A 54,999-nucleotide genomic window follows, 5' to 3' on the forward strand; every position below is an offset into this window, starting at 1 on the left:
TCGCACGCACGGTGTGAAGCGGGGGAAAAGGTGGAAAGCGGCGCTGACGCGCCGCTCAGACCTTACCTATCGCTATCCTGGCGGCCCTCCGACCTTCAGCAGCGGGAGGGCCGGATCATCCGGCAGGGCAACGAGAATGACGAGGTGGACATCTACACCTATGTCACCGAGAACACCTTTGACAGCTATCTCTATCAGCTGGTGGAGGGCAAGCAGAAGTTCATCGGGCAGATCATGACCAGCAAATCCCCAGTCCGGTCCTGCGAGGATATAGACGAAACCGCCCTGTCCTACGCGGAGATCAAGGCCCTCTGCACCGGCAATCCCCACATCAAGGAGAAGATGGACTTGGACATTGACGTGCAGCGGCTTCGGCTCCTGAAGGCCAACCACCTCAGCCAGCGGTATGCCCTGGAGGACCAGATCATCAAAGAACTGCCCCAGCAGATCGCACGGTTTGAGCAGTATATTGAGGATTATCTTTCCGATATGGACCGGCTGAAAGAGAACACCCATCCCAACAAGGACGGCTTCTCCCCCATGGAGGTGGAGGGGACCGTCTACACCGACAAGAAAGCCGCGGGCAGCGCTATCCTCGCCGCCTGCAAAGCCATGACCAGCCCCGATCCTGTCCCTTTGGGCCAGTACCGGGGCTTTACTATGGACTTGTCCTTTGATTCTTTTAAGAGAGAGTTCCAAATCACTCTGAAAGGAACAACTCACCTCACCGCGCCCATCGGCTCCGACATTTTTGGCAATATTCTTCGACTAGATCATCTGCTGGATGGTATGGAAGATCGGATGCGCGCCTGCAAGGAACAACTTGAAAATACCAAACTACAACTCGAAAATGCCAAACTGGAGGTGGATAAGCCCTTCCCCCATGAGGACGAACTGAAAACAAAATCCGCCCGTCTGGACGAGTTGAACATCCTGCTGAACATGGACAAACGGGAGAACGAGATCGTGGATGGAGATGTGGGGGATGAAGTCACAGCCCCCGCCCGCGGCAACCCCGACCGGGAACGCTGACCGCGCAGCGGCACATCATCGTGCCGCTTACATATCCGCACCTTTGCGCACACAGACGGCGTATGGTATCCTGTCCGTGACAGGAGGTGTGGATATGCGGAAAATCCGTGTCAATCAGGTCCGATGTAACCGCTGCGGGGAGGTAATCGTTTCCCGCACCCGACACGACCTGTGGTGGTGCAGTTGCCGGAGTGTGGCCGTGGACGGTGGGACCGACTATCTGCGGCGGATCACAGGTGACACTTCCGCTTCCTATACGGAACTCAGCGAGTACGAGGGCGAGCCGATCCATACAAGCGGAGCGCAGGACGGGGCCGGTTAACAAGTATCCGGCGTACCGATACAATAAAAAAGCAAAGCAGAAAGGACAAGATAAGAGATGGAGCAACAGGATATGATGGGGCAGCCCGAACACGATACCGGCCTGCCAGCTGACAGGAGTTATCTGGAGTGCGGCCTGCCTGACTTTCTGCGGGAGTCCATCGCGCAGATGCAGGCGGCCTGGGACCGGCTGGATCGGGGCGAAGAGGACCTGCGCTGGGACTGCGACTACTGTAATTTGCAGACGGACATCAACAACGCGGAGGTTAACCAAGTCATCAGCTCGGAACAGGCATGGTATCTCCGGGAGAAGTATCTGCGAATAGAGCGAGAGTGAGAAGCTGTACCTGCCAGTGAAGCGGATTACCAGATGATTTGATATGGAGGGCGTTATGAGCGATCAGGTGATGAACCAATCCCGGTCAGACCGTCAACTCCAGGAGGACTGCGCGGCGATTTACGAAGCCCTGGAAATGACCAGACCGGATGCTCAAAAGGCCATTGAAAGCCTGCGCTGGGAATCGTCCGACACACCAGAACCGCCCTGGCTGAGATCAATGCGGAGATCAGAGCGGCCAGAGAGGAACAGAAGAAGTGAGAGTGAACTACTACGCTGTGTTCAACACCAACGTGCTGGTGGCTACCCTCCTGAGAAAGCACCCATACGGGCCTACGGTCTTCGCATGGCAAGTAACAGGGCGTCATAGTGATTGCACAGCTGGGGGATATTCAAATTCTCCCGGCTGCCGATTTCCCTTGTAATCGCGTGAAAATCGCGATATAATTTAGATAATCGAGATAATGCCGGATAATAAATCTTTGGAGGTGATACATCCATGCGGTACGAGGAAAGTGCTGTGCTGGAATTAAAGGAACAGGTCAATGCAGATTTCAAAAAAGAGATCATCGCCTTTGCCAATACGGACGGCGGCGAGATATTTGTCGGCGTTGCGAAGGACGGCAGCATCACGGGCGTAGAAAACGCCGAGGCGGAGATGGAGCGGATCGGCAACATGATCCGGGATGGCATCAAGCCGGACCTGACCGCCTACACCGCCATTGAAAAGGTCATGGAGGGCGGTAAGGCATTGATCCATGTCACAGTGTCCCGCGGCTTGAAGCGGCCTTACCACCTGATCGACAAGGGGCTGAAACCGTCAGGTGTTTTTGTACGGCACGGAGTTTCCTCCGTCCCGGCCACGGATGAGGCCATCCGCGAGATGATAAGAGACAGTGATGGGACAGCCTTTGACAAAATGCGCTCCACCAATCAGGAGTTGACCTTTCAGTACGCCCAGGACTTTTTTTCCAAATCCAGGCTGGAGTTTGATGAAGTCCACAAGCATACACTGGGACTGATCGACGGGGACGGCTACTACACCAATACCGCCCTGCTGCTCTCAGACCAATGCGGCCATATCATCCGCTGCGCCGTCTACGAGGGGACGGGGAAAAACAAGTTCAAGACGCGCAAGGAGTTCTCCGGTTCCATTTTGAAGCAGGTGGATGACACCTATGAATTTTTGCAGCTGAATAACGGCCTGCACTCCACATTTGAGGGGCTGCGGCGGATCGACAATCTGGACTACCCGGAGGCCGCGTTGAGAGAGGCGCTGCTGAACGCCGTTGTCCATCGGGACTATGATTATTCCGGCAGTATCATCATCAACATCTACGATGACCGCATGGAATTTATCTCCCTGGGTGGGCTGGTCAAGGGACTGACACTCCAGGACATTCAGAGTGGGGCCTCCCAGCCCCGGAACATGGTGATCGCCAATATCTTCTACCGTCTGGACCTGATTGAAAGCTATGGGACCGGGATACAGAAGATCATGGAAAGCTACGCTTCCTGCATGGATCAGCCGGTGTTTAGTCCCGCGCCCGCGTCCTTTGTCGTGACCCTGCCCAACCGTAATCACGCTCATACCGCTGTTTTTGACGCCGCGCTGACATACGAGGAAAACATCTTAAATCTGCTTCAAAGCCGGGATCATGTGACCCGTAAGGAAGTGGAGCAGTTTTTGGGATGCTCCGCCTTTCCCGCGACCAACGCGCTCAATTCGCTGATCCGGCAGGGTAAAATCGTCAAAACAGGTACGGCGCGGGGAACACGCTATGTCTTAGCCAATCAACAGATCAAATAAACTGGAGGAACAACGGGACCAGATTGGTCGGATGCCGCAATCCACCTCTGACGAGATCGTTGAGAAATATGTAGAGATGAATGTGGCGCACCCATTCCGGGAGGAGAACGGGAGAAGCCCCCAGCTCTGGCTGGACGCGATACTGAAACAGGAACTTCGGCAGGTCATTGACTGGAGCTGGGTTGACAAGCAGGACTATCTACTGGCGATGGAACGCAGCCCTGTCCGGGATCTGGAAATCAAGGCCCTTTTAAGAGCAGTCGAATCAACGACCGGGAGGTTTATATGAAGGGCGTGGATGCAAGTTACCACTACGAGGGCTACGACGTCTACAAGGCGGCGCTGCGTAGTGAGCGGCCACGGCAGAAACCGGGCCGGGATGCCCGATAAAATGATCACATGCCTTTTTGGCAAGGCCGTGTCTGCGGCCTTGCCGTTTTACATAGCCGGGAGGTTTTCATCTGGAGATCTCCCGGCTATCACTATTTTATAAGGAGTGATACAGCATGGCCAACAAAGAAATGATGCGCCAACTTTATGAACGGATGGTAGCCGAGCAGCAGAAGTATAAGGCATGGCTTCTGGAGCAGCCCCCCAATGTGATCCTGGACAATACCTGCAAATTCACGGTCCGGGAGGACATTGTGATGGAGTTGGAGGTACTGGAACTGACGGACGCCCAGGCCGCGGCCCTATTGCGGTCCCGGACCCCGCTGGCGGATGTTTACAAGGCATGGCAGCAGGCGGAAACTAACCACATGAACGATGTACGGGATGTGATCGAGGCCCGTGCCAACGCCATCATACAGGCTGAAAAGGAAAAGGGCCAGCGGGAGGAACGGTAGGATGGGCTATGTCACCCCGGAGCAGATCGCCCAGGCCAAGGAATGGGACCTGCTGACCTATCTCCAGCGGTATGACCCGCACCAGCTCGTCCATGTGGGCGGAAGCACCTACTGCACCCGTGAGCATGACAGCTTGAAGATCAGCAACGGAAAATGGAACTGGTTCTCCCGCAAAATCGGCGGGAAAACGGCCCTGGACTATCTTATCAAGGTCCAGGGCTTTTCCTTTACCGAGGCGGTGGAAGCCCTGACGGGGCCGAACTTCTCTCTCCCGTCTCCGGCACCTCAAGCCCGGCCAAAGGAGCAGGGACCCCGGAAGCTGGTCCTCCCCCAAGCCAGCCGGTGCGCCACCCACATGGTCAACTATCTTCATGGGCGGGGTATTGACTATGATGTGATCGATTACTGCATCCAGACCGGGCGTTTGTATGAAAGTCTGCCCTATCACAACGCCGTATTCGTGGGCCGGGACCGGCAGGGCCAGCCCCGCTACGCCGCCCTGCGGGGCATCATAGGGGACTTCAAGGGCGAGGCCCCCGGCAGCGACAAGCGGTATTCCTTTGCCATCGCGGAGGACCCTGCCGCACCCAGCGTCCACCTGTTTGAATCGGCTATTGACCTATTGAGCTACGCCACCCTGCTGAAAATGAAGGGCCGGGACTGGCGGCAGGACGCCATGCTCTCCCTGGGTGGGGTGTTCAAGCAGAAACAGGAGTTTGTCATCCCCATGGCTCTCAGCCAGTACCTTCAGGACCACCCCGGCGTCCACACGCTCTGCCTCCACCTGGACAATGACGAGGTGGGCCGGGACGCAGCAGCGGGTATCATGGCCGGCCTGGGGAACAGATACGAGGTATTGGACAGGCCGCCACCCAGCGGCAAGGATGTAAACGATCTGCTGCTCCAGCGGAGGTTGGGGCAGGCAAAGAGGAAGGAGGAATGGAGCCGGTGAAAGACCATCAGGGCATGAAGATCATCGGGATAGACAATGGCTACGGCAACATCAAGACTGCAAACTGCTGTTTTCCCGCGGGGCTGACCGTTCATGACGCAGAGCCGGTATTCAAAGACGATCTGCTGGTCTATGACGGACGCTACTACCTGATTGGGACAGGCCACAAGGAGTTTAAGGCGGACAAGACCGGGGACGATGACTACTATATCCTCACCCTGGCCGCTATCGCCCGTGAGCTGAATGTATATGGCCTGACAGACGCCACGGTATATCTTGCAGTGGGATTGCCCCTCACCTGGGTAAGCCGGCAACGGGAGGATTTCAAAGCCTACCTCACGCGGAACCGGGAACTGGCTTTTACCTTCCGGGGAAAAGCCTACCGGGTGGAGATCGCCGGGGTGGATGTGTTTCCCCAGGGCTTCGCGGCAGTGGCCGGCCAGATCAGGGACTTCCAGGGCGTGAATATGCTCTGTGACATTGGCAACGGCACCATGAACATCATGTTCATCAACGACCGCAAGCCTGTTGTGGACCGGATGTTTACTGAGAAGTATGGCACCCATCAATGTATGCTGGCCGTCCGGGAGAATGTTATGCGGACCCACCATGCCACGGTGGACGAGTCGATCATCAACCGGGTGCTGCGGTTCGGCACAGCGGATATTCGGGAGGACTACCTGACCACCATCCGGGAAACCGCCGCAGAGTATGTGGGCGAGATTTTCCGCATCCTGCGGGAGCATGAGTACAACCCCGCTCTTATGCGGCTCCATGTGCTGGGCGGCGGAAGCTGTCTGGTCCGCAACTTCGGGGCTTATGACGCCGACCGCGTAACGATCTACGAGGATATCTGCGCCACCGCCAAGGGCTATGAGTTCCTGTGTGAGCAGGCTTTGCACAGGGGGACGAGAGAATGAATACCAAACGGTTTTCGCTCCGATTTAACCTTGACCGGGAGGATGACCGCAGGGCATGGGAAGCCCTGCACCGCATGGACACCCGATCCATCAATCAGGAGATCATCGCCAGGATCAACGCAAAAGAGCAAACCGATGTGTTGAAAGAGCTGATCCGTCAGACCGTATCTGAAGAATTGGAGCGAACCGCAAAGAACAGCCGTGACCGGCCAGCAGCGCAGGCGGAAGCCAGCGCGGAGGACCTAAACACCGTGTTTGACTTCCTGAACAGTTTTTAGCGGCATCACCTATGATGCCGCTTTTTCCCGCCCGTCGAGGGGAATGGCATCACCTATGATGCCGCAAAAATCATAATAGGAGCTTGTCACTCCATGAGTGAAAAGGCCCTGTGTGAAGTCAATATGACCTATGTAACCATGCGAAGTTATTTTCGCGCAGCAGAACGTGCCCGCCAGCATTTGTCCGGCTTCATTGTGTTCTCTCCGGCCAGCTTTGACAAGGAGTATTCCGTGGAAAGCCGTACCTATGCGGTGTCCAGCGACAACAAGGCGTTTCGGCCTAATATAGGCGGATATTCCATCTATGCTTCGTCCCTGGATGGCTCCGATCCCTGTGTCCGCCTGGAACAGTATATGGCATCGGAGTACGGCGGCAAGAACGGCTGGCAAATTGAGCGGTACTATATGATGTCCGATGAAGTGGAGCGGGCGAAGGCCCTCATGCGAACCGAAAAAGAGCATGAGCGATAACAAAGAGGCCAAGCCCGCACACTCTTCAGCGCCGCAGGCGCGGAGGATGGCGGTATTGTCTTAGCAAGCAACGAATCTGTCCGTACAGATTCCGCTTGACAGGGGCTCGCCGCCCCTATGACCCCGCCAAAATTCATGGATGCAGTCCGCCCAAAATGTGATATAATGAAGAAAACTCTTGCAGACAGGGAGGGCTACCATGACCGACTATGAAAAGGCGCTGGCTCTATGGCAGCGCAAGCACATCACCACGGATGCGGAGTTGGCCGAGGCCCTGAACGGCCACAGCATTTCTTTCGCCTACCACTCCGGGAAACTGGAAAATGAGAATATCACCTACCACGACACGCGGGAGATTTTCGAGCATGACGGCGTGACCTCCTATACCGGCGACCTGCGCACTCTGTTTGAAATCCGCAACGCGAAAGAGGCCAACGAACTGTTCCTCCGCGCGTTCCGGGAGCGGCGGGCGCTGGACGAGGCGTTTGTCAAGGAATTGCAGCTCCAGTTGACCCACGGCACCTATGACACCCGCCGCTGGCAGCTGGGGGAGCGCCCCGGCGAATACAAGCGCCACGACTATGTGACGGGCCGTGAGGAAGTGGGCGCCGCGCCGGAGGACGTGGCGGACGAGATGGGCGAGTTGCTTTCTGAGATCCAGGACGTCCCTGTGCAGAACGCATTGACCGCCGCAGCCTATTTCCATGCCAAGTTCGAGAACATCCACCCCTTTGCGGATGGAAACGGGCGCACCGGGCGACTGGCCATGAATTATTTTCTGGTGCTGCGCGACCATCCCCCCATCGTCATCCACGAGGAGGACCGCAAGGGTTACTATGAGGCGCTGGAGGCATGGGATCGGGAGCAGGAATTGGAACCCCTGCGGCAGTTTCTTCGGGACCAGACAGCAAAGACCTGGGAAAAACAGATCGCGCGGGCGGAAAAGCAAAAGGGCCGCTCCATGGACAGATAACCAAATACCAGACGAAAGCACCAACTGCGATCAGTTGGTGCTTTTTTCATGCCATAAGAAATGAGGGAACCTATGAAAAAGCGAAATTGCCGGTTTGAAGTGCGTTTTACCAAAGATGAACTCTCCGACCTGACGAAGAAAGCGCGGAAAGCGCGTTTGACCAACGCCGCCTTTATCCGCCGCGCTGTGTGCGGGGCCGAGGTCAGGGAGGCTCCCCCCGCCGACGTCCCCGCGCTAATCCAGGAGGTGCGGCGCGTGGGGAATAACCTGAATCAGATCATGAAGCGGGCCAACGCCCTCGGCCTGCTGGATGTGCCCCAGCTCCGCAAGGCACTGGAGGATAACCGGGCTGTGGAGAAACTGATCGCGGACACCTATACCGTGCCTTCCGACTGATATGGCTGTGACCTCCATCTGGCCCATTCATGGGCGCGTGGACAAGGTAATCGACTACGTCCGGAACCCGGAAAAGACCACTGAGGCCGGTTTGCCGGAGCTGGCGTCTCTTCATGCCGTTGAGGATGTGGTGGAGTATGCCGCCGACGAGATGAAAACGGAGCGCCGGTCCTATGTGTCCTGCCTGAACTGCCGGGAGGACACCGCTGCCGCACAGTTCATGGAAACGAAGCGGCTGTGGGGCAAGTCTGGGGGCCGGGTATGCTACCACGGGTATCAGTCCTTCAAAGCGGATGAGGTCACGGCGGAGACAGCCCATGAGATCGGCGTCAGGCTGGCGGAGGAGCTGTGGGGCGGGCGTTTTGAAGTTGTAGTGGCGACCCACTGCAATACCGGACACTATCACAACCACTTTGTCATCAACTCCGTGTCCTGGGTTGATGGAAAAAAGTTCTACAACTCTCCCGCCGACTATGCCCGGATGCGGGAGGTATCGGACCGTCTGTGCCGGGAATACGCCATCTCCGTGATCGAGAACCCTGGCAGACAGACAAAGGACTATGCCGAATGGCGGGCCGAGCGTGATGGAAAAACCACCCACCGGGGCACTATCCGGGCCGACATCGACCGGGCTATCCGCGCTTCCACTACTGAGCGCGACTTCCTGCGGGTGCTGGACGAAATGGGCTATCAGGTCAAGACCCACGGGAAGGACGGAAAGCCCCTGAAATATCCCGCATTGAAGCCACCGGACGCAAAGGGCTATTTCCGTTTCCACAAGCTGGGTGAGGGCTACACGCTGGAGGAGATCAGGGCGCGTATTCTACGCAACATTCACAAGCAGCCCCCGTTCCCGGAGCTTGTCCATCACCTGCCCCAGCATTACCGGGTGCGGGGAAAGCCCCAGAAGAACGTCACCGGCCTGCGGGCGCTGTACTTCCGTTACTGCTATGAACTCCACATCATCGTCAAGCAGCCGGCATCCGTCAAGCGGGTGTCTTTTTTATTGCGGGAGGACATCGCCAAGCTGGACCGTCTGGACGCGGAAACCCGCTTTTTGGGGAAACACCACATTGGAACGATTGAGGAATTGACTACCCACCGGGAAACGGCGTTGATGGAGGCGAACGCCCTGGCTGCCCAGCGGCAGGAACTCCGAAAGGAGCTTCGACGGCGCAGCCGTCAGGGTGACGCCATGGCCGCAGGCGAGGTGAAACAGCGGATCAGCGCCCTGTCCGGTAGGATCAGGGCGGCGCGAAAGGAGGTGGTCCTATGTGACAGCATCGCCCAGCGTTCCGGGCAGGTCCGAGAGAACCTGGGACGGCTGGTGAAGCAAAAGGAACTGGAACGAAAGGAGCAATCAAACGATGAGTTATTCAGGCGACGCGGCGGAGCAAGTCGTGAGGATGTCGCTGGAAACAGGTGAGGTTGCGGTCAGACTGGCCGGCTCCGGGGCCAAACAGCTTGCCGTTTTGATCTATGCCATCCTGCGGGAGCAGAAAAAGACAGCGGGCAAGGCCCGTCTGACCAATATGCTCCGCAGCGGCAAGGAGCTGAAGGTGTTTGCCGTGAAGGACAGCGATCTCCAGCTCTTTTGCCGGGAGGCAAAAAAGTACGGCGTCCTCTACTGTGTATTAAAGGACCGGGACGCCACGGATGGACTGACCGACATCATGGCGAGGGCGGAGGACGCCGGCAAGATCAACCGCATCATTGAGCGGTTCGGCCTTGCCACCGTAGATATGGCCCAGGTCAAGCAGGAGATCGAACAGAGCCGGGCGGAGCGGCGGATGGACGCCCCGGAAACACCTGCGGCGGAACCGGCAGCCGGGGTGGACACTCCCCAGGCGCCGATGACTGAGCGGGAGATGGATGGATTTCTGGACGCCATGCTTGCCCCGGCCCCGGAACATGGCCCGGTTGTTCCGGAGCGCGACGATCCGGACCGGGACCTGGATGAGTTTTTGAAGGCGGCGCGGGGCGCGTCCTCTGCCAGAGAGGAGGGCAGGACCGAAAACCCCACCGTGGGCCGGACCGAGAAATCCCGTCTGTCCGAGCCTACCTCAAAGCCCAAAGAGGCCGCCGAGCCGGGTATCCCTGATCCGCTGGAGCGTCCCCGTCCCTCTGTCCGTCAGGCATTGAAGGAGATACGGGCGGAGCAGAAGCAGCGGGTGGAGGAGAAAGCCAGAGAGAACGCTGGGCGGCAGAAGCCCCTCCAGCACAAAGCACCCCCGAAAAAGAAAATCAAAAAACAGAAGGAGCGGTAATGTATGCCGAACTATGATGATCTGTTTACCGGCCAGCCCACCCAACAGGAGGAGAAGCCCTTTGACAAGACGGTTTGGGCGGCGCGAAAGCAGGCGGAGCGCGAGGGCGTCTACGCCATGATCGACAGCTATGTACAGGATATGGGCAGAGAGGGCGGGCTGTTCCAAGCCTACCTGGATGTGCAGGCCCGGTTTGACCTCTACTCCGTGAGCAACGCCATCCTGATCGCGGCCCAGTGCCCGGAGGCCACCAAACTGGCCGACTTCGACAGCTGGAAAGCCAACGGCGTGTATGTCCGGCGAGGAGCGGATGCTATCACCATTCTGGAACCGGGTAAGGAGTACCAGCGGGACGATGGCAGCGTGGGCGTGTCCTACAATGTGCGGAAGGTCTTTGACATTTCCCAGACCAGGGCCGCCCAGCGCCCCGCCCCCACCACGGTCCGGGATGAACGCCTGCTGCTGAAGGCCCTGATGAACGATGCCCCCTGCCGGTTTGCTATCTCCAACGAACTGCCGGAGGGCGTCAATGTGGCCTATCATCCCCAGGAGCATACCGTCTATGTCCGCCAGGGGTTGGACGCCCCTACCATCTTCCGGGGGCTGGCCCAGGAGCTTGCCCGCGCCCACATGGACCGTGATGGGATTACCTGTGAAAGCCCCGATTTTACGGCGTACAGCGTGTCTTATATGCTGTGCAAAAGAAATGGCGTATCGGTAGAGGGCTTTTCCTTTGAACGCCTGCCGGAGAGCTATGCCGGGATGGACGCCAGGGCGCTCCGGGCTGAGGCGGGTGTCATACGGGATGTGGCCGGGAGTATCTCCGCCGATATGAACCGGCTCTTTGCCGCCCAGGAAAAGGCGCAGAAGAACCGAGATAACGCCGCGAGATAAGGAGGGCGCTCTATGCTCGATGAGAAGCGTGTAGTCACGCTGAATGACTACGAACAACGGCTTATGGTGCGGGGCCTGACTGACTTCCGCAACGACGCGCTCCGGGACGGCAAGCCCACCGAGGATGTGGACGATCTCATTCTCAAAGTCATAGACGCGCCCACGAAATGGGAGAAACGGAGGTCTGACCGTGAGGCAAGATAAGTTCTCCAAAGCCCACCTGATCCTCTACGCCTGCGGCATCATCCCTGTGGTCTGGCTGGCCCTGCTGCTGGCCCCTTATATGGGCGGCGGACTGGCAGGGCTGGTGCAGTATGGCGGGGCGGCGCTGGACCATCCGTTTCACATTGTATGGTGTGAGGACAGCTTGAAAACTGTCCTCATTTTTTTGTCGTGCTACGGGCTAGGGATCGGCGTCTACCTCTCCACCGACCGCAACTACCGCAGGCGGGAGGAACACGGCTCCGCCAGATGGGGCGATCCAAAAGGAATCAACAGGAAATATGCGGATAAGGAGCTGACCGCGAACAAAATTCTCACACAGAATGTCGCCATTGGGCTGGATGGCCGCAGACACCGGCGCAATCTGAATGTCCTGGTGGTGGGAGGCAGCGGCGCGGGCAAGACCAGGTTCTACGCCAAGCCCAACATTATGAACGCCAACACCAGCCTGATCGTACTGGACTGCAAAGGCGAGATCTTGCGCGACACCGGGGGACTGCTTGAAGCAAACGGCTACGACATCAAGGTGCTTGACCTCAACAGCATGGAGAAAAGCCACTGCTACAACCCTTTTGCCTATCTCCGCAGCGACAACGACATCCAGCGGCTTGTGACCAACCTGTTCAAGAACACCACGCCCAAAGGCGCACAGTCACAGGACCCCTTCTGGGATCAGGCGGCGCAGATGCTCTTGCTGGCTCTGGTGTTCTATCTCCACTACGAAGCCCCGCCCGAAGAACGGAACTTCTCCATGGTCATGGAAATGATCCGGGCTGGCGAGGTCCGGGAGGATGATGACACCTACCAATCCCCGTTGGATGAACTCTTTGACCGCCTGGAAATGCGGGACCCGGAGCATATCGCCCTGAAATATTACCGCAATTACCGCTCCGGCAGCGGCAAGACCCTGAAGTCCATCCAGATCACGCTGGTGTCCCGGCTGGAGAAGTTCAATCTGGAATCGCTGGCCGGCATGACGCAGACGGACGAGATGGAATTGTGGAGTTTGGGGGAGAAAAAGACGGCCATCTTCGCCGTTATCCCGGACAACGACAGCAGCTTTAACTTCATCGTGGGGCTTCTCTACACCCAGCTATTCCAACAGTTGTACTATCAGGCGGACGTGGTACACGGCGGCAGGCTCCCCATCCATGTCCATTTTGTCATGGATGAGTTCAGTAATGTCGCTTTGCCTGATGAGTTTGACAAACTGCTTGCCACCATGCGGAGCCGTGAAATCTCCGTGAGTATCATCATCCAGAACCTCGCCCAGCTTAAGGCCCTTTTTGAAAAGCAGTGGGAGAGCCTTGTGGGAAATTGCGATGAATTTCTGTATATGGGCGGCAACGAGCAATCCACTCATGAGTATGTGTCCAAGCTGCTGGGCAAAGAAACCATTGATACGAACACCTACGGCCAGTCCAAAGGGCGGAGCGGCAGCTACTCCACCAACTGGCAGCTCACGGGCCGAGAACTGCTCATGCCGGATGAAGTGCGTATGCTGGATAACCAGTACGCGCTTCTTTTTATTCGCGGGGAGCGGCCCGTGCGGGACCTCAAGTATGACATCCTTAAACATCCCAATATCAAACTCACCACAGACGGCGGGGCGGAACCATACCGGCACGGCGAGGATACTCACAGCATCGTGTCTATCCGCTTTGACAAGGAGCTGTTGAAGCAGACAGCGGAAAAGGATGGTCAGGACGCGCCGAAACATCGCTTCATTCTTCTCACTGAGGAGGAGTTGGAACAAAAATTCATTGAACTGGAGGAACAAGAAAATGCTGAACAACAAAAAGGAAACGAAGCGGCTCCCCATGCCCGGTAAGGTAAAACAGGGCTTCCGCTGCTACTGCACGCTGGTAATGGCTGCGGCCCTGCTGGGCTGCTGCTCCATGACGGCCTTTGCCGCCGATGACCCCCTGGAGGTAGTCAACAATTTGTCGGAGTTCATTTTCGGTTTGATCCGGGCGGTGGGCCTGATCCTGCTGGGCTGGGGCATCGTTCAGGTGGGCCTCTCCCTCCAGAGCCACGACCCCTCCCAGCGGTCCAACGGCTTCCTCACCCTTGCGGGCGGCATTGTCATAACCTTTGCAAAGGAGATTTTGACCCTTATCACCGGCTGATGATGCAAAGTTATCCGAACACAGGGGGCAGGCTCCAAAAGCCTGTCCCCGAAAGGAGGTGCTTTGTGTGTCGGATAATTGGGTTGTGCAAAACCTGGAAAATGCGCTGGAGGTCTGGAACGGCAAGTTGAGTGAGATCTGGCAGCTTATCACCCAATCCCCCCAGGACTTCAAGGGCGGCGCAATCTGGGCCGTGATAGAGGACATCCACGGCGCGCTCCAGGCCATCGGCTACGCCCTGCTGGTACTGTTTTTTGTGGTGGGCGTGGTCAAGACCTGCGGCAGCTTTGTGGAGGTCAAAAAGCCGGAACACGCGCTGAAGCTGTTTGTCCGCTTTGTTCTGGCAAAGGCTCTAATCACCTATGGCATGGAGCTGATGCTGGCCCTTCTGGACATCATCCAGGGCGTGGTCTCCTCCATTATGAACGCGGCGGGCTTCGGCGCGCCATCGTCCACTGTTTTGCCCGCGGAGATCGTAACAGCCGTTGAGGATTGCGGCTTTTTTGAGAGCATCCCCCTGTGGGCGGTGACACTGATCGGTGGGCTTCTTATTTGGGTCCTGTCTTTTGTAATGATCTTGAGCGTCTACGGGCGCTTTTTTAAGATGTATATGTATGCTGCGCTGGCCCCCATCCCCCTGTCTACTTTTGCCGGGGAACCCAGCCAGAATGTGGGCAAGAGCTTTCTCAAAAGCTACGCCGCCGTGTGTCTGGAGGGGGCCGTCATCGTGCTGGCCTGTATCATCTTCTCCGTGTTCGCCAGTTCCCCGCCTGTTGTTGACCCGGACGCTGCGGCGGCCTCGATGGTGTGGAGCTACATTGGCGAAATTACCTTTAATATGCTTATTTTGGTGGGCAGCGTCAAAATGTCCGACCATGTGGTACGGGAAATGATGGGCTTATAGGAGGCACATTGGATGAAACGGTTTTATGTATTCAAGGACGGGACCCAGCAAGGGAGTACCGCCACGAGAGAGCTGGCGGTTGACCTAATCTGTCAGTATCAGAAATTGGAAACCCACCCCTTCCTGCGTGCGGAGTTCAGCATTATTGAGGGAGAGGAAGAATTTATCCCCTATCCCTCCCGCCAGAAACCGCCCAGGCAGAAGCGAGACATGGAGCGATAAGGAGGAGCAGCCATGAGTTTCGAAGATGAATACCGCGAATTGATGGAAAAGCCCATTGAGGAGATCAAAGAAGATATTTTCTTCCGTATGGACAATTTTCAACATGAACCGTGGTATGGTGAATTTGAGTTATTTCTGGCAGCGGGTGTCTGCCAGCCCCCGGAGGAACAAGCCCTGCAAGTCCGCAAGGCCCTGAAGGTGGTGGGCTACGACACCCACACTGTCAGCAGGGGCGGCAGGACCTATATCCTCCCCGGCGAGGCACGGCAAACCGCGCGGGAGCCGGAGCCAAAAAAGCATGATGACCGGGAGCGATAACCACCGGCATCGGGGAAGGAGCAGATCATGCGCCGGTTTTATCTATTCAAAGACGGGGTGCAGAAGGGCAGCATGGAGACACGGGAGGAAGCGTTAGAGATGATCTGCCTGTGGCAGAGCCGCGAAACCCACCCCTTCCTGCGTCCGCAGTTCAGTATCATTGAGGGGGAGGAAGAAGTGATCCCCTATCTATCCCAACAGAAACCGCCCAGGCAGAAGCGGGGCATGGAGCGATAAAGGAGGATATTTTGGAAGTCAAAATCAACCGTGAAATACGCAACTACACGGAGAGTATGTTTTTCGGGCTGTCTTTACGGCAGCTCATTTTTTCTGCCCTGGCAGTGGCCGTGGCCGTAGGGCTGTACTTTCTGCTGAAACCCTATGTCGGCACGGAAACCGTATCCTGGGTCTGCGTCCTGGGCGCGGCCCCCTTCGCCGCCCTGGGCTTTTTCACCTACCACGGCATGGCGGCGGAGCAATTCATCTGGGCGTGGCTGCGCTCGGAGGTGCTGGAACCCAGGGAACTGCGCTTTGAAGCGTCCACCCTCTACTATGATCTCTTGAAGTCCAGCATGGATAAATGGGAAAAGGAGGAATACAAGCGCCATGATTAAAAGTATCAAGGCCATCATGCGGCAGGACCGGGAGCCGTACCGCGTCCCCCGCAGGGTGCAGGATGTGATCCCCATTCAATGCGTCTGGCCGGACGGCATTTTTAAGGTAGGCGTCAAGTTCTCCAAGACCTACCGCTTCACCGACATCAATTACAAGGTGGCCGGTCAGGAGGATAAAGAAACCATGTTTCGGGTCTACTCGGAACTGCTGAACAGCCTGGATTGCGCCGCTACCACCAAGCTCACCATCTGCAACCGCCGTCAAAGCCAGGCGGATTTTGAGCAGTCTGTCCTTATGCCCATGCGGGAGGACGGACTGGACAAGTACCGCAGGGAGTACAATCAAATGCTCATGGACAAGGCGACCGGGGCCAACGGCATCACTCAGGAGAAGTATGTCACCATCACAGTCTACAAGCGGGATATTGAGGACGCCCGCGCCTACTTCACCCGCATCGGAGCCGATTTGGCCGCCCGCTTCGCCGCCCTCGGCTCCAAGTGCGTGGAGCTGGACACCACGGACCGGCTCCGTATCCTCCACGACTTCTACCGGGCCGGAGACGAGGGTAATTTTCATTTTGATATGGCGGATATGGCCCGGAAGGGCCACGACTTCAAGGACTACATCTGCCCGGACGGAATTGAGAAGCACAGCGACTATTTGAAGCTGGGCGGCCGCTATTGCCGGGTGCTGTTCCTGAAGGACTACGCCAACTATATCCAGGACGAGATCGTGACGAACCTGACCGACCTGGACCGCAATATGATGTTGTCCATCGACATCCTCAATGTGCCCACGGACGAGGCTGTGCGGGAGGTGGAGAACCGTCTGCTGGGGGTAGAGACGAATATCACGAACTGGCAGCGCCGGCAAAATCAGAACAACAACTTCTCCGCCATCGTCCCCTACGATATGGAATTACAGCGCAGGGAGAGCAAGGAGTTTTTGGCCGACCTGACCACCCGCGACCAGCGGATGATGCAGGCCGTCCTCACTCTGGTTATCACCGCCGACACCAAGCAGCAGCTTGATACCGACACAGAGAAGATACGCTCCCTGTCCGGGCGGTGCCAGCTGGCGGTGTTGAAATACCAGCAGATTGACGGTCTGAACACCGTCCTGCCTATCGGCACCCGGAAGATCAACGCCTTCCGCACCCTGACCACCGAGAGTCTGGCCGTGTTCATGCCCTTCAAGGTGCAGGAGATCATGGACCGGGGCGGCATCTACTTCGGGGAGAACGCCATTTCCCACAACCTTATCATGTGCAACAAGGCCAATCTGCTCAATCAGTCCTCCTTCCGGCTGGGCGTTCCCGGCTCCGGCAAGTCGTTCAGTGTGAAAGAGGAAATTGTGTTCCTCATTCTCAATACGGATGATGACATTCTGATTGCGGACCCGGAGGGTGAGTATGCCCCTCTCATTGAAGCTATGGACGGTCTGGGCGCTGTGATCCGGGTGGCCGCTGGTGGGAAAGACCGGCTCAACGCCATGTATATGGTGGACGGCTACGGCGAAAACAACCCCATTGTGGTGAAGTCTCAGTTCATCATGTCCCTGGTGGAGCGCATCGACCCCAAGGGCGTGGGGGCCAAGCAGAAGTCCATCATTGACCGCTGTACGGGGGACTTGTATGAAGAAGCGGAGCAGAAGAGTACAGTTCCCACCCTCGCCGCTCTCCGTGAAAAGCTGATGGAACAGCCGGAGGCGGAAGCGCGGGAGATCGCCCTGGCGCTGGAGCTGTTCACTACCGGCTCCCTGGACATCTTCGGCCACGACAGCACCGTGGACCTGGACAAGCGGGTGGTGGTGTTCGACATCCACGGCCTGGGCGAACAGTTGAAACCCATCGGCCACTTGGTCATCACCGACACCATGCTCAACCGCGTCACCCTGAACTGGAAGAAGGGTAGGCGCACCCATGTCTTTATCGACGAGTTCCATGTGATGTTTGAAAACGAGTTTTCCGCCGCCTTTTTCAACTCCGCGTGGCGGCAGTTCCGCAAGCGTAACGCCTACCCCACCGCCATTACCCAGAATGTGGAGTATCTTCTGGACTCCGTACAGGCCAGCACCATGCTCAGTAACTCCGAGTTCATCGTCATGCTCAATCAGGCGGCGGGCGACCGGGAGAAACTGGCCCATCTGCTGAATATCTCCGAGGAGCAGATGAGCTATATCACCAATGCAGACGCCGGGTGCGGCCTGATTAAATACGGTTCTGCCCTGGTGCCTTTCGTCAATCATTTTCCGCACAACACGGAGCTGTACCGCTTGATGACCACCAAGCCCGGTGAGGGCCGCTTTTCCGGGGGACGGGCTTGACGCCCGCCCCCTTCTTATGGACAAAGGAGGTGTGTAAATTGCCGCTGAACATCAAACCCTGCCACCTGCGGACCGCAAGGGACTATGTGGGCCGGTATCACCGGCACAGCATCCCACCCGTGGGCGGAAAATTTGCCGTGGCCTGCTATGATGGGGACCGTCTGTGCGGCGTCGCCATTTGTGGCCGTCCCGTTGCCCGGTATTTGGATGATGGCCTGACGCTTGAGATTTTGCGCTGCTGCACAGACGGGACAGGCAACGCCTGTTCCAAGCTCTACGGTGCCTGCTGTCGCATCGGGTTTGTCATGGGCTATGATCGTATCATCACCTATACGCTGGCGTCGGAAACGGGGGCGTCTCTGCGGGCCGCTGGGTTCACTTTTGACGGCATAGCCGGAGGTCGGGCGTGGACGGGCCAGCGCCGCAGGGACTACTATGTGGCCCCCGCAGAACGGAAACACCGCTGGATGAAAAGACGGGTTGGTGCGATGCCATGAGCAAAAGCAAAATTAAAACCCGTGAAAAGGGTAAAGACATTAAGGTACTGGACAAGTCCGCTGTTGCAGGCCAGCGCATGAAAAGCGCCTTCATCCGTTCTAAAAAGAACGCGGAGGCCCTGATGGATGACCGGCAGGCCACGCCCAATGAGTATGCCGTGGACAAGACAGAGCTTGCCGCCGATGACCTTGCCCACGATGCGGCAAATGTGGCCGCGTCCGGCGCGAAAACGGCGGTGCGGCAGGGCCGGAAGCTGTTTCAGCGCCAGCGGGAGAAGTGGGCGGCAGAAAAGCGTCAAGAGAATACGGCCCCCGCTGAACAGTCCCACGCCCCTAGACCGGCCCAGGGTATAGCCCCAGATGGGCATACTCCGCAGCGAAACGGAGGGACGGCCCCAGAACACCAGCGCCTTCCGCAGCATAAGCGCATGGCGGAGCGCCCACCCACCCAGGCCGGCATAGAGCGCCCAACGGATACCACAAGCCCTTATGTGGAGAGAGGTCGGGCCTTTGCCAAGAAGCAGGCCAAGCGGAAACGGCAAATTAGAGATCGGGCTGTTCAGTCTGACCAGCCATCGCGGATCAAGACCTCAAACGCCACACAAGTGCCCCGGCAGGCGGAACTCTCCGTAAAAACGGCAAAGCAGCCCGCCCAGGCTATGGCGAAGGACACCGGCATAAGTACGAAGAACACCATCAAGCGCGCCCAGCGAACGATAAAAACTGCCCAGCATACCGCCAAGACTGCTCCACGCACGGCGAAAACCGCCATCAAGACAGCAGACCATACGGCAAAGACGGCGCAGGCCACAGCCAGAGCCGCGAGAGCGGCCGCCCAGGCCGCCCGCGTCACAGGAAAGGCCACCGCCACCACCGCAAAAGCCGCTGCAAAAGGCGCATCCGCTGCGGCAAAGGCCCTGCTTGCGTCCATTAAGGCGCTGGTGACCGCTATCGCCGCTGGAGGATGGGTTGCCATCCTTGCCATTGTGGTGATCTGCTTGATTGGCCTGATCGCCGCCTCTCCCTTTGGCATCTTCTTTTCTGGTGAGGACAGCGGCACGGGCCAGACCATGCCCACCGTTGTCCGGGAGATCAACTTGGAATACGAGAGCAAGCTGGAAGAAATCGAGAGCAACGCCGCCCATGACCGCCTGGAACTGTCCGGCTCCCGTGCTGTCTGGCCCGAAGTGTTGGCCGTCTATGCCGTGAAAACTACCACCGACCCGGACAATCCCCAGGAAGTCGCTACGATGGATGATGGGAAAAAAGAACTCCTGAAAGAGATATTTTGGGCCATGAACGAGATCAGCCACCGGACAGAAACGGCAACCACCACCCAAACCGTGGAAACTGATGATGGAAAGGGCAATATCATTGTGGAAGAAGTCGAGGTAACGGCCACGACCCTTTATATTACCGTGACCCACAAAACCACGGATGAAATGGCGGACATCTACAATTTTACCGCTGACCAGCGAGAGATGCTTGCGGAGTTACTGGCTGAAGAAAGCAACGGTATGTGGAGTGCTGTTCTATACGGCATTGGCACAGGTGATGGGGAGATCGTAACGGTGGCCCTCTCCCAGCTCGGCAATGTAGGCGGTCAGCCCTATTGGTCCTGGTATGGCTTTGAGAGTCGGGTGGACTGGTGCGCCTGCTTTGTTTCCTGGTGCGCCAATGAGTGCGGCTATCTGGACGCTGGCGTGATCCCCAAGTTCGCAAGCTGCTCCATCGGCATCCAGTGGTTCCGGGAGAGAGGGCTGTGGCAGGACGGCAGCTATGAGCCGCGCCCCGGCGACCTGATTTTTTTCGACTGGGACGATGAGGACGAAGGCCAGGACGGAGCGGCAGACCATGTGGGCATCGTGGAAAAGGTGGAGGGCGGGATCGTCTACACTGTAGAAGGCAACTCAGGCAATGCCTGCAGGGAACGCCAGTATGCCATAGGACACTATGAGATTTATGGGTACGGTACCCCATTGTATTGAAAGCAATAGGTGCTGTAAACGAGTAGAAAAACCGCCCTCAGCAGGGGAGAATAGAGGTACATCCTCTAATTTCCACCAAGGCAAAATTCGCAGTCATTACATTGCGCCCACGCTGCAATGATGAGCGAACCAAGGCTTGACAGATTTACAAAACTCGGGCTAAAATGACTACACCGCACAATTGGTCTCTTGCTTCACTAATCCAGAGCAAGATAAATATATCCAAATTTGATATGGGTTATAAGGCAGATCATGCGGCATTTTTTGTGGCAGAATGGAGATGCGTTGTTTTGGAGAGCAATATGGCTTCATCACTGTTTGACATTGAAATTGACGGCGTGAGGCAAGGAGTAGTCGAGGTAACAAATCCATTTCCTCAGACAATCGAACTTGGTTTGGCTCCATTTGAGAGACTGAACGATGGAAAACCGCACCAGATCCGACTAGTAGAAGCGGCTGCATCAGAATAGACTGTCAATTATATCGTTTCTGATTGCCAGCGTAATGAGAGGGGTTCAACTTGAACAAGGAATGGATCGACAATTTGGTTGCAATTCACAAGGTGGACGGCGCTCTGTTGACAAATTCGCACGGGATATATCATATCACACGAAAAGATATTGGCCTACTGAAACTGCGCTCCGGGCAGATCATGATTGCAGATCCGTTGGTCAGGTATCGGGCCGAGGATTTTGCGCGCAAAGCATTGGCAGTCACTGTAAAACCGGGAATTTATTCTGTAGAGGTCTATATGGCAGGCAGTAGCGACGATTGCTTCTTGGCCTTTGCCGGCATCCGATTTCGCAACAACACCCCGGTGACCTTTGTACCGGCAAAGACGGTCTATGACCTGGAACATAAACGCAGACCACCATTTCGTTATGTAGTAGAAGATTGCAGAACAGGTTTTATGGATGCAGATGTTTTTCACGCTATCTGTGCCCTTCCCAGATATGCCCGTGCCGATAATCTGCTGGATTTTGATGATACAGAAGATGAAGTATTCCGATGTGCTGTCGGAAACTCCGAGGACGGAGAATTGACCGCCGCACTGGTGACGATTAGGAAGAGCGGTGTGTATTATTGGTATTGGGGTATAGACTGTAATAATGAGGTCTGTTGCTTGATAGCAGACTTTTTCACCTATCAATAGGTACGCAAGGCCAGCCGGAAAGATTCAAGATTTCCGGCTGGCTTTTTGCTATATGGAAGTCTGAAACGAAGGGGGAGGCAAAAAAAGCGGACAAAAAAATCGGATACAGTGTCCTTGTTTGATGGTGCTCAACGTTTTTCCTAGTATGTATGATGTATTCCAATTTGTACAGCACTATTTAGGAGGCAATATGAAAAAAAGGAAAAAAGGATTTTTGGGACTTGCATTGGTTGCCATTATTATTTCTGCTTGGTATTTTTGCTGCTGGGAATCTACTGACTCATTACCGCAGGAAGTCCAAGAAGCCGCTCAGCATGCCTCATGGTCAGAGCTTAAACGAAGAGCCGTAGTTGATGAAGAGCAATATCTGGAAGGGCGACCATCTAAAATTGAATTGGTCTATAATGAAAAATTTAAAGGTGTTTCACTTGAGGTTTATCAGGTAGTAACGGAGTTGTCTTACATTTCAGAGGATAGCACAATAAAATGGAAAGAACTTCCTTATGCTGACACAATGATTTTTCGTGTCAATGGAAATAAACGAGAACTTTTAGGAATTGATAACACAGATTATACACCTGACAGCGAAGAATTTGAACAGCTCCTCAATATGTATTTGTTGAATTCAAATTCGCCTTGATTCAGCCTAGAGAATGCGGTAGAAAAATCAGACGAGCCGCATTTGAAAGAATCTTTAACAACGGACTACTGCCGCAGGAAATCAGTATTTTGAACGATTTGATAATATTAAGGCAACCCCCTTCCAAAATGGGATGCATTTGGAGGGAGTAAGAAGATCATAAAAGAGGGTGCCGCAGAATGTCCTGCGGCACCCTCTTTTATATTTTTTAGTTTTTGTTAACCAGAGCAAGCATCTGCGGAATCAGACGAGAAGACGAAATACTTACAGAGCTGCCCAGCAGCTGTGTAGAACCGCCACCATCAAGCATGATAGCGCGCGCATACGGATTGTTAGGATTTCCCGCTCCGTCAGTAAGCCCGAAAGTTCGCATGATAGCTGTTCTGAACTGCTCAACGGTAACCTTATCAGATGTTGCCATGAGATAGGCCATGTTGGTATCCGTCTTGACAGCGAGGGCAGAACGCTCCGCAGTTCCGCTAATATACAAGGAACCGTTGCCTTCGCTGGTAAACATTTCTCTCCAGTCGGAATGACCGAGGAATAGACCGAGACCGCCCTGAACCCAGGTGCAGTTCCGAATTTTAGAGTCCGTGGATGAAGTAACGTTTGCAGAGTAATAAGCTTTGCCACTCTTGCAGTAAATTACACTACTGCCGGTTGTATTGGTATAGCCGTCCAACTTCAGGTCGCCGCTTGTAGGCACCTTGTCCTCTGAGAGGAAATAGCCCTGTCGAACGCCATTCTGAAACGCAAGATTCATGATATGATTATCACCGCCGTTTGCGAACCAACTTGCGTTAATACCATATTCTCCAGAACCGCTGACGGTTTTCAGTGTCTCTTTGCCATACTTCCGAGAGAAGCTCAAAACCTTGATATTGCTAACTGTCGTTTTGATAAAACTCAGTCGAATGGTTTTTCCATCGATCACATAAGACAGGGTATCGCAGGTATGATTAGCCATGATATACACTCCCTATATAATTTGTTTTGCCATTGAGCTCTAGGCATACATAAGAGAGACAACCCTTTTAAAAAAAGTAAACTGTGACATTGTAAATTTACAAAAATGCCTTTTTGAGATTGTATTTTGAGGTTGTATAAAGACAGTAGCTCTATTTTCAGAAGATTGTTGATTTACGAATAAGCAACGCATGTCCTCTATAAAAAGAAGATGGATACCATAAAGAATATAAATTCAGAGGGAATAGATATTATGGAGAACTTGAACAGTGCTTTGATTTTCCTTTTTGGCAATGAAAATTTAAAAATCTTACATGCCCTGATTGTCTTGACAATATTAGATTACATAACAGGGGTTTGCGTGGCTATAAAGATGGGGCGAATTTCAAGCGCTATTGGAGCAAAAGGCATTGCTGGGAAGGTGATTATTTATGCGCTTATATCCCTAAGTAATATCTTCGATACTTATTTTCTCACGGCCAATGGAATTTTGGAAGCTGCTACAATTCTTTTCTATTGTGCTAATGAGGCAATTAGTATCTTGGAAAACGCTTATAAAATGGGTATTCCCATTCCTCAAAAACTAAAGGAAACATTGGATTTATTCAAAAAGGAGAAGGGGTGAAACCCAATTGTCATTAAATTAAGAACCAAGCCATACGGCCTGGTTCTTAATTTTGTAGTATCAGCAAGACACTGTCATATTTTCTCTAAAAGTTCTGATTTTTAAAAGTACTTATACAAAAACGTTTAATTTAATGACACCAGAGTGAGCATAGCATTGTCACTAGAACCAAAGTCGTTTTAATTTCTTTTCCGCTCTTCTCTTAATCTGATTGATATTTTGACGGCTAACATGTAACGCTCTGGCAATGCTGGCAGCAGTAGCTCCATGTTCATAAATTGCTGAGAGTACATAGCGTTCCTTAGAGGTCAGCGCTTCAGGTAAAAGAGTTCTCGTGAGAGATTCGTTTTCGCATAAGGACAATTTCAAAGAAAGACTGTTTCGCTGGGCAGGCGTCAAGTCTTCAATTGAAATACAAGAAATGCCTTTTTCTCTCAAAGTATGAAGTCGTTTCAGGTAGAACCTATAGACAGATGTATGGATGTATTTTATGATTGCACCATCAGAAGGATTATCAAGTTTTGAAGTGTTTAGAGTTCCTACCAACTCAATGAAATCCGCCGTTAAATCTTCAAAAGCATCTTCATATCCTAGCTTCTTGCCGTATTTGTGTAGAGCAGGTTTAAACTGAGAAATTAACTTTAGCATTGAATCCGGATCATTTTGCTGCGCTTTCTGAATGATTGAAACAAGCATAGGCAGCTCGCCCCTTTACCCATTTCAAGTAAAAGAGCAAAGTTCTGTTTGGTATGTAAATCTCTGAACCTACTTTTTCTTTATTAAAAAACGGAGCCTATCACCAAAAAATGACGGCCACCTCTGCACAAACTTTTTACCTGAATTTCTATCAATTTTGGCGTCCGATTTCTAATATCGGAACGCTAGAAGAAGTTCTGACTTGAATTGGGACGTATTTCCCGATAATAGATACCACCTTCTGAAAGATAAGGGTCAGGCCGTAATAAGCCTGACCCTTCTGTTTTAATTAGAATTGATGTGTCCCTCAGAGGCACCAAATATATCCCTGAGAGCGCATTCCTTCAGGCGGAAACGGTTAATATAATCAAACCAGCCCACCTTGCTAACATTTTGAAGGAGTACGCAAATGAAAAAGAAGGAATTTAATCGGATTATTGGACAAAACATATCAGAATTACGTGAAGCAGCTGGCTTTACACAGGATGCCCTTGCAGAACGGTTAGAAATTTCAAAATCATTTCTTGCTCATATAGAACAAGGAGACCGCTCCTTTAGTGTTCACACGTTATCGTCAATGGCTGAAGTGCTGGGTACCAGTGCGGATGCCATTCTTTTTGGACACACCCTGACATCTGACGCAATTGATATTGCAGTTGCAATGGAAGGATTGAATGCAACTGACTCTGCTGTTATATTGAAAGTTGTGCGAGACCTTGCCGCATATCTAAAAAAACGTTGAAGTATGCATAATTGGTAGAGTTCAAAATTTTACAATAAATGGATACTGTATAAGCCGTTGAACTTTACACACTCCTATCAATTTAATATAATAAAGAATAATAGAGTGAATAGCTCACTGATATAGCGAGAACATTTTTCCTAGCGATGACAAATAGAGAGAACGGGAGATTGAAGAATGTTTGTATGTTTGCAAATAATAGAAAGCGAAGATGACCGTTCAAAATCCGAACAGCTATTTGATAGATACGCTGGACTAATGTATTGTATCGCATCAAAATATTTGTCCAATGAACAGGACAGGGAGGATGCTGTCCAAACAGCTTTCGAGGCCATTATTAGAAATATTTCGAAGCTCTCAGTTATAGATAGTCCGCAAACATACTCCTACATCGTTAATACCATTGAAAGTAAATCTATAGACGTGCTTCGCAGGCTTCATAAAATAGAAAAACAGACTATAGAAATGAATAGTAATTATCCTGGGGTTCAGGCAGAAGTAGAGATAGATGACGAACTTGCGACTGCACTTACAAGGCTTCCCTCTCATTATCGAGAAATCCTGTTGCTTCGGTATGACTGCGGTTATACGACCAAAGCGTTGTCGTCCATGTTAGGAATTACCCGCAGTAATGTTCAGAAACAAATATGGCGGGCAAAAGAGGCCCTAAGTAAACTACTCGGAGAGAGGTGAGCATATTGAAATATATCAGCGATGAAGAACTGACACGGGCTGCGAAAAAAGTCGGTGAAGCTATTCGAAAATCTCTTCCGGATCCAGAAACATGCAGACATGAATTTTCTCCTGAATTTCAAAAGAAAATTGAAGTTTTAAAAGAACAGGGAAGACGGAAAGAGCAAAAAATAAAATATTTAAAGCGGGCCTGTATTGCTGCTACGATAGCCCTTTGTTGCACCGGAGTTATGCTCGCTGCTAATCCGGATGCTAGAGCCGCGGTATCTTCCTGGATTCGGAGCATATATGAAAACGCGATTGTTTATCGATTTACCTCTGATTCTCAAGAGACTGTTCTTCCAGAGTATGAAGTTGGCTATATCCCAGATGGATATGAGGAAAACCAGGTTCTGGAAACCCATACTGGAAAGACAATAATTTTCTCCAATGGTCGCGATATGATTTTTATTAACTGGTACTTACTTTCAGATAACATGAATGTAGAAGCTCGCGCAGTAGACGCCGAGCTGATTCCAGATAAAGTTAATGATCATGACGCCGAATGGATTGTCCCAAATGACAGTAGCCAGACTACGGACCTACTATGGACTGACGATCGTCGCGGAGTAGGCTTCATAGTGTCTGGTTATCTGGAAAGGGCAGAGCTGCTGAAAATTGCTGAATCTATCTCGTGCACTTAAAAATTTTGATAAAAGGTGTCCGTTTTGCTATCAAGCCATCGTTTTTAAAGATAGAAAAGAAAAGCGGCAAAACTACAAGTTTCTTTTCTGCCCCTGATCAGAGTCTAACAAACACGACGAGGAGGATGCTTTATGAAAAAGAAAATGATTCCACTGCTGTTGCTTGTTGCAGTCATTTTGACTGTAACAGCATCTGCGCGCGTTCCCATTGTTCGTCCCGCCCTTTCTTTTACAGGCACGACAGCGAATTGTGAGGTAACCGTTCAAAGCCCTGGCGATGATATTTCGGTCAATTTGGAGCTGTGGAGAGGGGCTACCCGTCTGAAGACTTGGTCGGACAGCGGAACAACCTTTGTTGTAATCAATGAAACTTACCCGGTCCAAAAGGGAAGTACGTACACCCTCAAGGGGAGCTACACCCTTAATGGTACATCCTATTCAATACTATCTGTTTCTGGAACGTGCTGAATCCAGTTTGGACGGTATGTTAACACCCTCCACACTTGGGTAGCGGGGGAGTAGCATCATTATCGAAAAAAGCACCTGACGAAAGTCAGGTGCTTTTCACATTGATGCTATTGAATTTCTGCGATTTGGTGGCATCTATCCCATCCCAGGAAAGGAAACCGGTAGTGTCAAGGAATTTTCGCAAAAAGGTTTGCAGGGCCTGGCATGAGAGAAGTCAGCCAGCAATGGAGGTGTCCTCAAAGGCCTCCAGGTGCTTCATGTTCATGTACTTCTTGTTGCCCCACTGGGTGCCGGCCACATGGCGCAGCCGGGCACAGACCAGCATGAGGGCGGAGTTGCCGTCCGGGAAACTGCCTACCACCCGAGTGCGGCGGCGGATCTCCCGGTTCAGCCGTTCAATGACGTTATTGGTACGGATGCGAGTCCAATGTTCACCGGGGAAATCGCAGTAAGTCAGCGTTTCCTCAATGCCATCCTCCACCTTCCTGGCCGCCTCTTTCAGCTTCATAGAGCGCAGTTGCTCCACCACGGCTTTGGCTTTCTCCCGGGCCGCTCTTTTGCTTTCCTGGGCGTGGATCGCCTTGAGCATCTTTGCCACCAGCTTCACTTTGGAACGAGGTGTGACCGAGAACACATTGCGGTAAAAGTGTACGGTACAGCGCTGGTACTTGGCTTCGGGGAATACTTCTCCCACAGCCTCCAGCATACCAAGGCACTTGTCGCCAACCACCAGCTTGACCCCATCCAGGCCGCGGCCACGCAGCCACTGGAAGAAGCTGACCCAGCTGGCCTTGTCCTCCTTCATGCCCTCGGCGGCACCCAAAACCTCACGGTATCCGTCCTCATTCACCGCGATCGCCACCAAAATTGCTACATTTTCAAACTCTCCACCCCAGTTACGGCGCAGGTAGATCCCATCCACATAGACATACGGATAGCGTCCACCTTGCAGAGGGCGGTTCCGCCAGTCCTCAATGTGGACATACGCTTTCTTGTTCAGCTCACTGATGGTGGATGGAGATACTTTACTGCCCCAAAGCGCTTCTGTGATGTCCTCCACACGCCGGACGGATACACCTGCCAGGTACATCTCAATGAGGGCTTCTTCCACACTGCTCTCCCGCCGGCGATACCGCTCAATGATAGCGGTCTCAAAGGAGATCCCTTTGAGCTTGGGTACCTTGAGGGTAACGTCCCCGGAAGTGGTGGTAAGGTTGCGGCTGTAGTGGCCGCTGCGATAACCCTGCCGCTGATCATTGCGCTCGTACCGGGCCGCCTGGGTCAGTTTCTCCGCTTCGGCCTCCAGCAGTTCGTTGAGGGTTTCCTCTACACTGCCCCGAACCAGTTCTTTGATTTGCCCCTTGATTACTTCCTCGTTCAGCTGTACAATCTTTTCGGACATGGTTTGCTGTCTCCCTTCAGAATGGTGTGTCGCGACTTCATTCTACCAGAGGGCTGCAAACCATGTCTCTTTATTTTTGCGAAACTTATTCTACCTTACCAGGAAACCAACCGGAGTTCTATCGACTACAAGCATATTAAACATCGCAGAATTACCATCATCAAGGTGAAGGCGCAATTCACCGTCGAAATAACCGCCGCCTGCCCAGCTTTCCAATAGTTCCTCAGGAGAATTAGATGTCCAGACCGTACCAATGACATATACCTCCACCCCAATGTCGTTTCGATCAGCACATTCCTTCAGAGAAAGAAGTTCAACGACTACAGCCGAATATCCGCACTTGCTTTGCTCGTCAGCAATATATGCCTCACAGGTATCCCGATAAGCCAGAAGAGCATTTTCATCAATAGATATGCCCGTGTCATTGATGGAACGCACCATCCAATATAATGTGCTATCCTCTGCATAGAAAATTCCATCAGGAAGAGCTACTGTTAGCGTCAGGCGATAATCGCCATTTGGGGATGCGGACAAGATTTTTATAAAAGCCAGCTTCAAGAAGCAGAATATGGTCATAGTCTATCTCGTCCTCTGGTGGCACATCCACTGATGTTTACTGGTTTTGGGGAAATAAAAAAATTTAAAAGAATTTGTCCGCATACAAATTTTACAGTCGTTTTATATTATAGATACAGAAATGGGTGGCAAAAAAAGAGAATAGGGGAAGGACACACCACAACTCCAGTTTTGAGATGTGAACAGCCTCAAATTCTGAATGTTTCCTACTGGTAGATAGCGGTTAGCCCTTTTTGGTTTATTTTTCTTTCAAGCAAATTTTACCCAAAAAGAACTCCGCTTTCTACAATATATGGGTGATTTCTGGTTTCAGCCATGGCCGGAATCCCGTGCAATCACTATATTCCTGAGTTCTGCTCATGGCTGAATAGTTGAGAAGGGGGGAATGCATTTGTTCAAAAATCCATATTTTACAAATTATGTAAGATATGGAGAATTCATTTGCTCAAAAATTTAGCAGGAGGTTAAAAAATGAAAAGAATCGGAAAAGCGTTTTGTGCATTATTCTTAGCATTGCTGGTTGTCGTTCCGACTTGTTTAGCAGCTAACCATTCTCATTCATACACCGTTGCCGGAACCGGTGGAGTTTGGAATGGCAAGGAAGAAGGGGTACTTTGGGTCTTGAATAAGGACGAGGCGGTCTTCACTGCGTCTATTACATCTTCTGAGACAAGGACTATTGGTGCTCAGTTGAGATACATTAGAGAGTATTTCCCTGATTCTACACTTGCCACGCTGTCTGTTACAGGGAAGAACGGTACATCAAACTCCTCGCAACCGTTTTATCCAAAAGATACGTCTGCAGGCCATTATGCGTATGTCATTTGTTCGGAAGGAAACGGCGCTCAGGGAAACGTTATCGTAAGCCAATAATGGTTTTTATGCTATGGCGCCCTATTGGGGCGCCATAGCATAAAACAATTTATAAATAATTCAAGAGGAATGCACATGAAATATTTATCAGTTTTTTATTCTAAGCATATTCTAAAAACGCCTTTTTTCTTATTGGCTTATGGAATTATAGCTCTTATTTTCATGGCATTTAATTTAGCCCTTGACTATGGTGATATCGAGCATACAAACTATATTGTACGATTTGATTCACTGGCATACATTGAGATTGTCCTTGTAGCAATTGTTTTCTGCATTGCTGCTTACTTTGCGCAAGAAAAAAATGGCTTAGAGCAAATGTGCTTGTACTCAAAAGCCCAAATTGAAATAAATAAAATAGTGATGACAATCGTATGTTCTCTTTCTTTCTGCTTTATTCCTGCTCTTTTTATTATATTATCCGCGGCTATAGAACGCACGGAGTTGAAATTTACTGTGCTGTCCTTGGTATATGCCATAATACGTTGGGCCATCATAATTATTATCACAGAGACAACAGCATATGCTTTAGCTTCGATAATGAAAAGCAGGTCGGTTTACTTTTTCTGCATTCCCTGCACTGTGATATTTAGCTATCTAAATATCTATATTTTTCTGAGATTATTTGGAAAAAACGCAGAAAAAATATCGAATTTCTTTTCACTGCAAAAAACATTTATAAATGGCTTGGATATGGATTATCCAGGTCCTCGCATTGATTTATTTCTTATATCTAAAGTGTTATGTGCCTGCGTGTTCTTATTTCTGATCATGTCTATCATGTGGTTTTTTCTATCGAATAAACACAGGCGAATTGCCGGACTAGCATTGATTGGATGTTTTGTTGGAGAAGTCATATCGGTTGCGTATTGGAACGCATTGTATCCAGAGTATTATTCATATGACCAAAAATTATATATAGCGGATTACGAAAAACAAAATTGGCAGGTGCTGTCATATGAAGGAAATATAAATTTGAGTGAAAATACCTCAATTCAATGTGAGATTGTGATTCATCCGACTGCAGGTAATTTGGATACCATTACTTTTAGACTAGACGAACAATTCAAAAATGTGAATATCTCCATCGGAAATACTTCTTGTAGTTATACTAGGAATGGGGATTACATAACTATTCGAATTCCTTCTTCAGATATGGAATCGGTAATAGCGCTCAGATGCTCTTATTCTGGTAGAATTTCATATGTTAGTGATATTTCATCTGTGAATATTTATACTTCTTGGTTTTCGGCCGCTCTTCCTGTTAATTTTGCGTTTCTTCCCATACTTGATGGAGACTATAGCAAAAAGGACTATTCTCTTACAGTTATAGGATTGAATGACATAATTTCAAATTTAAATACAACAAGTGCCGCGCCACATAGTTACAATCTAAAGGGTAAGGCTCAGGCTTGCTGCATTTTTATGGGCTTCTTTGACAGAGAAATTAAAGATGGAATTGAACTATACCATGCAAGGTATAATAACCTTTCGGATTATTGGAATGAGTTAGAAATAGCAAGAGAAAGAAAATGCCTAAATCCCAATACATATAAGGTGTATGATCGTACAGACGAATTACCCGAGAAGGTTTTCGTAATCTATTATCTCTATGGTGTGCTGGGGGTTCCTGTTGTATTTGATGATTGCGTCTTCTTGAATTATGGGTATCCATCTTCGAGGTGAAAAAATGATAACTGTAAAAAATTTGAACTTTGCATATAAAAAGGGCAGACCTATATTGAGGGATTTATCATTCTCATTGAAACAAGGGTTTACTGTTCTTGTAGGAGAAAATGGCTCTGGAAAGTCAACCTTAATGAAAGCAATCACTACTTCCGAATATAGCAATGCCAAAATTCTATTAGATGGAGTACCACTATCTCATGTGGACATAAAAAAACACCTTGCCTATTTGCCTCAAGAGTTTGATGTATATCGTTCACTCAAAGTCAACCAGTTACTTGCTTTTGTTGCGGAAGCAAAAGGCGTTTCAAAGCAGGATGTGAAGAAATGTGTTACCTTAGCGGCAAAAAAAGCCAATATTACTGAGTGCCTGAACAATAAAGTCAAACAATGCTCCATTGGAACGATACGTCGCATTGGAATTGCTACAGCCCTTTTGGGAGACCCTGAACTAATCATACTTGATGAGCCTACGGCAGGGCTTGACCCGAAAGAGCGAGTACGATTTTACCATAATATTAAGGCGTGTTTCACAGGGAAAATTGTTCTTATCTCAACACACATTCTTGATGATATGGAAATCCTTGCAGATAACATTCTAATGCTTTCTAAGGGGAGGATTATTTTTGAGGGAGAATTTTTAAAATTTAAACATTCGCTCGATGGCAAGGTTTTCAGACTTTGCTCGCTACAACCCGAATGCAAAATCCTATCAACTGAACCTGATGGAACAAAAATTAAATATCATGTTTACTGCGAAGACTTATCTCTAAAAGCTACTGATGCAGAAGAAATCGAGCCAACCTTAGAAGATATTTGGGAATACTATCAAGGTGGGAGGGAAAATGGGTAAATGGAGAGTTTCGACTGACGCGAAGGAAATTGCAATTCCTTTCACACTTACAATAGTTTATTGCGTCTATGTGGCATGTTCAAAGGCACCTGCAATAATTACAAACATCGGATATTTAGGCAACTCAATCTGTATCAGCACTGATATCTATTTTTATAGTCAGTTTATTTTAGGCTTCTTTATTACAGCCATTACTGCGAGACAATTTTCGGAGTTACTAAAACCTTCTTCGTTTGAATTCTTAAAAACATTACCATTGTCGCTATTTCAGCTATGGATAAAACGAAAAGCGTGTTTGCTCGGCATCATTTTGGCTATTACAATACCAATGGAGTTTCTGCTAGTGGTAAAGGTTAACCATGGGATAGTAGCCTACGGTAGTGCCTTTGCCATAGATGTAGTTAATATAAGCCTACCGTGGCAAGCATCTGTAATTAGAATAATAATTTCAGCAAATTTCTTTATCGTTTTGACAGTATTTCTTTTAACGATTTTTAAAAACGAGATAATTTCAAACTGTTTAATCTATGTGTATCTTTTGCTTGAAATGGGGCCTGTAGGTAGCTTTTGGGGAGAAAACTCCTTTTTTTATGGGTGCTTCTCTCCTTTCCCCTGTGCCGACTTTTTTCCATCAAATATCTCATGGATGCTGATTATTTCAGTGTCGATTGAACTGTACATAGTGCTTTGGATAAAACGTAATACTAGATAAAGTAGTTGGTAAGTGTGTCCAGCTCCCGAGTCACAAAATCCAAGCGGCAAGTATTTTGTCGCCCTCTGCTGTATCGATGTAGAAGTGGAACCTCTGCCCTCTACTGGGGCGGTGGTCGACCTGGACATGGGCCTCAAGTCATTTGCAATTACCTCCGCCGGTGTGGAATATCCAAACCACAAGCATCTGACAAAGGGCCAGAAGAAACTTATCCGTCTCCAGCGTTAGCTCTCCTGAAAATTAAAGGGCGCAACCGCAGAGGAAAAGCAAGGGTTAAGGTTGTCCGGTTGCAGAGCACGCTGCATAAACTGTCAACCCAGCTTGTTCGGTACTATGACCCAATCAGTATCGAGGGCTTGGCTCCTAAGCATATGGTTAAGAACCATAAACTTGCCAGGTCAATCTCAGATGCTTTTTGGAGGGAGTTCCGGCAGTAATTGGAGTATAAGGCGGCATGGTACGGAAAGAAGATGATCATGCTAAACCCTTTCTTCCCTTCCTCCCAGATTTGCCCCATCTGCGGCGCACAATGGCCCGGAACGAAAGACCTCGCAGTGATAGAGTGGGGCTGTCCTGTCTGTGGCACTGTCCACAACCGAGCCACCAATGCCGCCAAGAACATCAATGCGGCGGTCTAGCAGCAACTTATAGCTGGATGTCTCCAGTGATTTTTTGACTCGGATCCTGAATGTTTTTGGATTAAGGGTTTTTCTCTGGACGGATTTTGGGTATATAGCTTTTTCAGCTCCTTAACACAAAAATTCTAGGAATGTTTGGAAAATGCCAGTATTAAAGAACCTTCTACTGCTGGAACTCTAAAGATTATTTGAAGATGGGGGCTGCAAACGATGAGATACTTATCCCGAAATGACCTTGAGAAAATAGCAACCCATGTTTTCAATGACTATAAGCTTTTACCTCAGTTTGCGGGCCAGCAAGTCTATCACGTTGACCCGGAAATCCTGGCCGGCGGGCTTTGTAGCCTCCATATCGACCATTTCCATTTGTCAAAAGACAGACTGACCCTGGGAATGACTGCGTTTAAGGAGATCGGTGTTGAAGTCTTTGATGACAGTGGACAACCCCTCTTTTACTATCTTGACGGGAGAACCCTTTTGATAGAAACAGACCTAAAGGATGATCCGGCTCAGTATGGAAGGTATCACTTTACTGTGGCGCACGAAACGGCGCATCAGATTTTGGCTGATCTGCACCCAACTGATCGGGCGCTCCAAAACCGCGTTGTCCGTTACCGGGGCGACAGTCCGCAATTCCCCATCCATGATTGGAGCGAGTGGCAGGCCGACAATCTGGCATCTGCACTCTTACTCCCCCTTGAGATCGTACATGGGGCGCTTCACAGGTTTGACCTGGAACATGGCATCGGCATACTGAACAAGGTATATCGTCCAAAGGAATACAGGCGGTTCTGCGAAATGGCAGAGTTCCTCGGTGTTTCAAAACAGGCCATGGTTATCAGGCTGAAACGGCTCGGCCTGCTGAAAAAGGATTATTTGCAGAACCCCTATGCGCTGGCTGATGTTGAAAAGGAGGATGATGATTGATGTCTCAATCTGTCAATATTGCCGTCAGGTGCCCGGAATGTGGCTGGCGCGTGATGGACAAGGTATCGCCCACCACGGGAAAAATTGAGATAAAATGCCCCCGCTGTCATAAGATCGTGGAGGTAGATCTGGCTCTGCGCCGGAAAGTGCTGTATCGGCGCAAGGCCAGTTAGCTTCAAATATCACAAAAGAGGAAGTGACAACAGAATAAGGTCTAAGAGTACCGAGCAACGGGTCATCGTGCCGTAAGGCTGATAGTCACCAAATGGCCGGACATTAGGAATGCGAGAGGGCCCCCCTCTTATTCCTGATGCCCGGTCTTTTTTTGTTGCCGCTCCAGAAATGGAGTAGGGAATGAACCTGCTTGCTTGGCAGGCGGCGCTCTGCCGCTATCCGTGATCCCTTGGATTTTTGGCCCCAAAACCCAAAAATTCAAGGAGATCACACAATGAAAACTACATATTTAGTCTATAAGCAGGTCGATGGTGTCCGGCAACTTGTCGCCGCAACGCAGGAAGAATGGGACGCTATTATGAAAGAGAACCGGGGATTACCCATAGGACAGCGCCGGTGTTTTATGAAAGACTGTTTCGAGGATGGGGACGAGCTGGATTGTATGTATATCGAAACGACCGCAGCTGAATACCGGGAGTGGAACAGCGAAAACACAATCGCCCAGCGGAAGCGCAAAGTCGGTTCGTCCTACTCGTTTTTATCTTTGGACGCCGGGGTGCCCGAAACCGACCTTGAGTCACTGCACGAAAGCGTCCCCTCCGCCTTTAACCTTGAGAGTCTTGCTACCGACCACCTTCTGATAGATGAGCTGAAAACGGCCCTACGTAAATGGAAGCCCTGGGCTGAGGAACTGCTGGAACTATATTTGTCTGGCGCAAAACGCTCCTGCACAAATAGCCTGTGTGAGAAGTACAGGCTGAGTGATCGAGCTGTTCAAAAGCGGAAAGCGGCCTTTGAAAAATTCGTCTTAGATTTTTTGAAAAAATAAGTTCGGTTTGAGGCGTCGAAAGTTGTAGTAGGGGGTTGAGAGGGCCGCAGGCCCCTCAATGCTCCTTGATAACCGAATACACATTCGTCAAGTACATCAGTTCCGATGTGCGAAAGCATGAGCCACCACAACAGGGTACGCCATGAGGCCCGGACTGCTGGAAATCATGACCTGCTGAAAATTAGGTCTGCGAAAACATCCAGCCCATCCGAGGTGAGCGAGAATTCCCTTTGTAAGTGTCGGGTTGCCCCCGGCATGGCGATGACAGTCGGAATGACAATGGTACTCCCGCCCAGCCACAGTCTCAAACAATGGGGGCGGCTCTGTCAGAACGACAGTTGGGGTGAAACTCCCGTGAGGTGGTGAGCAGGCCATCGCTTGACGACTTCCCAGGCTTCGGCCTGCACACGGGGTGTCGAGGACAAATAGTGTGCATTACATATCTGACCGCCAACACGGGGACGGCCAATCGCCAGCTATGATAATAGGAGACTCTGGATGGATTGGCGGTCAGATGTGTTTTGCACACTACCTGGGAAGTAATTGGGTATTTGGCTGCAAGGGCAAATCACATAAAGGTGAGGTGTCCTTATGAATAGAGAACTGCCAGATGAAGTGCTGCGCGGCCAGGTGTACTATGCTGATTTAGATCCGGTGATCGGCTCTGAACAGGGCGGCAACCGCCCCGTCCTTGTGATCCAGAACAACATAGGGAATCGCCACAGCCCGACCATCATCATTGCCCCTATCACGACCAGGGTGAAGAAGCTCCATCAGCCGACCCATATCGGTGTCCCTCCATACTTTGGCCTGCCCCAAAACTCTATGGTTATGCTGGAGCAGATCAGAACGATTGATAAGAGCAGGCTTGGCAGTTATGTGGGCTGCTTGGACGATGATGTGATGGACTATGTTGACGAGGCCCTTGGCATCAGCGTCGGCCTGCATGATCTTGCCGTGAAGGAACAGAAGTCGTATGCCGATGAGCCGCGTGATGAGATGCATGGCGAAATGGTGCTGACTCTTTGTGGCACCTGCCTTAGACAGTTCATTTGTTCGCCCGAGCATATTGTGAGGCGGATCAACCACACACAAGCTAAAGAATCTTGTATGTACTGCCACGTCCGGGACGGCTACGATTATCGTATCATTCACAAGAAAAAACGCCTGGGCGATGACAGGTATTAAGGAGGCACGAGGTATGACTGATGAATTGATGGAGCAGCGCATGGCAGAACTCAACGCCCGCAACACAGAAAAAACGCCTGCTTTTGACAGCGAAAAAAGGGCCTACTCCGTGGACGATATTATGGAGATCCTGGATATTAGCCGTTCGTCCGCATATATCCTTATCAAAAAGAATCTCTTTCGGAGCGTCAAGATTGGGAACCAGCTCCGTATCTCCAAAGCCAGCTTTGATAAATGGCTGGACAATGGGTGATTGTCAACTGTACGATTTCAAATTAGCCAGCACAATCGCACATTTGAGTCAAATAAACCCCTCCGCTACAATGTAGTCAAGGCTTTTGCCTTGGCTACATTGGTAAGCTACATATTCTGACACCAACCAATGGGCCAGGACTCAAAATCTACATAGGAGGTACTTCGATATGGGAAAAACCAGCATCTCTGTCCCCGAAATGCAGAGGCTGCTCGGTATGAAAAAGGTCGAGGCATATTGGCTTGTAAAACAGGGACGCTTCAAAGTTATTCTTGTCGGCGGCAAAATGCGGATCATGCTGGACAGCTTTGAGGAATGGTACGGCAGTCAATTCCACTACAAAAAGGTCAACGGGCCGGAACCAGGCCAACTACTCCCTGCGTCTCTGACCGTCCCGGAGGCGGCTGACATCCTCGGGCTGAACCCTGGCTCCATCTATGAGCTGATAAAGAACCATGCACCCTTTGAGACATTCAAGGTCGATGGGCAAACTCGCATTCTAAAGGAAAACTTTGAGACGTGGTATCAAGGACAGTCCCATTATAAGAAACGAGAAGACGCGGCACCGCAAGAGCTGTTGGACGCAACCCTTTCGGTGAGCGATGTGGCAAAACTGCTGGGCATACACCGAAACAGCGTTTATAACATGGTGAACAAGCGAGATTTGTTTGTCACAGTGAAAGTGAATGACAAGATCCGCATTTATAAGGACAGCTTTGAAGCGTGGTATAAGTCCCAAAATCGCCATACCATAGTTGCCAGCTGAAAGGAGGAACAACCGTGGCGTCTATCATTAAACGTAAAACCAAATATTCCGTTGTTTATACCTATACGGACAGCAATGGCGCCAAGCGCCAAAAATGGGAAACCTGCGGCTCCCATGCGGAAGCCAAGAAGCGAAAAGCGGAAATTGAGCATCAGCTAGACACCGGAGTGTTCATCCCGCCCAGTGCCGATACCCTATCCGATTTTCTGGACGAATATGTATCCCTCTATGGTGTCAACACATGGGCTCCCTCTACCTTTGATGGACATACGGCGCTGATCAGCAACTACATCAAGCCCATCATCGGAGATGTGAAGCTGGATGACATCAGCCCCAGAATGATAACTAAATTCTATAAAGACCTCCAAACCGTGAAAGCAGTTCCCCGGTACGGGCAGCCCGAGGGGGAACTTATCTCCCCCAATACGATACGGGAGATACACAAACTCCTGCGGAACGCGTTCAATCAGGCAGTAAAGTGGGAGCTGATGGCAAGGAATCCCGTTCAGAATGCCACCGTTCCCAAAGCCGAGAAGCATGAGCGGAATATTTGGGACGCTCAAACACTGATGAAAGCGTTATCCCTCTGCGATGACCCATTCCTCTCCCTGGCGATCAATCTGGCCTTTGCCTGTTCCTTGCGAATGGGGGAACTGCTGGGCCTGACATGGAGCTGTGTGGATATTAGCCAGGACAGCATAGACCATGACTGCGCCTATATCTATATCGACAAAGAACTTCAGCGGATCTCTAGGGAATCACTGGCACAGATCGGGGAAAAAGGTATCATGTTTAAGTTCCCCACGATGCGAGGGTGCAATTCCACTGTGCTGGCCCTGAAAGAGCCGAAAACTAAGACGAGTGTGCGGAAGGTATTTCTGCCCAGGGCGGTGGCGGAAATGCTGGTAGAACGCAGAAAAACGATTGATGAACTGAAAGAATTGCTAGGGGATGAATATAGAGATTATGACCTTGTATTCGCCACTACCCAGGGGACCCCTACCGAAGCAAATTACATCAATCGGGCCTTTGGCAAACTCATCGCGGACAACAATCTCCCCAAGGTAGTATTTCATAGTCTCAGGCACACCAGCACGACCTACAAACTTAAACTCAGCGGTGGCGATATTAAAGCCGTTCAGGGTGACACCGGCCACGCACAGGCCACAATGGTCACGGAACGGTATGCCCATATCTTAGACGATGACCGTCGTATAAACGCCGCAAGATTCCAGAAAGAGTTTTATGGGGGTGGCAGCACAGCAGAAACCGCAGCGGTGACCGAGTCTCCCGTGGAACAGCAGCCCCCGGCACCAGACCCGCTTCAAAACCTTGACGCAGCAGCCAAACAGCAGTTGCTTCTCAAACTCCTTACAGAATCCCCGGATATGGCGGCGCTTTTGACAGCCCTTGCAGGAAGAATCGCATAATAGAGACGGACAGGAATGAGTACCATTCCTGTCCGTTTTTACATAGTTGTGTTCGGCACTCTTTGATTGCCCGGAAAGCTAATTTGTGGTATAATATGGACATAAAATCCGTTGCTAATACGGGGGGTGTCGTTTATGGCATTGGAGAATAAGCTGGGTATCACCGACTCCACTGAACTGGCAAAGGCGGAGGAACGGATCAGCAAGACAAAAGCACTGGAGATGTTTCAGCAGGACCTGCTGGACACCTTTGAAGTCGGTACGTTCCGGGGACTTTCCCAAATCCATAAATATCTGTTTGATGAAATATACGACTTTGCGGGACAGGTTCGCACAGTGAACATCGCCAAGGGCGGTTTCCGTTTTGCCCCTGTCCTCTATCTTACCCCGGCCCTGGAAAACATCAGCAGGATGCCGCAATCCACGTTTGATGAGATTATTGCCAAGTATGTTGAAATGAACGTGGCCCATCCTTTTCGTGAAGGAAACGGACGTAGCACCCGCTTATGGCTGGACGCTATCTTGAAGAAAGAACTGTGTCAGGCCGTAGACTGGAGCAAAAATGCTCGTGTTTTTTGCAGTAGGGTTCAAAAAGGGTTCTCGGTAACCGACCGTTTCGTTATACAATCATTGGTAAGATTTTCTACGAAGAAAGGAGGTAAGCACTATGGCTCGAAACAAGGGCATGTCGGGTAAAACCCACACTAAACAGCAGTTAGATGATTATGCAAACCAGCATACCCCTAATAACAAAGCATACAAAGCCAAAATAACAAACCAAAAACAAATCAAACAGAAAAAAGGCAAAGGACGCCTTGATTATGTTGTTTATTTGGATTGGATGTGTTATAGCAAAGGTCTGTATGAATTTGATTAACAACTAAATATGCTTTGAGCGAAAACATCAATCAGAAATGGTTGGTGTTTTTCTTTTTGCAAGAAACAATTTTTTATGGAAGTTAGAATTACCGAGAAATACGAGATCACACAAAGTCTATGAGGACTGCAACACCTACAAAACCGGCGATATTTGAATTGATTACCATTAGTGTTGCAAAGATGAGAAGCATTGAACGCTGAACCGTCAAGCGATTTTTTGCCCGCTTGCTAATTGCTTGCTAATTGCGGCCCTAAAAAATGGCCGTGATTAGCAAGAAAACGTGGCAAATTGTGAGTGATGGGATTTGAAAAAAGTGAGTGTTTGCAAGGGTTCTTGAGGTGTTGTGAGTGCCCGTCACAACCACGCCGGGCCTTCTCCTAAGCGGTAGATCGGAGGTTCGAGTCCTCTCCAGGGTGCCAAAAGGAGCCAAAACGTATTGTTTTGGCTCCTTTTTAGTATTATCTCTGAAATTTGCAAAATGCACGTTTATTGACTTTGATTGTATATTCTGCCTACATTTTTTCTCTTTATAGAGTCCAAAAAGCACTCCTTTGCTTACACTTGCCAACATTTAAGAGGTTTTAGTGGGTAACTTCTCTTCATCCTTTATCCCTTTAAGCAATTCGGATAACAGCTCCGGATGTGCCAGAATCAGTGATTTAAGCTGTTGGATAGTCTTTGCACCCAAGGTTGTTCCTGTGGCGGCGCTTTCCACTTTGGCGAAAAACCCTGTATCCATTTCCTGTGCTATCAGCTTACGATCTGCGTCAAACCCGTGGGCGTATGTATCTGTCACCATGCGGGCCTCCGCATGACCCGTATCTCCCTGAACTGCCTTGATATTGCCCCGGCTCAGTTTCAGCTTCAAGGATGTGCTGCTATGCCGCAGACTATGGAAAACGACCGGACGCAGGCCACAGTTTTCGATTAGCCGTCGGAAGTGCTTGCCGATGATATTATGTTCGTAGGGATGGCCGTTGATCTGTGCCACAACCATATCCAGCTCATGATATTCCTCACCCATCATCCGCTTGTACTCGGCCTGCTGTGCTTTCACTTTAAGCACTTTTGAGAAGTTTATGGATGCGGCCAACTGTATGAGCGGTAATCTTAGCGCCCGTATCCATGTGGCCAGATACTACAACGGCGGGCTGATCCAAAAGAAGCGTATAGTAGGCATCTATATCTCGGACAGTCAGCGACCTCACATACCGCTCCCCAAGATAAGGATTAGATGAATTCTTAATGAGGCCGGTACTCATGCTATAATAAGAGTTGCCCCACTTTTTCAGCCCATAGACTTCTACATATTCCTTCAGGAAATCCCTGACTGTAATATCCCTTTTCTGCTGAATTGCCCCTTTCGCGGTTCTAACAGGAGGCTCAAAGGAGCCGTTCTTTTTTGCCAACTTGATTTGCATACCCCGGATCAGGGCTTCATCCTCAGATTTGAAGGGCTCTGTGCGGGGGACCTTTTCTCCGGGGCAGCGATATATGACCTGGTAGCTGTTTCCACGTTTTCGGATTGACATATTTTTCCTCTTTTGCCATAATGATTAGGCCGCCCACCGCAATCAGGGTGGACGGCCGTTTCGGCTTATGCCGGGACATTGGGTGACTTCAAAAAATCAATGAAGGCCTCCCGCGGAATGCGGTAATGGTTCCCAATTCGAAGGGCTTTGATCGCTCCGGAGCTGATAAGGGCGTAGATCTTGTTCCGACCGGTGTTCAGCGTTTCCGCTATATCAACGACATCGAATTGAAAACCTCATATTTCACACCATCACCGTTCCCTTTTCTGGCGCTGTACCAATAAAACGCACCCTGCAACGGCACTGCACAGGGCATGGCCCAAAACCGAAGCCATGCGAGCTGCGGCCAATTTACTGATCGCAAAATTGTCAATTATCATATCATAAAACAAACTCCTTTTTGCAGCTCCAATTTGTCTATAGAAAATATTGGAAAAGTATTGATAATGGGGAAATTTTATACTATCCTTATTATGCATCAATGGCAAGAAAACATTATTGAAGCAGGAAAGCCGAAAGCCATGCTGACCGCCATTGCCACTGCCGGGAACTTCGGCATCCAGAACAACACCAGCGGCGCCCCCGGGGTGGACCGGCACTCGTCCGAGGGGCCATGATCTGTTTCAAGGGCAAGCGGCGCTACAACCGGTTTGAGGACGCGGTAAAGGCCCGGAAGCTTGCCGAGGAAAATTTACATGATAGGTTTTGCAAGAAGACACCAGAGGCATAGAATAGGGATAGAATAAGGAAAGAAGGCATTGTGATGAGGAGCGATCCCCCTCAGACTTTGCCCGCTGGCGGAGCCACCGACGGCGGCGGGCTGCATTTCGACCGGTGATGGGCAAACCACGGGAAACCGTGGGGCGCAAAGCCGAGGAGCTGCGGCGGCATATGCCGCTATGCTGGCCGGGTTGCGATAATAGCAAACCATGGGAAACCGTGGGACTGCAAAGCGAGGGGCCTAAATCGTCGAACCGATCTGATAGTGCTCCGCAAACCCGCGGGTTTGCGGATAAGAAAGGGCAAGTGAGCAAGCTCTCGGCGCTAGCTGAGGGCGAGGGGTATGGAATCTGCTCCGACGACACGGCAGCCCGGCTGCCGGACTCTTTGCGTCCGGAATGCAAAGAAAGGAACCAACTATGAAAAATACATTTAAAAATGCGGTCAAACGTGGGCTTGCTCTGTCCTTGAGCTTGGTCATGTGTGTCGGGATGCTTCAGGTCACAGCGTTCGCTGAGGACGGAGGTTCGACGGAGACTACTCAGAAGACCATTTCGGATACCACTCCGAAGGAGGAGTCCGTCGAGGTTCCTGAGAACGCCACGGACTATGACTACGCCTACGTGTATATCAACGTCACCGACCTTCCGAAAGATGGGGAATCGGCGCCGGAACCGCCCAAGTTTGGCGATACCGATGACGAACATGCGGCTATAAGCGGCTTCGATAATGCAAGCGGAACTCTGACCGAGGCCGAAACGATCCTTAACCAAAGCCTTACTGCTGTAGAGACCGCCACGAACGCTCTGACGGAGACGATGAACCAGCTGGAAACCGCCCTGGGTTCGGCGGACGGCCAGCTGGGTACGGCGGGGAACACGCTGAATGCCCTTGAGGGCATGAAGCCGGGTTCCCAGGAGCCCCCCACGAACACCGTCCAGACCGCGAGCGAGCCGCCCGTCTCTCCTGCTGCGAAGCCAACCTCTTTTGAGGAAGTGAAGCGGCAGGTCGAGGAGCTCAACGCAGCCCAGGAGCAGATCGCCGGGAAGGTCAACACCGCGAATGAGAAGGTCGACGATCTGAACAAAGCGGCGCAGGAGGCCTCCGACCCTGCGGTGATCGCGAGCGTTAAGGCCGCGCTGGCGGAGCTGGAAAAGCAGCGCCAGACCTACACCGACACCGAGAAAAAGGCCGCCGAGGATGCTGTGAAGGAAGCCAACGCTAAGATGGAGGCTTGCAAGAAGCAGCAGGATGACCTGAACAAGGAGTTCCAGGACGCAGTTGCCAAACTGCCCGCGGTCGGCGACGAGCCCACCTTCCGGGAGGGCCAGGACTACGACAGCTATCTGAAGGCCCACGAGGCCTGGGCGCAGGCGTGCGATACCTACAACAGTGCCCTCGCGGATATCCAGAAGGACTATGACGTGAAGGCCGGGGAGCTGAAGACGGAGTCTGACGCCGCCAAGGCCGCGGTCGATACCGCCATTCGGGCTCTCAACGCCGCCGAGGTCAAGCTGGCCGGGTTCGTGGCGCAGAAGAAAAACTACGAGACGCTCCTGAGCGAAGCGCAGGCCGCGGTCGATGCTTACAACGCTGATGTCAATACCTACGGCGAGAAGGTCGATGCTTACAACACGTTGGCCGGGAAAGTAAAGACTGAGAACGACCCCGCCCCGCAGGCCGCTTCCGAGGATCCCGAGGCCCCGAAGAGCTACAACGAGCAGGCCCAGGACTTCAACAAGGCGATTGGGGCGTACAACGACCGGGCCGCGGACTTCACCACCAAGAAAGAGACGTACAAGACCAGCGTTGAAAACTACGCCACCTCCGTTACCAACTATAACACGGCGGTCGGCAAGTACAACGAGGCGGCGGACAAATACAACTTGAAAGCCGCTGACTGGAACGCGAAAGAGGAAAACAGCGACCAACGCATTTGGAACAAAATCAAGGATCAGCAAGAGAAGAACATTGAAGTTTTCAAAGAGGTCAATCATACTCTTAAGACTGACACTAATGGAACCGCAGCCAGTGCGTTGACCCAGGAGCAGGTCATAGCCTATAACGCCGTGGTGGAAGCTTACAACGCCGAGGTGCAGGCCCATAACAACCAGGCGCTGGTTGACGCGAACAATTTTGTCAAGCAAACGTTTAAGAACCAGAGTACGCACGAGAGCTGGGGAGTCACCGGGTCGAGAGACACCTGGTACACGGCGGGCAAGATCTATGTCGGTGATATTTTCACAGACAATACGGAGAATATCTTCAACAACAATGCCTGCGACGACACGGCTTACCACAGCACCCAGGGCAAGGACCTCTATTACTGGGACGAAACTGCGAGCGGAGTAAAGCTTGTCGATAAGACAAAAAGCGAGGACAATATGTACGAAGCTGACAAGGGTATCAGTAACCTTGAGCAGCGCCTGTTTACAGGAACAAGCAACCAGCTCAATACGACGAACCTTAACCCCTATGGGGAGACCATCGTAAGCCAGTCGGGTACGGTTGGCGTTGATCAGCTGACTGCGAAGGGCGTCGAGAAATGGGTACTGAAGCTGGACCATGGTGCGAGTTGCTATATCAACGATACCTCCACTGCGTCCCTGCACCTGGACGGCTACCTGTATGTGGAGAAGCTGGGCACGCTTGCCAAGCTGGAGGCCCGGAAGCAAACCGTGGAGCCGACCGTGGCGGTGGACGTCAATGCCATTGGAAACACAGAGGTTTCTACCTTTGGGACGGAGACGGCCCCGGTGGCCCTGAAAACGGCGGCGCACTACACGAAGCGTGCCCCGGTAGGCGTAACGCCGTCCGCGGACGCGGCTGAGGGCTTTGAGGCCGGGTTCGAGTTCAAGCCCTACATCTTGAAGCCCATTCCGACTCAGATACAGAAAAACGAGCCCGAACCCGAGCCTGAGCCCGATGATCCTGTTGATCCTGTCGATCCTGACGATCCTGACGACCCTGTCGATCCTGTCGATCCCGAGGTTGAAATTCCGGATGAGGATGTGCCTCTGACCGAGGTGCCTGTGGTCGAAGTCCCTTACAGTGACATGTCCCTGGCCGAGGAACCTGTGGTCGAAATCCCTGACGGGGACGTGCCTCTGGCTGAGGAACCTGTGGTTGACATTCCCGATGAGGATGTGCCCCTGGCGGACGTGCCCGAGACCGGCGACATCTCTTGCGCGTGGTATGCCATGGCCGTTCTGTCCGCTTGCGGACTGATGGCCCTGTATCTGCTTAAGAAGCGCGAAGAAGCCTGAGCAAATGTAAAAACAATTTCTGAACCCTGCGCAAACAGACAGCCGGGGCCTTCCGGGGCCCCGGCTGTTCCTTTAAAAACCGGCAAGCTGTAAAAAATGAAGGGAGGCACTCCCATGAGGCGAAAAAAACTTCTGGCGATGGCGCTGGCATCCGTCCTGTTGGCAGGGCTTCTGGCCGGCTGCGCCGGAACGGAGCGATCCAGGGAAAGCACAGCGGCATTCCAGAGCAAGGCGGAGTCTCTGCGTGCGGCTGCGCTGTCTGACCAAGTGCGGGAGCAGCTGGAGGAAAACCCGGCCGGTGAGGCGGGGTATGCGGTCTTTTTTTCCGTCTGCGACGGAGAGAACCGGGCCAGCGTTTACAGCGGCACGGGGGAAACTTTGGACGCCGCCTGGGCCGCCGGGGAGCAGGCCGCCGAAAAGGCTCTGAAAAAGGGAGGCCCCTTCCCCCTCTGGCTCAAGGCAGACCTGGTCTATGTATCCGCCGCCCTCTCCGCTGACGCCCTGAAAGGGATCGGCGAGGTTTTCGGGGCGGGCTGCTTCCGCTATGGGCTGGCCTTCGATCCCGCCTATGAAACCGCCCTCCTGGAGGCAGAGCTCAATACTGCGGGCATCTATGACTATGAAAACGGCGGCGTGGACCTGGAGCGGCTCAACGCCTACCTGGAGGAAACCGGGCGCGCGCCATTGGCCTCTCTGCCGGAGAGCTATACGGCGTTCCAGTGTGCCGGCTGGCTGTGCGGCGAGGAGGGCGGCGTTTCCCAACTCAGCCTGGACGAGCTAAGCTATGGCCGCCGGGAGTTTCCCGCCGTAGACGGCAATACTGCCGCAGCCCTGGCGCTTGACGGCGCCGAATACCTGGCGGCCCAGGTGCAGGAGGATGGGAGCGTACTCCTGCCCGGCGGGGAACCACTGTCCATCCCCCGCCATACCGAGGTATTGAGCGCCATGATCCAGGGCTACCGGCTGCACCCCAGTGAAACACTGGCCAAAAGCATTGACCGGTCTGCAGACTGGCTTGTCAGCCAAATCGCCTATACGGAGCAGGACATCGGGTTCCTCCTGGATAACGGCGAGATCACGCTGGAGGATTCTGCGCTAAGCATCATCGCCCTGGCGGACTGCGCCGGGGCCTCGGAAAATATGGCTTATCTGCCCGCCTGTCAGGCGCTGGGATCTGGGATTCTATCACTGTTGGATTCCAGCACAGGGACCTTTACCCATGTACTGGATGCCTCTGACTTGAGCCGGAAAGAGCAGTTCCGCTCCGCCCAGTGGGACGGCATGGGCGTGACGGCGCTGTGCCGCCTCTACGGGATGACGGAAGACCCCCTCTGGCTCTGGGCGGCGCAGCAGGTGCTGGACCGTATGCTCACGAAGGAACCCGCACAGTATGGGGACCTTTGGACCGCCTGTGCTGTCCGCGAGATTACAAAATATGTGCAGGACCGCACGGACTATTTCACCTTCGCCTTGAAAAACCTGCAGGGAGGTCTTGCCGCGATTTATAGCGCACAGGGGACGGAGCCCGCCGGCTTGGAAATGCTGATGATTTCTTATGAAACCTACCATAAGATGCTGGACGCAGGCTACTCCATTGACGGCTTTGCGCCGGAACTGCTGTTGGAAGTGATTTCCACCCGGGTCCAGCGCCAGCTGGACGGATATCTTTTCCCGGAATTCGCCATGTATTTTGCCCAGCCTCAGAAGGTGTTGGGCGCTTTTATGACTCGGGAGGATGGGCTGTGCATCTCCTCAGATGGGATATGCAGGAACATAGCCAGCTACTATTTGTATTCCGCCAACTATGACAGGCTATTGGCCGATGGACTGTCTGGAACTACGGGTTGAGGGGAGTCTCCTGAGACAGGGGATATGGATAGGGAACAATAAGCAGAAGGGTGCGCTGTCCGCGAGGGCAGCACCCTTTCCATATGGATGAGTTCCGTTTTTCGAACAGTTTTATCGAAAAGCGGGACTTTTCATATTCGGAAGGCCTTGCTTACATGGACTTCCCGTTTTTGCTTTCCATGGGGCTTTTTAGAAAAGTCGCAAAGCGCAAAAACACAATTACTTAATATATTGCAATGATGTATTAGTTAGTCAGAGGCCAGCCCTGTGTACGACAACGAGCCTCCTGTTGATAGCCCCATGCAACGTACAATTGAGGGCATGTGTGTTTATATAGCACCTCCCCAAAATGGAAAGGAAAAGAAAAGTGCGGATAATCTAAAGTTAATGCTGAAAATGCGCATTGCAAAATTTCAGAAGAGGCAGATGGCTGCGATTACTATATTTATTATCCATCAACGAAAGGCGTTGACAAAGTGAAACAAATGGCGACGAAGCTGGTTTATGAAAATGAATATGGCTGTTCGATCTTCCAAAGTGGAGATTTTGGCGCATACATTTACTTGGCTTATTCGTCCCTTGAAGATATTGACACCGATTTGCGGGATTCCATTGTTGTAGCCTATGAGGAATGCAGTGTGAAGAGCATCAAGGACAGGGCTATTGAAAACTGGAAGAAGCAGCATGTTCTCAAAAATCCCCAGGATCAGATGTCACGCAAAGTAGGCGCATTCATTGACAACGCTGCCGACGCAGCAAAGACTTTTGCTGTTGGTGTGAAATCATTAGAGGATACCAGTGGCAAAAAAATCTCTAAACTCGGAAAAAGGTTGGCGGCAACGCAATTATTGTTGCCAGTACTCCGGGAAAGGGATTTGGCAAAGCTGCGTCCGGCCTGGGCTCTATCGTCGAAACACTCGGAGATAAGGGTGTATCCAAGGTAAGCAACGATAGTTTTAATAAAGAAATTCTTCCGGCTATTCAATGTGATTTCCTTGCAACTGCGCTCTTTGATCTTATGAAAGCCGGGGATCTGTAAGCAGTGAGCCTTGCCAACATTTCTGCCTACAAACGGAAAACTACAGCCTAAAACCAGCAGGGAACAATCGCAAAAATCTAGCACAAAAATCCCGGCAATCCATTGTAATAGAAAGGATTGCCGGGCTTTCTACACGACACGGCATTCGCCCGTAAAAGGGTGTGCATCGTACTCCTAGCGACAGGCCGCCGGTTAGAGCCCGGCCCGGGACGCCAAAAAAGACCGAAAATCTCACGATTTTCGGTCCTTTTTATCTTGATGGCTGCTCTGCGGTCTTCACTGCCACGGTTTCCCGGGTCAATCCGCGAACAGCGGGGTGGAAAGATAGCGGTCCCCGGTATCCGGCAGCAGAGCCACGATGGTCCTGCCCTTGTTCTCCGGCCGTTTGGCAAGCTGGATGGCCGCCCACACCGCGGCGCCGGAGGAGATGCCCACCAGCACGCCCTCCTCTCTGCCGATCCTTCTGCCCGCGGCAAAGGCGTCCTCGTTCTCCACGGTGATGATCTCGTCATAGACCTTCGTGTTCAGCACATCCGGCACAAAGCCCGCGCCGATGCCCTGGATCTTATGGCTGCCCGCGATGCCTCTGCTCAATACCGGAGAGGACGCGGGTTCCACCGCAATTACTTTGACAGCCGGGTTCCGGCTCTTCAGGTACTCGCCAACGCCTGTCACCGTACCGCCGGTGCCGACGCCCGCGACGAATATATCCACCTTGCCGCCGGTGTCCTCCCAAATCTCCGGACCAGTGGTGGCTTTATGGATGGCGGGGTTGGCCGGGTTCACGAACTGACCGGGAATAAAGCTGTTCGGGATCTCCTCCGCCAGTTCACCGGCCTTGGCGATGGCGCCCTTCATGCCCTTGGTCCCCTCGGTCAGCACCAGCTCCGCGCCGTAGGCCCTCATCATCTGGCGGCGCTCCACGCTCATGGTCTCCGGCATGACGATGATGATGCGGTATCCCCTGGCCGCCGCCACGGAGGCCAGTCCAATTCCAGTGTTGCCCGAGGTAGGCTCAATGATGACAGAGCCTGGCCGCAGCTTCCCGCTGGCCTCGGCATCGTCGATCATGGCCTTGGCGACGCGGTCCTTCACGCTGCCGGCGGGGTTGAAATATTCCAGCTTGCCCAGGATGCGGGCCTCCAGCCCCTCGCTCCTCTCAATGTGTGTCAGCTCCAGCAGCGGCGTCCGGCCGATCAGCTGGTCCGCGGACGTATAAAGATTGCTCATGATCCATTCCTCCTGATCAAAAATCGGTGTTGTTTTTTATCCTACAATCTCTGCTCTGCCACAGCACCGGCGACATCGGAATGGCGCTCTGCATCCTTCCATTTTTATACCAACCTTTCCAGTAGGTTATATGGATCATAATCCCAATTTCCTACTTTGTCAATAGGAAATACGGAAATTATTTGATCATCCTCCGATTTCCACGGTTGTGTCATCGAAACGGCTGTGCGGCCCAAAGGCGGTATCTGAAAAAAGACAGCAGTCCCGCAGGCCGCTGTCCCTTTTTATGGTTTCTTCTCCGGTCCCTCTCCAGTCCCGCTCTCCTCCTGGACCTGCCGCAGGTAGTCCTGCTCCGCGGACTTTTTGCTGGGCACAAAGCTCTGGGCCGGCGTTTTCTTCGCACCCTTGCTTCTGGCGTAGAAAAAGCCTGTGACGGAAAATACCACCGCGCCGATGAAGTTTACGAACAGGTCCTTCATAGTGTCGAGCAGGCCGATATCCAGATAGCCTCCCAGCCCCAGGCTCTTGCCGTTGACGACCACGTCCTGGATGTCCGGCACTGCCACCACCTTGTTGCTGAACGTGGGGTCCAGGGCCACGGTGTAGATGGCATGGATGACCGTGTCCTTCTGCATGTCCGTGTGGAAGAACCAGTCCATGCCGAACTCAAAGAACTCCCACAGCACGCCGATGGTCATGGAAAAGCAAAAGGACACCAGCGCCAGGAAGAAGGGCGACAGGTCGAAGGTCAGCCGTTCGTCGTCGTTCAGCAGCAAGACCATGGAGAAGCCCACCGCCGCAGCCAGGAAGCCGTTGAGGGTGTGGAGCATGGTGTCCCAGTTGGGCACCACCACATAGAAGGCGTTGACCTCCCCCAGAATCTCCGCTGCGAAAATGAAGCACAGGATCGTGATCTCCAGAGGCGGCGGCAGCTCGATGCGCAGCTTCACCTGGACCCAGCTGGGCAGATAGAGCAGCAGCAGCGTCAGGATGCAGAAAAAGGCGCTCTCATAGCTGCCCAGCATGATCTGGCGGACCAGGGACACAATGACCATCGCCCGCAGGATATAGAACACGATAAAGGAGCTTCTGTGTTCCCGCAGCTCCTTTTCCATGGCCTTGCGAAAGTTCTTTTTCTCCCGCTTTTTCGCCTTTTTCTGCTCTACTTTTTTCATATTTTTCACAGACCAACTTCCTCTCTGGCTTTAAACGTCCAAAATTTCTCCGCGCTGTTCCAACAGACAGCATGTCCGCAGGGCCGTGCTGTCTATACATTTCCAGGTCCGCGGCGGTACGCCCCCCAGTATGGGCAGCGCAGTTGAAAAAGAGCTTGTGCGCCTTTTCAACCGGCGGGCCATTGGCCCGCCGATGCTTTCCTGTGAAGTCAGGCACAGAGGACCGCATACGCAGCCTGCAGCGCTGCACAGCAGCATTGCATGGAAAAGAATCCAAAGGATTCTTTTCCACTGTGCCGACTATAAAATCTATGATGAATCAGGATACCATAAAATCATTTCGCTGGCAAGTCATGCTGCCCGGCACTCGCGCCGAATCAGCAGGTATGGCGGAAACGCCGGCGGTCTTATAGAGTGCCCTTGCCGCAAGTGATCTGGTATGATAAGCTGAACGCAATCAACCGGGGTCGATACCGCTCATGCGCATCAGGAAATCAGTTTATGCACACAAAAAGCAGAATCATTTATGAATATCGCGCAAACGTATATCGATGGAGCAAAAAAGGCATGCTGCGGAAATGCCGGAAAAAATCGCCTTTTATTTCTCGGGTTCTGACCTTGAGGAATATCCCTATTATCTGCTTTCTGCTGAACAAATGCGTCAAAAAGAGAATTTTGACTGGCTGACCGATTATATCAACGGGGAATTTGGCGACACAGCTGTTTATTGGCTTTTCGCCATCATGCAAGGGTGTGAAAGGGCAGGTTGCCAAATACCTGCCTGGCCCTGCCGAGATCGCGGTGATCGCAGATCGTTTTGACGATTATCTGCAAAAGCTGATAGAGCACACGAGAGCGGGCGTGATGTACGGCGAATGGAACGACAATGGGCACTTGCCCGGTGATTGACGCCGGGTGACAGCCGGATTCTCCCAACAAGAAAGGCAGGCCCGTTGATTTGAAAGCTCCCGCAGGTAAAGGTGCCTGCGGGAGCTTTTGGTCCATTTCAGCGCGGCGGCAGATGCCCTTTACACCTTTTTTCTGCTCTGGAATTTCTCAATACGCAAACCATGATATAGTCCATTAACTTGAAAAGTGGATTTATCACGTTTCAAGTTATTTGATGATAACAACGCACATCCACGTCGTATCCATATCTGGTTCCTCCTTACTTCTCCCGCTTGGATGAGCGGATGCACTCCAAAATGTAACTCACCTGCATAATTCCCCACAGCAGCAGGACTACGAAGACCGGCAGGACGCCGATGCCGAATGTGAAGTCCAGGATCAGCAGCGCCACCCAGAGCACTATGCAGGCCGTTCCTGTAACGCGGTAGGCCCGGTAGGATGCCTGGCCGATCTGCGCTTTCTCCGCCTCGTCGCAGCTCTCAAACCACTTCTTCTGGAATTTCGTGTCATAGACGCTGCCCTTCTTTTCCGGATTGATGCGGCGGGTCAGGTCCACGGTCTTTTGCTGGATGACCATGATCACGACAAGGGCCAGGATAACCGCCGCGGCGATGGCCAGCGCGCCGCCCGGCGCAGTGCTGTATGGAGAGGCCGACAGCAAAAAGAAATTCAGGACCACGGCGACCGCTCCCAGAAGCAGCACCTGGTCCAGGCAGGTCTCCGCCCGGTCGATGTGCGCCTCGTCCTCGCCGTCCCAGGTGTTGAACAGGCTTCTGGCTTTCCGATAGCGGAAGACAGCGGCGGCCAGCAGGACCACAGACACCGCCGGGATCAGCCAGGGGATCACCGCGGACAGCAGATAGTCCACTGTCTCCGTCACGAACTCCGACACGCTGGAGCTGCCCATCCACCCGGCGCAGAAGCCCAGCACGCCGCCGAACACGGCAGCGCCTGCCAGGATCAGCAGAAATCTGGGCAGGGCCCGCCGGTTTTCCTTCTTCACATTGTCATTCATGGTCTCCGTCCTCCTCATAGGAAAAAATGTCCTCCACCGTTACATGGCAGATCCTGGCGATCTTCAGGGCCAGCGTCACCGATGGCGAGTAGTCTCCCCGCTCGATCTGGCTGATGGTCTGGCGGGATACCCCCGCCAGGGCCCCCATCTCCTGCTGGTTGACGCCCAGTCTCGCCCGGTACTCTTTCAGCCGGTTATACAGCGGCATAGCTTTCCTCCTCTCTTGACGATTTTCTTTGTCAAATTGACAACTATTCTTGTCAAACATAAGATAGCACTGACAAGAATAGTTGTCAACAGAAACATGAAAAAACCTCCGGGAACTTTTCCGGAGGTTTTTCGCTGCTTTATGGAAAAGGCGGCGGATCATCCCGCCACTTTCCGGCGGGCACCTGTTTCTCCGCCAGCCGTCCCTTTACAAAATCCCGGAACAGGGCGTACAGCACGGAGCACAGGGGGATGAAGAGCAGCATCCCCGCCACGCCCATCAAACTGCCGCCCAGGGTAACGGCGGCCAACACCCAGATGGAGGGCAGGCCCACGGAGGAGCCCACCACATGGGGATAGATCAGATTGCCCTCTACCTGTTGAAGCACCAGGAACAGCACGATGAAGGCCAGCGCCTTCCAGGGGTCTGTCACGGCGATCAAAAGCGCGCCCACGCCGCAGCCGATAAAGGCGCCCACGATGGGGATCAGCGCCGACAGGGCAATGAGAACGCCCACCAGCAGGGCATAGGGCATCCGGCAGATGGTCATGGCGACGACGAACAGCGTCCCCAGGATCACCGCCTCCAGGCACTGGCCGGAGAGGAAGCTGGAAAAGGTCCGGTTTGCCAGGCGCAGGATCTCCAGGGTCCGGTCCGCGCCCCGCTGGGGCAGCAGCGCGTACAGGACCTGCCGCCCCTGCCGGGACAGCTTCTCCTTCTGCATCAGGATGTAGAAGGAGAAGATCAGGCCGATCACAAAGGTGCTGACGCCGCTGACCACGCCGCCGATGAGCCCGCCGCCGGAGGAAATCAGGCTGCCGCCCCAGCTCTGGGCCAGGGAGATGGCCTTCTGGGAGAGGTCCTTCCAGTCCTTCATATCCATCTCCGTCAGGTATTCCTCCAGCAGGGGCAGATATTCCTCCAGCTTCTGGAGCTGGTTTTGGAGCCGCTCAAAGGCGGCGGGGATCTGACCGGCGATAGACCGGACGGCATCCCCTATACCGGGGCCGATGACACAGGAGGCCAGCGTCAGCACGCCCACCACCGCGATGAGCGTCAGCACCAGAGCCAGGGGCCGCCGGAGCTTATCGGCCCGCCTGCTTTTTTGCAGCAGATGCCGTTCGATGGCCCGCATGGGCACGTTCAGGACAAAGGCGATAGCCCCGCCCAGCAAAAAGGGAGCCAAAATGCCCAGCAGCCATGCGACAGCTCCGGCCACGGTATCCAGATGCTGAATGGCGCAGTAAAACGCCGCGCCGCCGCAGACCACCAGCAAAAGGCTCTTTACCGTCTGTTTGTTCCACTCCATCATGGCGTCAGCCCCTGCGGTAATGCTCCGCCGCGTGGAGATAGCCCTTGGCGGACCGGCGGTTGCCCTCGATCTCCGCCTCGGTCAGGGGACGGACCACCTTGGCGGGGCTTCCCAGGATCATGGAGCCGGCAGGGGCGTCCATCTTGCCGGTGACCAGCGCCCCGGCGCCCACGATGCAG

64 protein-coding genes, 2 pseudogenes and 1 riboswitch (1 of these 67 only partly in view) are annotated in these 54,999 nt (G+C 52.2%); of the genes and pseudogenes, 53 read left to right on the forward strand and 13 right to left on the reverse strand.

Annotated elements, in window-relative coordinates:
- From Q0Z71_RS08205 to Q0Z71_RS08340, 28 genes and pseudogenes are all read left to right on the forward strand, one after another.
- A pseudogene (locus tag Q0Z71_RS08205) lies at positions 1-1,032 on the forward strand (helicase); the annotation flags it as partial.
- A 94-nt stretch (positions 1,033-1,126) separates the two neighbouring features.
- Positions 1,127-1,354 carry a hypothetical protein gene (locus tag Q0Z71_RS08210; protein WP_287827342.1) on the forward strand — a complete coding sequence of 76 codons (228 nt, stop codon included), beginning with the start codon at positions 1,127-1,129 and terminating at the stop codon, positions 1,352-1,354.
- A gap of 57 nt (positions 1,355-1,411) precedes the next feature.
- Positions 1,412-1,690 (forward strand): hypothetical protein, encoded by a 279-nt coding sequence (locus tag Q0Z71_RS08215; RefSeq protein ID WP_256264320.1) that lies wholly within the window; start codon positions 1,412-1,414, stop codon positions 1,688-1,690.
- Between the two features lie 499 nt (positions 1,691-2,189).
- Positions 2,190-3,500, forward strand: coding sequence for an ATP-binding protein (locus Q0Z71_RS08220; protein ID WP_256264319.1), 1,311 nt, complete (start codon positions 2,190-2,192; stop codon positions 3,498-3,500).
- Positions 3,501-3,528: 28 nt separating this feature from the next.
- A pseudogene (locus Q0Z71_RS08225) lies at positions 3,529-3,890 on the forward strand (hypothetical protein); the annotation flags it as partial.
- A 116-nt stretch (positions 3,891-4,006) separates the two neighbouring features.
- Positions 4,007-4,345: a DUF3848 domain-containing protein gene (locus tag Q0Z71_RS08230; RefSeq protein ID WP_256264318.1), complete on the forward strand. Its 339-nt coding sequence runs from the start codon at positions 4,007-4,009 to the stop codon at positions 4,343-4,345.
- Position 4,346: 1 nt separating this feature from the next.
- Complete coding sequence (locus Q0Z71_RS08235) at positions 4,347-5,297, forward strand: DUF3991 and TOPRIM domain-containing protein (protein ID WP_298020748.1); 951 nt, start codon at positions 4,347-4,349, stop codon at positions 5,295-5,297.
- Positions 5,285-6,217: a ParM/StbA family protein gene (locus Q0Z71_RS08240; RefSeq protein ID WP_298020751.1), complete on the forward strand. Its 933-nt coding sequence runs from the start codon at positions 5,285-5,287 to the stop codon at positions 6,215-6,217. The genes Q0Z71_RS08235 and Q0Z71_RS08240 overlap by 13 nt, the downstream gene beginning before the upstream one ends.
- Positions 6,214-6,495, forward strand: coding sequence for a hypothetical protein (locus Q0Z71_RS08245; RefSeq protein ID WP_256264315.1), 282 nt, complete (start codon positions 6,214-6,216; stop codon positions 6,493-6,495). Before Q0Z71_RS08240 ends, Q0Z71_RS08245 begins: the two co-directional genes overlap by 4 nt.
- Before the next feature lie 93 nt (positions 6,496-6,588).
- Positions 6,589-6,966 (forward strand): hypothetical protein, encoded by a 378-nt coding sequence (locus Q0Z71_RS08250; RefSeq protein ID WP_298020756.1) that lies wholly within the window; start codon positions 6,589-6,591, stop codon positions 6,964-6,966.
- Positions 6,967-7,165: 199 nt separating this feature from the next.
- Complete coding sequence (locus Q0Z71_RS08255) at positions 7,166-7,939, forward strand: Fic family protein (protein ID WP_256264313.1); 774 nt, start codon at positions 7,166-7,168, stop codon at positions 7,937-7,939.
- Positions 7,940-8,011: 72 nt separating this feature from the next.
- Complete coding sequence (mobC, locus tag Q0Z71_RS08260; RefSeq protein WP_256264312.1) at positions 8,012-8,335, forward strand: plasmid mobilization protein; 324 nt, start codon at positions 8,012-8,014, stop codon at positions 8,333-8,335.
- Between the two features lie 37 nt (positions 8,336-8,372).
- Positions 8,373-9,761 (forward strand): relaxase/mobilization nuclease domain-containing protein, encoded by a 1,389-nt coding sequence (locus Q0Z71_RS08265; RefSeq protein WP_298020762.1) that lies wholly within the window; start codon positions 8,373-8,375, stop codon positions 9,759-9,761.
- Complete coding sequence (locus tag Q0Z71_RS08270; protein ID WP_256264310.1) at positions 9,703-10,602, forward strand: PcfB family protein; 900 nt, start codon at positions 9,703-9,705, stop codon at positions 10,600-10,602. The genes Q0Z71_RS08265 and Q0Z71_RS08270 overlap by 59 nt, the downstream gene beginning before the upstream one ends.
- Before the next feature lie 3 nt (positions 10,603-10,605).
- A complete protein-coding gene (locus Q0Z71_RS08275) occupies positions 10,606-11,496 on the forward strand; it encodes a hypothetical protein (RefSeq protein ID WP_298020765.1) in 891 nt (296 codons plus the stop codon).
- A 12-nt stretch (positions 11,497-11,508) separates the two neighbouring features.
- The gene (locus Q0Z71_RS08280) at positions 11,509-11,700 is read left to right on the forward strand and encodes a hypothetical protein (protein WP_298020769.1); all 192 of its coding nucleotides are present in this window, start codon (positions 11,509-11,511) and stop codon (positions 11,698-11,700) included.
- Entirely contained in the window at positions 11,687-13,549 is a 1,863-nt protein-coding gene (locus tag Q0Z71_RS08285; protein WP_298020772.1) for a VirD4-like conjugal transfer protein, CD1115 family, read from the forward strand. Before Q0Z71_RS08280 ends, Q0Z71_RS08285 begins: the two co-directional genes overlap by 14 nt.
- A complete protein-coding gene (locus Q0Z71_RS08290; protein ID WP_298020774.1) occupies positions 13,503-13,847 on the forward strand; it encodes a glutamyl-tRNA amidotransferase in 345 nt (114 codons plus the stop codon). Before Q0Z71_RS08285 ends, Q0Z71_RS08290 begins: the two co-directional genes overlap by 47 nt.
- 67 nt (positions 13,848-13,914) lie before the next feature.
- Positions 13,915-14,751: a hypothetical protein gene (locus Q0Z71_RS08295; protein ID WP_298020777.1), complete on the forward strand. Its 837-nt coding sequence runs from the start codon at positions 13,915-13,917 to the stop codon at positions 14,749-14,751.
- 12 nt (positions 14,752-14,763) lie between these two features.
- Complete coding sequence (locus tag Q0Z71_RS08300) at positions 14,764-14,973, forward strand: hypothetical protein (protein WP_256264304.1); 210 nt, start codon at positions 14,764-14,766, stop codon at positions 14,971-14,973.
- Between the two features lie 12 nt (positions 14,974-14,985).
- On the forward strand, positions 14,986-15,291 hold the full coding sequence (locus Q0Z71_RS08305) for a hypothetical protein (protein WP_256264303.1): 306 nt from the start codon (positions 14,986-14,988) through the stop codon (positions 15,289-15,291).
- A gap of 27 nt (positions 15,292-15,318) precedes the next feature.
- On the forward strand, positions 15,319-15,528 hold the full coding sequence (locus Q0Z71_RS08310) for a hypothetical protein (RefSeq protein ID WP_256264302.1): 210 nt from the start codon (positions 15,319-15,321) through the stop codon (positions 15,526-15,528).
- A gap of 11 nt (positions 15,529-15,539) precedes the next feature.
- The gene (locus Q0Z71_RS08315; RefSeq protein WP_256264301.1) at positions 15,540-15,905 is read left to right on the forward strand and encodes a PrgI family protein; all 366 of its coding nucleotides are present in this window, start codon (positions 15,540-15,542) and stop codon (positions 15,903-15,905) included.
- Positions 15,898-18,231: a VirB4-like conjugal transfer ATPase, CD1110 family gene (locus Q0Z71_RS08320; RefSeq protein WP_298020781.1), complete on the forward strand. Its 2,334-nt coding sequence runs from the start codon at positions 15,898-15,900 to the stop codon at positions 18,229-18,231. The genes Q0Z71_RS08315 and Q0Z71_RS08320 overlap by 8 nt, the downstream gene beginning before the upstream one ends.
- 38 nt (positions 18,232-18,269) lie before the next feature.
- A complete protein-coding gene (locus Q0Z71_RS08325; protein WP_256264299.1) occupies positions 18,270-18,728 on the forward strand; it encodes an XF1762 family protein in 459 nt (152 codons plus the stop codon).
- Positions 18,725-20,716, forward strand: a complete 1,992-nt coding sequence (locus tag Q0Z71_RS08330; RefSeq protein WP_298020784.1) for a CHAP domain-containing protein — start codon at positions 18,725-18,727, stop codon at positions 20,714-20,716. Before Q0Z71_RS08325 ends, Q0Z71_RS08330 begins: the two co-directional genes overlap by 4 nt.
- A gap of 520 nt (positions 20,717-21,236) precedes the next feature.
- Positions 21,237-21,869 (forward strand): DUF4241 domain-containing protein, encoded by a 633-nt coding sequence (locus Q0Z71_RS08335; RefSeq protein WP_298020787.1) that lies wholly within the window; start codon positions 21,237-21,239, stop codon positions 21,867-21,869.
- Between the two features lie 190 nt (positions 21,870-22,059).
- The gene (locus Q0Z71_RS08340; RefSeq protein WP_298020791.1) at positions 22,060-22,509 is read left to right on the forward strand and encodes a hypothetical protein; all 450 of its coding nucleotides are present in this window, start codon (positions 22,060-22,062) and stop codon (positions 22,507-22,509) included.
- A gap of 208 nt (positions 22,510-22,717) precedes the next feature.
- Here Q0Z71_RS08340 and Q0Z71_RS08345 read toward each other — a convergent pair whose 3' ends face one another.
- Positions 22,718-23,476, reverse strand: a complete 759-nt coding sequence (locus Q0Z71_RS08345; protein WP_298020794.1) for a phosphodiester glycosidase family protein — start codon at positions 23,474-23,476, stop codon at positions 22,718-22,720.
- Positions 23,477-23,728: 252 nt separating this feature from the next.
- Here Q0Z71_RS08345 and Q0Z71_RS08350 point away from each other — a divergent pair, with 252 nt between their 5' ends.
- Positions 23,729-24,100: a holin family protein gene (locus Q0Z71_RS08350; protein WP_298020797.1), complete on the forward strand. Its 372-nt coding sequence runs from the start codon at positions 23,729-23,731 to the stop codon at positions 24,098-24,100.
- Between the two features lie 162 nt (positions 24,101-24,262).
- On the opposite strand, the gene Q0Z71_RS08355 is transcribed toward Q0Z71_RS08350, so the two are convergent.
- Positions 24,263-24,796, reverse strand: coding sequence for a sigma-70 family RNA polymerase sigma factor (locus Q0Z71_RS08355; RefSeq protein WP_298020800.1), 534 nt, complete (start codon positions 24,794-24,796; stop codon positions 24,263-24,265).
- Positions 24,797-25,205: 409 nt separating this feature from the next.
- On the opposite strand from Q0Z71_RS08355, the gene Q0Z71_RS08360 reads away from it, so the two are divergent.
- The 4 genes from Q0Z71_RS08360 to Q0Z71_RS08375 all read left to right on the forward strand — a co-directional run bounded on the left by Q0Z71_RS08360 (position 25,206) and on the right by Q0Z71_RS08375 (position 27,382).
- Complete coding sequence (locus tag Q0Z71_RS08360) at positions 25,206-25,538, forward strand: helix-turn-helix domain-containing protein (protein WP_298020803.1); 333 nt, start codon at positions 25,206-25,208, stop codon at positions 25,536-25,538.
- A 177-nt stretch (positions 25,539-25,715) separates the two neighbouring features.
- The gene (locus tag Q0Z71_RS08365; protein WP_298020806.1) at positions 25,716-26,231 is read left to right on the forward strand and encodes an RNA polymerase sigma factor; all 516 of its coding nucleotides are present in this window, start codon (positions 25,716-25,718) and stop codon (positions 26,229-26,231) included.
- 5 nt (positions 26,232-26,236) lie between these two features.
- Positions 26,237-26,914, forward strand: coding sequence for a DUF4367 domain-containing protein (locus tag Q0Z71_RS08370; protein WP_298020809.1), 678 nt, complete (start codon positions 26,237-26,239; stop codon positions 26,912-26,914).
- A 132-nt stretch (positions 26,915-27,046) separates the two neighbouring features.
- Positions 27,047-27,382 carry a hypothetical protein gene (locus tag Q0Z71_RS08375; protein WP_298020812.1) on the forward strand — a complete coding sequence of 112 codons (336 nt, stop codon included), beginning with the start codon at positions 27,047-27,049 and terminating at the stop codon, positions 27,380-27,382.
- A gap of 214 nt (positions 27,383-27,596) precedes the next feature.
- On the opposite strand, the gene Q0Z71_RS08380 is transcribed toward Q0Z71_RS08375, so the two are convergent.
- Both Q0Z71_RS08380 and Q0Z71_RS08385 read right to left on the reverse strand, forming a co-directional pair.
- The gene (locus tag Q0Z71_RS08380) at positions 27,597-28,784 is read right to left on the reverse strand and encodes an IS256 family transposase (protein WP_298020815.1); all 1,188 of its coding nucleotides are present in this window, start codon (positions 28,782-28,784) and stop codon (positions 27,597-27,599) included.
- A gap of 90 nt (positions 28,785-28,874) precedes the next feature.
- Positions 28,875-29,360 carry a hypothetical protein gene (locus tag Q0Z71_RS08385; protein WP_298020818.1) on the reverse strand — a complete coding sequence of 162 codons (486 nt, stop codon included), beginning with the start codon at positions 29,358-29,360 and terminating at the stop codon, positions 28,875-28,877.
- Between the two features lie 471 nt (positions 29,361-29,831).
- Between Q0Z71_RS08385 and Q0Z71_RS08390 the strand changes: the two genes are divergently transcribed.
- The 14 genes from Q0Z71_RS08390 (at position 29,832) to Q0Z71_RS08450 (ending at position 40,563) form a co-directional block, all read left to right on the forward strand.
- Positions 29,832-30,233, forward strand: coding sequence for a hypothetical protein (locus Q0Z71_RS08390; RefSeq protein ID WP_298020821.1), 402 nt, complete (start codon positions 29,832-29,834; stop codon positions 30,231-30,233).
- A 75-nt stretch (positions 30,234-30,308) separates the two neighbouring features.
- Positions 30,309-31,916 (forward strand): hypothetical protein, encoded by a 1,608-nt coding sequence (locus Q0Z71_RS08395; protein WP_298020824.1) that lies wholly within the window; start codon positions 30,309-30,311, stop codon positions 31,914-31,916.
- 4 nt (positions 31,917-31,920) lie between these two features.
- Entirely contained in the window at positions 31,921-32,769 is an 849-nt protein-coding gene (locus tag Q0Z71_RS08400; protein ID WP_298020827.1) for an ATP-binding cassette domain-containing protein, read from the forward strand.
- Complete coding sequence (locus Q0Z71_RS08405; protein WP_298020829.1) at positions 32,762-33,481, forward strand: hypothetical protein; 720 nt, start codon at positions 32,762-32,764, stop codon at positions 33,479-33,481. Before Q0Z71_RS08400 ends, Q0Z71_RS08405 begins: the two co-directional genes overlap by 8 nt.
- Before the next feature lie 476 nt (positions 33,482-33,957).
- Positions 33,958-34,119: a zinc ribbon domain-containing protein gene (locus Q0Z71_RS17105; protein ID WP_363316696.1), complete on the forward strand. Its 162-nt coding sequence runs from the start codon at positions 33,958-33,960 to the stop codon at positions 34,117-34,119.
- A 210-nt stretch (positions 34,120-34,329) separates the two neighbouring features.
- Positions 34,330-35,046: an ImmA/IrrE family metallo-endopeptidase gene (locus tag Q0Z71_RS08410; RefSeq protein ID WP_298020832.1), complete on the forward strand. Its 717-nt coding sequence runs from the start codon at positions 34,330-34,332 to the stop codon at positions 35,044-35,046.
- Positions 35,046-35,219, forward strand: coding sequence for a hypothetical protein (locus tag Q0Z71_RS08415; protein WP_298020835.1), 174 nt, complete (start codon positions 35,046-35,048; stop codon positions 35,217-35,219). The genes Q0Z71_RS08410 and Q0Z71_RS08415 overlap by 1 nt, the downstream gene beginning before the upstream one ends.
- 275 nt (positions 35,220-35,494) lie before the next feature.
- Positions 35,495-36,049 (forward strand): hypothetical protein, encoded by a 555-nt coding sequence (locus Q0Z71_RS08420; protein ID WP_298020839.1) that lies wholly within the window; start codon positions 35,495-35,497, stop codon positions 36,047-36,049.
- Between the two features lie 591 nt (positions 36,050-36,640).
- Positions 36,641-37,237: a type II toxin-antitoxin system PemK/MazF family toxin gene (locus Q0Z71_RS08425; RefSeq protein ID WP_298020843.1), complete on the forward strand. Its 597-nt coding sequence runs from the start codon at positions 36,641-36,643 to the stop codon at positions 37,235-37,237.
- Positions 37,238-37,277: 40 nt separating this feature from the next.
- Complete coding sequence (locus Q0Z71_RS08430) at positions 37,278-37,490, forward strand: helix-turn-helix domain-containing protein (RefSeq protein ID WP_298020968.1); 213 nt, start codon at positions 37,278-37,280, stop codon at positions 37,488-37,490.
- A gap of 169 nt (positions 37,491-37,659) precedes the next feature.
- Positions 37,660-38,256, forward strand: coding sequence for a helix-turn-helix domain-containing protein (locus Q0Z71_RS08435; protein ID WP_298020846.1), 597 nt, complete (start codon positions 37,660-37,662; stop codon positions 38,254-38,256).
- Positions 38,257-38,270: 14 nt separating this feature from the next.
- Positions 38,271-39,686 (forward strand): tyrosine-type recombinase/integrase, encoded by a 1,416-nt coding sequence (locus tag Q0Z71_RS08440; protein WP_298020850.1) that lies wholly within the window; start codon positions 38,271-38,273, stop codon positions 39,684-39,686.
- Positions 39,687-39,821: 135 nt separating this feature from the next.
- On the forward strand, positions 39,822-40,382 hold the full coding sequence (locus Q0Z71_RS08445; RefSeq protein ID WP_298020853.1) for a Fic family protein: 561 nt from the start codon (positions 39,822-39,824) through the stop codon (positions 40,380-40,382).
- Positions 40,354-40,563: a hypothetical protein gene (locus Q0Z71_RS08450; RefSeq protein WP_298020855.1), complete on the forward strand. Its 210-nt coding sequence runs from the start codon at positions 40,354-40,356 to the stop codon at positions 40,561-40,563. Before Q0Z71_RS08445 ends, Q0Z71_RS08450 begins: the two co-directional genes overlap by 29 nt.
- Positions 40,564-41,137: 574 nt before the next feature.
- On the opposite strand, the gene Q0Z71_RS08455 is transcribed toward Q0Z71_RS08450, so the two are convergent.
- From Q0Z71_RS08455 to Q0Z71_RS08465, 3 genes are all read right to left on the reverse strand, one after another.
- A complete protein-coding gene (locus Q0Z71_RS08455) occupies positions 41,138-41,623 on the reverse strand; it encodes a tyrosine-type recombinase/integrase (RefSeq protein ID WP_298020858.1) in 486 nt (161 codons plus the stop codon).
- 1 nt (position 41,624) lies between these two features.
- Positions 41,625-42,098 carry a hypothetical protein gene (locus tag Q0Z71_RS08460; protein ID WP_298020861.1) on the reverse strand — a complete coding sequence of 158 codons (474 nt, stop codon included), beginning with the start codon at positions 42,096-42,098 and terminating at the stop codon, positions 41,625-41,627.
- A gap of 65 nt (positions 42,099-42,163) precedes the next feature.
- Positions 42,164-42,310: an excisionase family DNA-binding protein gene (locus Q0Z71_RS08465; protein WP_298020970.1), complete on the reverse strand. Its 147-nt coding sequence runs from the start codon at positions 42,308-42,310 to the stop codon at positions 42,164-42,166.
- Positions 42,311-42,544: 234 nt separating this feature from the next.
- On the opposite strand from Q0Z71_RS08465, the gene Q0Z71_RS08470 reads away from it, so the two are divergent.
- The 5 genes from Q0Z71_RS08470 to Q0Z71_RS08490 all read left to right on the forward strand — a co-directional run bounded on the left by Q0Z71_RS08470 (position 42,545) and on the right by Q0Z71_RS08490 (position 48,876).
- On the forward strand, positions 42,545-42,715 hold the full coding sequence (locus Q0Z71_RS08470; RefSeq protein WP_298020864.1) for a hypothetical protein: 171 nt from the start codon (positions 42,545-42,547) through the stop codon (positions 42,713-42,715).
- A 213-nt stretch (positions 42,716-42,928) separates the two neighbouring features.
- Positions 42,929-43,017, forward strand: a riboswitch (cyclic di-GMP riboswitch).
- A gap of 220 nt (positions 43,018-43,237) precedes the next feature.
- On the forward strand, positions 43,238-46,084 hold the full coding sequence (locus tag Q0Z71_RS08475) for a doubled motif LPXTG anchor domain-containing protein (RefSeq protein ID WP_298020869.1): 2,847 nt from the start codon (positions 43,238-43,240) through the stop codon (positions 46,082-46,084).
- Positions 46,085-46,198: 114 nt separating this feature from the next.
- The gene (locus Q0Z71_RS08480; protein ID WP_298020872.1) at positions 46,199-47,932 is read left to right on the forward strand and encodes a hypothetical protein; all 1,734 of its coding nucleotides are present in this window, start codon (positions 46,199-46,201) and stop codon (positions 47,930-47,932) included.
- Positions 47,933-48,199: 267 nt separating this feature from the next.
- Complete coding sequence (locus Q0Z71_RS08485; RefSeq protein ID WP_298020875.1) at positions 48,200-48,412, forward strand: hypothetical protein; 213 nt, start codon at positions 48,200-48,202, stop codon at positions 48,410-48,412.
- Positions 48,413-48,417: 5 nt separating this feature from the next.
- Positions 48,418-48,876: a hypothetical protein gene (locus Q0Z71_RS08490; protein WP_298020878.1), complete on the forward strand. Its 459-nt coding sequence runs from the start codon at positions 48,418-48,420 to the stop codon at positions 48,874-48,876.
- A gap of 392 nt (positions 48,877-49,268) precedes the next feature.
- Here the strand turns inward: Q0Z71_RS08490 and cysK are convergent, their stop codons facing one another.
- Both cysK and Q0Z71_RS08500 read right to left on the reverse strand, forming a co-directional pair.
- Entirely contained in the window at positions 49,269-50,201 is a 933-nt protein-coding gene (gene cysK / locus Q0Z71_RS08495; RefSeq protein ID WP_298020881.1) for a cysteine synthase A, read from the reverse strand.
- 284 nt (positions 50,202-50,485) lie between these two features.
- On the reverse strand, positions 50,486-51,376 hold the full coding sequence (locus Q0Z71_RS08500) for a hypothetical protein (protein WP_298020973.1): 891 nt from the start codon (positions 51,374-51,376) through the stop codon (positions 50,486-50,488).
- A 578-nt stretch (positions 51,377-51,954) separates the two neighbouring features.
- Between Q0Z71_RS08500 and Q0Z71_RS08505 the strand changes: the two genes are divergently transcribed.
- Positions 51,955-52,197, forward strand: coding sequence for a hypothetical protein (locus Q0Z71_RS08505; RefSeq protein WP_298020883.1), 243 nt, complete (start codon positions 51,955-51,957; stop codon positions 52,195-52,197).
- 347 nt (positions 52,198-52,544) lie between these two features.
- On the opposite strand, the gene Q0Z71_RS08510 is transcribed toward Q0Z71_RS08505, so the two are convergent.
- From Q0Z71_RS08510 to Q0Z71_RS08525, 4 genes are all read right to left on the reverse strand, one after another.
- On the reverse strand, positions 52,545-53,300 hold the full coding sequence (locus Q0Z71_RS08510; RefSeq protein ID WP_298020886.1) for a DUF3169 family protein: 756 nt from the start codon (positions 53,298-53,300) through the stop codon (positions 52,545-52,547).
- Positions 53,293-53,508, reverse strand: a complete 216-nt coding sequence (locus Q0Z71_RS08515; protein WP_298020889.1) for a helix-turn-helix transcriptional regulator — start codon at positions 53,506-53,508, stop codon at positions 53,293-53,295. Before Q0Z71_RS08515 ends, Q0Z71_RS08510 begins: the two co-directional genes overlap by 8 nt.
- A 139-nt stretch (positions 53,509-53,647) precedes the next feature.
- Positions 53,648-54,820 carry an AI-2E family transporter gene (locus tag Q0Z71_RS08520; protein WP_298020892.1) on the reverse strand — a complete coding sequence of 391 codons (1,173 nt, stop codon included), beginning with the start codon at positions 54,818-54,820 and terminating at the stop codon, positions 53,648-53,650.
- A 4-nt stretch (positions 54,821-54,824) separates the two neighbouring features.
- Positions 54,825-54,999, reverse strand: partial view of a gamma carbonic anhydrase family protein gene (locus Q0Z71_RS08525; protein WP_298020896.1) — the final stretch only. 308 nt of this gene lie beyond the right edge of the window; only the last 175 of its 483 coding nucleotides appear in the window; the start codon falls outside the window, past its right edge; its stop codon occupies positions 54,825-54,827.

The sequence above is a fragment of the uncultured Dysosmobacter sp. genome (assembly GCF_947631635.1).
In the GTDB taxonomy this organism is placed as follows: domain Bacteria; phylum Bacillota; class Clostridia; order Oscillospirales; family Oscillospiraceae; genus Oscillibacter.

Bases quoted from the DNA above. Each gene is read 5' to 3' on its own strand.
- Q0Z71_RS08395 (WP_298020824.1), top strand. From the start codon at position 30,309: ATGAAATATTTATCAGTTTTTTATTCTAAGCATATTCTAAAAACGCCT.
- Q0Z71_RS08245 (WP_256264315.1), top strand. From the start codon at position 6,214: ATGAATACCAAACGGTTTTCGCTCCGATTTAACCTTGACCGGGAGGAT.
- Q0Z71_RS08420 (WP_298020839.1), top strand. From the start codon at position 35,495: ATGAAAACTACATATTTAGTCTATAAGCAGGTCGATGGTGTCCGGCAA.
- mobC (WP_256264312.1), top strand. From the start codon at position 8,012: ATGAAAAAGCGAAATTGCCGGTTTGAAGTGCGTTTTACCAAAGATGAA.
- Q0Z71_RS08520 (WP_298020892.1), bottom strand. From the start codon at position 54,820: ATGATGGAGTGGAACAAACAGACGGTAAAGAGCCTTTTGCTGGTGGTC.
- Q0Z71_RS08410 (WP_298020832.1), top strand. From the start codon at position 34,330: ATGAGATACTTATCCCGAAATGACCTTGAGAAAATAGCAACCCATGTT.
- Q0Z71_RS08355 (WP_298020800.1), bottom strand. From the start codon at position 24,796: ATGCTTGTTTCAATCATTCAGAAAGCGCAGCAAAATGATCCGGATTCA.
- Q0Z71_RS08470 (WP_298020864.1), top strand. From the start codon at position 42,545: ATGGGGAAATTTTATACTATCCTTATTATGCATCAATGGCAAGAAAAC.
- Q0Z71_RS08450 (WP_298020855.1), top strand. From the start codon at position 40,354: ATGGCTCGAAACAAGGGCATGTCGGGTAAAACCCACACTAAACAGCAG.
- Q0Z71_RS08505 (WP_298020883.1), top strand. From the start codon at position 51,955: ATGCCGGAAAAAATCGCCTTTTATTTCTCGGGTTCTGACCTTGAGGAA.
- Q0Z71_RS17105 (WP_363316696.1), top strand. From the start codon at position 33,958: ATGCTAAACCCTTTCTTCCCTTCCTCCCAGATTTGCCCCATCTGCGGC.
- Q0Z71_RS08375 (WP_298020812.1), top strand. From the start codon at position 27,047: ATGAAAAAGAAAATGATTCCACTGCTGTTGCTTGTTGCAGTCATTTTG.
- Q0Z71_RS08360 (WP_298020803.1), top strand. From the start codon at position 25,206: ATGAAAAAGAAGGAATTTAATCGGATTATTGGACAAAACATATCAGAA.
- Q0Z71_RS08430 (WP_298020968.1), top strand. From the start codon at position 37,278: ATGGCAGAACTCAACGCCCGCAACACAGAAAAAACGCCTGCTTTTGAC.
- Q0Z71_RS08290 (WP_298020774.1), top strand. From the start codon at position 13,503: ATGCTGAACAACAAAAAGGAAACGAAGCGGCTCCCCATGCCCGGTAAG.
- Q0Z71_RS08230 (WP_256264318.1), top strand. From the start codon at position 4,007: ATGGCCAACAAAGAAATGATGCGCCAACTTTATGAACGGATGGTAGCC.
- Q0Z71_RS08330 (WP_298020784.1), top strand. From the start codon at position 18,725: ATGAGCAAAAGCAAAATTAAAACCCGTGAAAAGGGTAAAGACATTAAG.
- Q0Z71_RS08275 (WP_298020765.1), top strand. From the start codon at position 10,606: ATGCCGAACTATGATGATCTGTTTACCGGCCAGCCCACCCAACAGGAG.
- Q0Z71_RS08340 (WP_298020791.1), top strand. From the start codon at position 22,060: ATGAAAAAAAGGAAAAAAGGATTTTTGGGACTTGCATTGGTTGCCATT.
- Q0Z71_RS08235 (WP_298020748.1), top strand. From the start codon at position 4,347: ATGGGCTATGTCACCCCGGAGCAGATCGCCCAGGCCAAGGAATGGGAC.
- Q0Z71_RS08350 (WP_298020797.1), top strand. From the start codon at position 23,729: ATGGAGAACTTGAACAGTGCTTTGATTTTCCTTTTTGGCAATGAAAAT.
- Q0Z71_RS08240 (WP_298020751.1), top strand. From the start codon at position 5,285: ATGGAGCCGGTGAAAGACCATCAGGGCATGAAGATCATCGGGATAGAC.
- Q0Z71_RS08405 (WP_298020829.1), top strand. From the start codon at position 32,762: ATGGGTAAATGGAGAGTTTCGACTGACGCGAAGGAAATTGCAATTCCT.
- Q0Z71_RS08255 (WP_256264313.1), top strand. From the start codon at position 7,166: ATGACCGACTATGAAAAGGCGCTGGCTCTATGGCAGCGCAAGCACATC.
- Q0Z71_RS08425 (WP_298020843.1), top strand. From the start codon at position 36,641: ATGAATAGAGAACTGCCAGATGAAGTGCTGCGCGGCCAGGTGTACTAT.
- Q0Z71_RS08320 (WP_298020781.1), top strand. From the start codon at position 15,898: ATGATTAAAAGTATCAAGGCCATCATGCGGCAGGACCGGGAGCCGTAC.
- Q0Z71_RS08250 (WP_298020756.1), top strand. From the start codon at position 6,589: ATGAGTGAAAAGGCCCTGTGTGAAGTCAATATGACCTATGTAACCATG.
- Q0Z71_RS08445 (WP_298020853.1), top strand. From the start codon at position 39,822: ATGGCATTGGAGAATAAGCTGGGTATCACCGACTCCACTGAACTGGCA.
- Q0Z71_RS08460 (WP_298020861.1), bottom strand. From the start codon at position 42,098: ATGTCAATCCGAAAACGTGGAAACAGCTACCAGGTCATATATCGCTGC.
- Q0Z71_RS08310 (WP_256264302.1), top strand. From the start codon at position 15,319: ATGCGCCGGTTTTATCTATTCAAAGACGGGGTGCAGAAGGGCAGCATG.
- Q0Z71_RS08280 (WP_298020769.1), top strand. From the start codon at position 11,509: ATGCTCGATGAGAAGCGTGTAGTCACGCTGAATGACTACGAACAACGG.
- Q0Z71_RS08270 (WP_256264310.1), top strand. From the start codon at position 9,703: ATGAGTTATTCAGGCGACGCGGCGGAGCAAGTCGTGAGGATGTCGCTG.
- Q0Z71_RS08510 (WP_298020886.1), bottom strand. From the start codon at position 53,300: ATGAATGACAATGTGAAGAAGGAAAACCGGCGGGCCCTGCCCAGATTT.
- Q0Z71_RS08500 (WP_298020973.1), bottom strand. From the start codon at position 51,376: ATGAAAAAAGTAGAGCAGAAAAAGGCGAAAAAGCGGGAGAAAAAGAAC.
- cysK (WP_298020881.1), bottom strand. From the start codon at position 50,201: ATGAGCAATCTTTATACGTCCGCGGACCAGCTGATCGGCCGGACGCCG.
- Q0Z71_RS08390 (WP_298020821.1), top strand. From the start codon at position 29,832: ATGAAAAGAATCGGAAAAGCGTTTTGTGCATTATTCTTAGCATTGCTG.
- Q0Z71_RS08475 (WP_298020869.1), top strand. From the start codon at position 43,238: ATGAAAAATACATTTAAAAATGCGGTCAAACGTGGGCTTGCTCTGTCC.
- Q0Z71_RS08380 (WP_298020815.1), bottom strand. From the start codon at position 28,784: ATGTCCGAAAAGATTGTACAGCTGAACGAGGAAGTAATCAAGGGGCAA.
- Q0Z71_RS08435 (WP_298020846.1), top strand. From the start codon at position 37,660: ATGGGAAAAACCAGCATCTCTGTCCCCGAAATGCAGAGGCTGCTCGGT.
- Q0Z71_RS08220 (WP_256264319.1), top strand. From the start codon at position 2,190: ATGCGGTACGAGGAAAGTGCTGTGCTGGAATTAAAGGAACAGGTCAAT.
- Q0Z71_RS08365 (WP_298020806.1), top strand. From the start codon at position 25,716: ATGTTTGTATGTTTGCAAATAATAGAAAGCGAAGATGACCGTTCAAAA.
- Q0Z71_RS08345 (WP_298020794.1), bottom strand. From the start codon at position 23,476: ATGGCTAATCATACCTGCGATACCCTGTCTTATGTGATCGATGGAAAA.
- Q0Z71_RS08490 (WP_298020878.1), top strand. From the start codon at position 48,418: ATGGCGACGAAGCTGGTTTATGAAAATGAATATGGCTGTTCGATCTTC.
- Q0Z71_RS08515 (WP_298020889.1), bottom strand. From the start codon at position 53,508: ATGCCGCTGTATAACCGGCTGAAAGAGTACCGGGCGAGACTGGGCGTC.
- Q0Z71_RS08400 (WP_298020827.1), top strand. From the start codon at position 31,921: ATGATAACTGTAAAAAATTTGAACTTTGCATATAAAAAGGGCAGACCT.
- Q0Z71_RS08415 (WP_298020835.1), top strand. From the start codon at position 35,046: ATGTCTCAATCTGTCAATATTGCCGTCAGGTGCCCGGAATGTGGCTGG.
- Q0Z71_RS08215 (WP_256264320.1), top strand. From the start codon at position 1,412: ATGGAGCAACAGGATATGATGGGGCAGCCCGAACACGATACCGGCCTG.
- Q0Z71_RS08210 (WP_287827342.1), top strand. From the start codon at position 1,127: ATGCGGAAAATCCGTGTCAATCAGGTCCGATGTAACCGCTGCGGGGAG.
- Q0Z71_RS08385 (WP_298020818.1), bottom strand. From the start codon at position 29,360: ATGACCATATTCTGCTTCTTGAAGCTGGCTTTTATAAAAATCTTGTCC.
- Q0Z71_RS08300 (WP_256264304.1), top strand. From the start codon at position 14,764: ATGAAACGGTTTTATGTATTCAAGGACGGGACCCAGCAAGGGAGTACC.
- Q0Z71_RS08480 (WP_298020872.1), top strand. From the start codon at position 46,199: ATGAGGCGAAAAAAACTTCTGGCGATGGCGCTGGCATCCGTCCTGTTG.
- Q0Z71_RS08305 (WP_256264303.1), top strand. From the start codon at position 14,986: ATGAGTTTCGAAGATGAATACCGCGAATTGATGGAAAAGCCCATTGAG.